General features: G+C 65.5%; 51 protein-coding genes (1 of these 51 only partly in view). 22 read left to right on the forward strand and 29 right to left on the reverse strand.

Annotated elements, in window-relative coordinates; translation table 11 throughout:
* Positions 1–32: 32 nt before the first annotated feature.
* Together RCO38_RS14140 and RCO38_RS14145 are read left to right on the forward strand one after the other, a co-directional pair.
* Complete coding sequence (locus tag RCO38_RS14140; protein ID WP_308328979.1) at positions 33–815, forward strand: class I SAM-dependent methyltransferase; 783 nt, start codon at positions 33–35, stop codon at positions 813–815.
* Entirely contained in the window at positions 812–1,318 is a 507-nt protein-coding gene (locus RCO38_RS14145; protein ID WP_308328980.1) for a GNAT family N-acetyltransferase, read from the forward strand. Before RCO38_RS14140 ends, RCO38_RS14145 begins: the two co-directional genes overlap by 4 nt.
* Before the next feature lie 155 nt (positions 1,319–1,473).
* Here RCO38_RS14145 and RCO38_RS14150 read toward each other — a convergent pair whose 3' ends face one another.
* On the reverse strand, positions 1,474–2,661 hold the full coding sequence (locus RCO38_RS14150) for an acyl-CoA dehydrogenase (RefSeq protein ID WP_308328981.1): 1,188 nt from the start codon (positions 2,659–2,661) through the stop codon (positions 1,474–1,476).
* Positions 2,662–2,773: 112 nt separating this feature from the next.
* Here RCO38_RS14150 and RCO38_RS14155 point away from each other — a divergent pair, with 112 nt between their 5' ends.
* Positions 2,774–3,661, forward strand: a complete 888-nt coding sequence (locus RCO38_RS14155) for a LysR family transcriptional regulator (protein ID WP_308328982.1) — start codon at positions 2,774–2,776, stop codon at positions 3,659–3,661.
* Between the two features lie 86 nt (positions 3,662–3,747).
* Positions 3,748–4,275 (forward strand): peptide-methionine (S)-S-oxide reductase MsrA, encoded by a 528-nt coding sequence (gene msrA, locus RCO38_RS14160; protein WP_308328983.1) that lies wholly within the window; start codon positions 3,748–3,750, stop codon positions 4,273–4,275.
* Between the two features lie 2 nt (positions 4,276–4,277).
* On the opposite strand, the gene RCO38_RS14165 is transcribed toward msrA, so the two are convergent.
* Positions 4,278–5,156, reverse strand: coding sequence for an EamA family transporter (locus RCO38_RS14165; RefSeq protein ID WP_308328984.1), 879 nt, complete (start codon positions 5,154–5,156; stop codon positions 4,278–4,280).
* A gap of 285 nt (positions 5,157–5,441) precedes the next feature.
* Here RCO38_RS14165 and RCO38_RS14170 point away from each other — a divergent pair, with 285 nt between their 5' ends.
* Complete coding sequence (locus tag RCO38_RS14170) at positions 5,442–9,290, forward strand: DUF4347 domain-containing protein (protein WP_308328985.1); 3,849 nt, start codon at positions 5,442–5,444, stop codon at positions 9,288–9,290.
* A 14-nt stretch (positions 9,291–9,304) separates the two neighbouring features.
* Here the strand turns inward: RCO38_RS14170 and RCO38_RS14175 are convergent, their stop codons facing one another.
* From RCO38_RS14175 to RCO38_RS14185, 3 genes are read right to left on the reverse strand one after another with little or no spacing between them, the layout of a single operon-like run.
* Positions 9,305–10,252 carry a metal ABC transporter substrate-binding protein gene (locus RCO38_RS14175; protein WP_308328986.1) on the reverse strand — a complete coding sequence of 316 codons (948 nt, stop codon included), beginning with the start codon at positions 10,250–10,252 and terminating at the stop codon, positions 9,305–9,307.
* Positions 10,253–10,289: 37 nt separating this feature from the next.
* Entirely contained in the window at positions 10,290–11,162 is an 873-nt protein-coding gene (locus tag RCO38_RS14180) for a metal ABC transporter permease (protein ID WP_308328988.1), read from the reverse strand.
* Complete coding sequence (locus RCO38_RS14185) at positions 11,159–11,968, reverse strand: metal ABC transporter ATP-binding protein (RefSeq protein WP_308328989.1); 810 nt, start codon at positions 11,966–11,968, stop codon at positions 11,159–11,161. Before RCO38_RS14185 ends, RCO38_RS14180 begins: the two co-directional genes overlap by 4 nt.
* Positions 11,969–12,058: 90 nt before the next feature.
* On the opposite strand from RCO38_RS14185, the gene RCO38_RS14190 reads away from it, so the two are divergent.
* From RCO38_RS14190 to RCO38_RS14210, 5 genes are all read left to right on the forward strand, one after another.
* Complete coding sequence (locus tag RCO38_RS14190) at positions 12,059–12,574, forward strand: Fur family transcriptional regulator (protein WP_308328990.1); 516 nt, start codon at positions 12,059–12,061, stop codon at positions 12,572–12,574.
* Positions 12,571–13,221, forward strand: coding sequence for an ABC transporter ATP-binding protein (locus RCO38_RS14195; RefSeq protein WP_308328991.1), 651 nt, complete (start codon positions 12,571–12,573; stop codon positions 13,219–13,221). Before RCO38_RS14190 ends, RCO38_RS14195 begins: the two co-directional genes overlap by 4 nt.
* Complete coding sequence (locus RCO38_RS14200) at positions 13,218–14,429, forward strand: ABC transporter permease (protein ID WP_308328992.1); 1,212 nt, start codon at positions 13,218–13,220, stop codon at positions 14,427–14,429. Before RCO38_RS14195 ends, RCO38_RS14200 begins: the two co-directional genes overlap by 4 nt.
* A gap of 5 nt (positions 14,430–14,434) precedes the next feature.
* On the forward strand, positions 14,435–14,677 hold the full coding sequence (locus tag RCO38_RS14205; protein WP_308328993.1) for a hypothetical protein: 243 nt from the start codon (positions 14,435–14,437) through the stop codon (positions 14,675–14,677).
* Positions 14,678–14,806: 129 nt separating this feature from the next.
* A complete protein-coding gene (locus tag RCO38_RS14210) occupies positions 14,807–15,367 on the forward strand; it encodes a DUF3299 domain-containing protein (RefSeq protein WP_308328994.1) in 561 nt (186 codons plus the stop codon).
* Here the strand turns inward: RCO38_RS14210 and RCO38_RS14215 are convergent.
* Together RCO38_RS14215 and RCO38_RS14220 are read right to left on the reverse strand one after the other, a co-directional pair.
* Positions 15,360–16,217 carry a hypothetical protein gene (locus RCO38_RS14215; RefSeq protein ID WP_308328995.1) on the reverse strand — a complete coding sequence of 286 codons (858 nt, stop codon included), beginning with the start codon at positions 16,215–16,217 and terminating at the stop codon, positions 15,360–15,362. The two genes, RCO38_RS14210 and RCO38_RS14215, sit on opposite strands and share 8 nt — an antisense overlap.
* Complete coding sequence (locus RCO38_RS14220; protein WP_308328996.1) at positions 16,214–16,666, reverse strand: ABA4-like family protein; 453 nt, start codon at positions 16,664–16,666, stop codon at positions 16,214–16,216. The genes RCO38_RS14215 and RCO38_RS14220 overlap by 4 nt, the downstream gene beginning before the upstream one ends.
* Before the next feature lie 101 nt (positions 16,667–16,767).
* On the opposite strand from RCO38_RS14220, the gene RCO38_RS14225 reads away from it, so the two are divergent.
* Together RCO38_RS14225 and RCO38_RS14230 are read left to right on the forward strand one after the other, a co-directional pair.
* Positions 16,768–17,385 (forward strand): TetR/AcrR family transcriptional regulator, encoded by a 618-nt coding sequence (locus tag RCO38_RS14225; RefSeq protein WP_308328997.1) that lies wholly within the window; start codon positions 16,768–16,770, stop codon positions 17,383–17,385.
* Between the two features lie 24 nt (positions 17,386–17,409).
* A complete protein-coding gene (locus RCO38_RS14230; RefSeq protein WP_308328998.1) occupies positions 17,410–18,366 on the forward strand; it encodes an AEC family transporter in 957 nt (318 codons plus the stop codon).
* Here RCO38_RS14230 and RCO38_RS14235 read toward each other — a convergent pair whose 3' ends face one another.
* Complete coding sequence (locus RCO38_RS14235) at positions 18,367–18,822, reverse strand: hypothetical protein (RefSeq protein WP_308328999.1); 456 nt, start codon at positions 18,820–18,822, stop codon at positions 18,367–18,369.
* Complete coding sequence (locus tag RCO38_RS14240; RefSeq protein WP_308329000.1) at positions 18,819–19,349, reverse strand: GNAT family N-acetyltransferase; 531 nt, start codon at positions 19,347–19,349, stop codon at positions 18,819–18,821. The genes RCO38_RS14235 and RCO38_RS14240 overlap by 4 nt, the downstream gene beginning before the upstream one ends.
* 161 nt (positions 19,350–19,510) lie before the next feature.
* Here RCO38_RS14240 and rpsP point away from each other — a divergent pair, with 161 nt between their 5' ends.
* The 6 genes from rpsP (at position 19,511) to RCO38_RS14270 (ending at position 23,368) form a co-directional block, all read left to right on the forward strand.
* A complete protein-coding gene (gene rpsP, locus RCO38_RS14245) occupies positions 19,511–19,765 on the forward strand; it encodes a 30S ribosomal protein S16 (RefSeq protein WP_308329001.1) in 255 nt (84 codons plus the stop codon).
* A gap of 19 nt (positions 19,766–19,784) precedes the next feature.
* Positions 19,785–20,378 (forward strand): ribosome maturation factor RimM, encoded by a 594-nt coding sequence (gene rimM / locus RCO38_RS14250; RefSeq protein WP_308329383.1) that lies wholly within the window; start codon positions 19,785–19,787, stop codon positions 20,376–20,378.
* Positions 20,379–20,390: 12 nt separating this feature from the next.
* Positions 20,391–21,167 carry a tRNA (guanosine(37)-N1)-methyltransferase TrmD gene (gene trmD, locus RCO38_RS14255; protein WP_308329002.1) on the forward strand — a complete coding sequence of 259 codons (777 nt, stop codon included), beginning with the start codon at positions 20,391–20,393 and terminating at the stop codon, positions 21,165–21,167.
* Positions 21,168–21,279: 112 nt separating this feature from the next.
* Entirely contained in the window at positions 21,280–21,636 is a 357-nt protein-coding gene (gene rplS / locus RCO38_RS14260; RefSeq protein WP_066254627.1) for a 50S ribosomal protein L19, read from the forward strand.
* Between the two features lie 65 nt (positions 21,637–21,701).
* Positions 21,702–22,400 carry a CoA pyrophosphatase gene (locus RCO38_RS14265; protein WP_308329004.1) on the forward strand — a complete coding sequence of 233 codons (699 nt, stop codon included), beginning with the start codon at positions 21,702–21,704 and terminating at the stop codon, positions 22,398–22,400.
* Between the two features lie 38 nt (positions 22,401–22,438).
* Positions 22,439–23,368, forward strand: coding sequence for a CobD/CbiB family protein (locus RCO38_RS14270; RefSeq protein WP_308329005.1), 930 nt, complete (start codon positions 22,439–22,441; stop codon positions 23,366–23,368).
* A 5-nt stretch (positions 23,369–23,373) separates the two neighbouring features.
* Here RCO38_RS14270 and rsgA read toward each other — a convergent pair whose 3' ends face one another.
* Positions 23,374–24,357, reverse strand: a complete 984-nt coding sequence (gene rsgA / locus RCO38_RS14275; protein ID WP_308329006.1) for a ribosome small subunit-dependent GTPase A — start codon at positions 24,355–24,357, stop codon at positions 23,374–23,376.
* Positions 24,354–25,622, reverse strand: a complete 1,269-nt coding sequence (locus RCO38_RS14280) for a M48 family metallopeptidase (protein ID WP_308329007.1) — start codon at positions 25,620–25,622, stop codon at positions 24,354–24,356. Before RCO38_RS14280 ends, rsgA begins: the two co-directional genes overlap by 4 nt.
* Positions 25,623–25,694: 72 nt before the next feature.
* Here RCO38_RS14280 and orn point away from each other — a divergent pair, with 72 nt between their 5' ends.
* Positions 25,695–26,303, forward strand: coding sequence for an oligoribonuclease (orn, locus tag RCO38_RS14285; RefSeq protein ID WP_308329008.1), 609 nt, complete (start codon positions 25,695–25,697; stop codon positions 26,301–26,303).
* Positions 26,304–26,374: 71 nt separating this feature from the next.
* Here the strand turns inward: orn and RCO38_RS14290 are convergent, their stop codons facing one another.
* Positions 26,375–27,385, reverse strand: a complete 1,011-nt coding sequence (locus tag RCO38_RS14290; protein WP_308329009.1) for an inorganic phosphate transporter — start codon at positions 27,383–27,385, stop codon at positions 26,375–26,377.
* A gap of 16 nt (positions 27,386–27,401) precedes the next feature.
* Positions 27,402–28,049, reverse strand: coding sequence for a DUF47 domain-containing protein (locus tag RCO38_RS14295; protein WP_308329010.1), 648 nt, complete (start codon positions 28,047–28,049; stop codon positions 27,402–27,404).
* A 440-nt stretch (positions 28,050–28,489) separates the two neighbouring features.
* On the opposite strand from RCO38_RS14295, the gene RCO38_RS14300 reads away from it, so the two are divergent.
* Positions 28,490–30,211, forward strand: coding sequence for a DEAD/DEAH box helicase (locus RCO38_RS14300; protein WP_308329011.1), 1,722 nt, complete (start codon positions 28,490–28,492; stop codon positions 30,209–30,211).
* A 6-nt stretch (positions 30,212–30,217) separates the two neighbouring features.
* Here RCO38_RS14300 and RCO38_RS14305 read toward each other — a convergent pair whose 3' ends face one another.
* The 10 genes from RCO38_RS14305 to RCO38_RS14350 form a co-directional block, all read right to left on the reverse strand.
* Positions 30,218–32,104 (reverse strand): acyltransferase family protein, encoded by a 1,887-nt coding sequence (locus RCO38_RS14305; protein ID WP_308329012.1) that lies wholly within the window; start codon positions 32,102–32,104, stop codon positions 30,218–30,220.
* Between the two features lie 85 nt (positions 32,105–32,189).
* Positions 32,190–33,329 (reverse strand): SAF domain-containing protein, encoded by a 1,140-nt coding sequence (locus tag RCO38_RS14310; RefSeq protein ID WP_308329013.1) that lies wholly within the window; start codon positions 33,327–33,329, stop codon positions 32,190–32,192.
* Between the two features lie 31 nt (positions 33,330–33,360).
* Positions 33,361–35,286 carry a polysaccharide biosynthesis protein gene (locus tag RCO38_RS14315; protein ID WP_308329014.1) on the reverse strand — a complete coding sequence of 642 codons (1,926 nt, stop codon included), beginning with the start codon at positions 35,284–35,286 and terminating at the stop codon, positions 33,361–33,363.
* Positions 35,287–35,308: 22 nt separating this feature from the next.
* A complete protein-coding gene (locus RCO38_RS14320) occupies positions 35,309–35,869 on the reverse strand; it encodes a sugar transferase (protein WP_308329015.1) in 561 nt (186 codons plus the stop codon).
* Positions 35,866–36,801: a UDP-glucose 4-epimerase family protein gene (locus tag RCO38_RS14325; protein WP_308329016.1), complete on the reverse strand. Its 936-nt coding sequence runs from the start codon at positions 36,799–36,801 to the stop codon at positions 35,866–35,868. The genes RCO38_RS14320 and RCO38_RS14325 overlap by 4 nt, the downstream gene beginning before the upstream one ends.
* Entirely contained in the window at positions 36,798–37,745 is a 948-nt protein-coding gene (locus RCO38_RS14330) for a glycosyltransferase family 2 protein (protein WP_308329017.1), read from the reverse strand. Before RCO38_RS14330 ends, RCO38_RS14325 begins: the two co-directional genes overlap by 4 nt.
* Before the next feature lie 49 nt (positions 37,746–37,794).
* The gene (locus tag RCO38_RS14335; protein ID WP_308329019.1) at positions 37,795–39,495 is read right to left on the reverse strand and encodes an ArnT family glycosyltransferase; all 1,701 of its coding nucleotides are present in this window, start codon (positions 39,493–39,495) and stop codon (positions 37,795–37,797) included.
* Positions 39,496–39,512: 17 nt separating this feature from the next.
* Positions 39,513–41,690, reverse strand: coding sequence for a glycosyltransferase family 2 protein (locus tag RCO38_RS14340; protein WP_308329020.1), 2,178 nt, complete (start codon positions 41,688–41,690; stop codon positions 39,513–39,515).
* 9 nt (positions 41,691–41,699) lie between these two features.
* Positions 41,700–43,736 carry a glycosyltransferase family 4 protein gene (locus tag RCO38_RS14345; RefSeq protein ID WP_308329021.1) on the reverse strand — a complete coding sequence of 679 codons (2,037 nt, stop codon included), beginning with the start codon at positions 43,734–43,736 and terminating at the stop codon, positions 41,700–41,702.
* Between the two features lie 160 nt (positions 43,737–43,896).
* Positions 43,897–44,778 carry an NAD-dependent epimerase/dehydratase family protein gene (locus RCO38_RS14350; RefSeq protein ID WP_308329022.1) on the reverse strand — a complete coding sequence of 294 codons (882 nt, stop codon included), beginning with the start codon at positions 44,776–44,778 and terminating at the stop codon, positions 43,897–43,899.
* A gap of 111 nt (positions 44,779–44,889) precedes the next feature.
* On the opposite strand from RCO38_RS14350, the gene RCO38_RS14355 reads away from it, so the two are divergent.
* The gene (locus RCO38_RS14355; protein WP_308329023.1) at positions 44,890–46,854 is read left to right on the forward strand and encodes a S8 family peptidase; all 1,965 of its coding nucleotides are present in this window, start codon (positions 44,890–44,892) and stop codon (positions 46,852–46,854) included.
* Between the two features lie 58 nt (positions 46,855–46,912).
* Positions 46,913–47,722 carry a tail fiber domain-containing protein gene (locus RCO38_RS14360; protein WP_308329024.1) on the forward strand — a complete coding sequence of 270 codons (810 nt, stop codon included), beginning with the start codon at positions 46,913–46,915 and terminating at the stop codon, positions 47,720–47,722.
* 17 nt (positions 47,723–47,739) lie between these two features.
* On the opposite strand, the gene RCO38_RS14365 is transcribed toward RCO38_RS14360, so the two are convergent.
* From RCO38_RS14365 to RCO38_RS14390, 6 genes are all read right to left on the reverse strand, one after another.
* On the reverse strand, positions 47,740–48,579 hold the full coding sequence (locus RCO38_RS14365) for a hypothetical protein (RefSeq protein ID WP_308329025.1): 840 nt from the start codon (positions 48,577–48,579) through the stop codon (positions 47,740–47,742).
* A gap of 42 nt (positions 48,580–48,621) precedes the next feature.
* Positions 48,622–49,257: a class I SAM-dependent methyltransferase gene (locus tag RCO38_RS14370; protein WP_308329026.1), complete on the reverse strand. Its 636-nt coding sequence runs from the start codon at positions 49,255–49,257 to the stop codon at positions 48,622–48,624.
* A 48-nt stretch (positions 49,258–49,305) separates the two neighbouring features.
* Entirely contained in the window at positions 49,306–51,432 is a 2,127-nt protein-coding gene (locus RCO38_RS14375) for a hypothetical protein (RefSeq protein WP_308329027.1), read from the reverse strand.
* 129 nt (positions 51,433–51,561) lie between these two features.
* The gene (gene gmd / locus RCO38_RS14380; RefSeq protein WP_308329028.1) at positions 51,562–52,596 is read right to left on the reverse strand and encodes a GDP-mannose 4,6-dehydratase; all 1,035 of its coding nucleotides are present in this window, start codon (positions 52,594–52,596) and stop codon (positions 51,562–51,564) included.
* 26 nt (positions 52,597–52,622) lie between these two features.
* Complete coding sequence (locus RCO38_RS14385) at positions 52,623–55,799, reverse strand: glycosyltransferase (RefSeq protein ID WP_308329029.1); 3,177 nt, start codon at positions 55,797–55,799, stop codon at positions 52,623–52,625.
* Between the two features lie 11 nt (positions 55,800–55,810).
* Positions 55,811–56,776: the 3' portion of an FkbM family methyltransferase gene (locus RCO38_RS14390; RefSeq protein WP_308329030.1), read on the reverse strand. It continues 219 nt past the right edge of the window; the window shows 966 of its 1,185 coding nt (coding positions 220–1,185); its start codon lies beyond the right edge, outside the window; it ends in the stop codon at positions 55,811–55,813.

Raw genomic sequence — 56,776 nt, forward strand, 5'->3', positions numbered from 1 at the left:
CGACCTGCCGGTCGACCCCGTCTGAAACGACCATGGATTCTCTCGACCTCCTGATCGACCTGCACCTGTCCAACCCCCACCAGGGGCCGGGCGGCGACGCGCAGACCGAACTTGCGCTGCGCCTGACGGGGCTCGATCCGGCTGCGCCGCTGACGGTGGCCGACATCGGCTGCGGCACCGGTGCTGCCACGCTCGCGCTGGCCCGGTTGCTGCCGCGGGCGCACATCACCGCGGTGGACGTGCTGGTGCCGTTCCTGAAGCGGCTGCAGCAGCGCTGCGAAGCGGTGGGCGTGGCGGGCCGCGTGGCGCCGCTGCAGGCCTCCATGAGCGCGCTGCCCTTGGCCGACGCGCAGTTCGACCTGCTGTGGTCCGAAGGTGCGATCTACCACATGGGCTTCGAGAACGGCGTGAAAAGCTGGCAGCGCTTTCTGAAACCGGGCGGTGTGCTCGTGGCTTCCGAACTCACCTGGACCACGGACACACGTCCGCCCGAGCTGCAGGCCTTCTGGGACGCCGCTTATCCCGAAGTCGCCACCGCAGCGGACAAGATCCGCGTGCTGGAGCGGCACGGCTACTCGCCACTGGGCCACTTCGTGCTGTCCGAGACCTGCTGGCGCGATGCCTACTACCGCCCGCTGCAAGCGGGCTTCAATGACTTCCTCAGCCGCCACGGACACAGCGAAGCCGCGCGGGCGGTGGTGGCGGAACACGAGCAGGAGATCGCTCTGTATGAAGCGAACTCGATGTACTTCGGCTATGGCGTGTACGTCGCCCGGCGGATCACATTTCCGCAGACATCCCACCTGTCCCCATGACAACCACCGACCTTCAACTCCAGCGCTGGCAATCGCTCACCAGCGAGCAGCACGAGCGCGTGCTGGCCCTGCACATCTCGCAAGAGCAGATCGAGTTCGCCGGCACCACCGCGCAGGCGGTTTCGGTGTGCGAAGGCGCCTCGCCGGACGAGGTGGCCGGCCTGGCCATCCTTGAATCGGACACACCGATTGGTTTTGTACTTCTCTGCCGGGGTGCCCGGTTGCCGGACTGGGCGCCCGCAGGGGCCGCCGCGCTCAGGGCCATGCGTATCGACAGCCGCGAGCAGGGCAAAGGCCACGGGAAGGGGTCGCTGGCCCAGGTGGCCGCGTGGGTGTCGGAACACTGGGCATCCTGCAAGACGCTCGCGCTCTGCGTGGACGACCAGAACCTGGCCGCCCGGCGCGCTTATGAAGTGGCGGGGTTCACCGAGTATGCGGAGCCGAAGGTTGGGCGGATCGGGTTGGTGCGGTATCTGTGGAGGTCGTTGTCGGGCAGTGCCTGAAAGTGTGCGTACCGATGGCATTTATCAGATGCAGTTGAGGGTGCCGACGAATCAGGGCCTGGCCTCTTCGTTGACATTCAGGTTCGCTCCCTGTCCATGACAATAAAAAAAGGGCTGCCACAGGCAGCCCTTCTTGCTTTACGGGATTGACCCGATCAATTCGCAAACGCCGCAATCCCGGTGATCGCCCGGCCCAGGATCAGTGCGTGCACGTCGTGCGTGCCTTCGTAGGTGTTGACCACCTCCAGGTTCACCAGGTGGCGGGCCACGCCGAACTCGTCGCTGATGCCGTTGCCACCCATCATGTCGCGGCTCATGCGGGCGATGTCCAGCGCCTTGCCGCAGCTGTTGCGCTTGAGGATGCTGGTGATCTCGACCGCGGCCGTGCCTTCGTCCTTCATGCGGCCCAGGCGCAGGCAGCCCTGCAGGCCCAGGCTGATCTCGGTCAGCATGTCGGCCAGCTTCTTCTGGATCAGCTGGTTGGCGGCCAGGGGGCGGCCGAACTGCTGGCGGTCCAGCACGTACTGGCGGGCGCGGAAGTAGCAGTCTTCGGCCGCGCCCAGCGCGCCCCAGGCGATGCCGTAGCGCGCGCTGTTCAGGCAGGTGAACGGGCCCTTCAGGCCACGCACCTCGGGGAAGGCGTTTTCTTCCGGCACGAAGACCTCGTCCATGACGATCTCGCCGGTGATGGACGCGCGCAGGCCGACCTTGCCGTGCACGGCGGGGGCGGACAGGCCCTTCCAGCCCTTTTCGAGAATGAAGCCGCGGATCTGGCCGCCATCGTCCTTGGCCCAGACCACGAACACGTCGGCGATGGGGCTGTTGGTGATCCACATCTTGGCGCCCGACAAGCTGTAGCCGCCGTCGACCTTGCGGGCGCGGGTGATCATGCTGCCGGGGTCGCTGCCGTGGTTGGGTTCGGTCAGGCCGAAGCAGCCGATCCACTCACCGGTGGCGAGCTTGGGCAGGTACTTCTGCTTCTGTGCTTCGGTGCCGAACTCGTTGATGGGCACCATCACCAGCGAGCTCTGCACGCTCATCATGGAGCGGTAGCCGGAATCGACGCGCTCGACCTCGCGCGCCACCAGGCCGTAGCAGACGTAGTTCAGGCCGGCGCCGCCGTACTGCTCGGGGATGGTGGGGCCCAGCAGGCCCAGCTCGCCCATCTCGCGGAAGATGGACGCGTCGGTGGATTCGTTGCGGAAGGCCAGTTGCACACGCGGCAGCAGCTTTTCCTGGCAGTAGGCGCGGGCGGCGTCCTGCACCTGGCGCTCGTCGTCGGTCAGCTGGGCGCTAAGGTGAAACGGGTCTTCCCAGTTGAAGCTGTTCTTGGGGGATGCCATGGTGCGGGTCTCCGTTGAAGGGGTGAAACGTCTTGGTTGGGCGAGATTGTCGGTTGACCATGAATAGCTGTCTAATATTGATTGCCGATTGATCAATACACAAAGCAGATTCATGGAATTCCGCCACCTGCGCTGTTTCACCGTGCTCGCCGAGGAGCTGCACTTCGGTCGTGCGGCCCAGCGCCTGGCCATGACGCAGCCGCCGCTGTCGATGGCCATCCAGCAGCTCGAAGCCGACGTGGGCGCGCGCCTGTTCGAGCGCAACAGCCGCGGCGTGGCGCTCACTGCGGCCGGCCTGGCGTTTCTGCCGCGCGCACAGGCGCTGCTGGAACAGGCGGCACTGGCGGCGCGCGAGGCGCGCGACGTGGGGCAGGGCCTGGCCGGGCAATTGCAGATTGGCTTTGCCGGCACGGTGCTCTACCGCGGCCTGCCGCAGGTGCTGCGCGACTTCGCCGCCGCGCATCCGCGGCTGCGGCTGGCGCTGCGCGAACTCAGCAGCAGCGAACAGCTGGTGGAACTGGTGCACGACCGGCTGGACCTGGGTTTTGTGCACACCACGCGGGTGCCGGCGGGCTTCTCGCAGATCCTGGTGTCCAGCCAGCCCTTCATGGCCTGTCTGCCCGCCAGCCATTCGATGGCGAAGAAGCGGAAGCTGCCGCTGCAGGCGCTGAGAGAGGAGTCTTTTGCCATCGTCATGCGCGCCGTCTCGCCCGATTACCACGACCGCATCCTCGCCGCCTGCGCGGACGCCGGCTTCGAGCCGGCGCTCGCCTTTGAACTGCGGCACTGGCTCAGCGTGGTGTCGGTGATCGCCCAGGGGCTGGGGGTGGGGCTGGTGCCGGCGGCGCTGCAGCAGGCGGGGCTGCCGGGTGTGGTGTTCAGGCCGCTGGAACAGCCACTGGCGCCCTACGACACGCACTGCCTCTGGCGCACCGGCCGCGACCAGTCCGCGCTGGGCGCATTCCTGGCGGCGGTGCGGCAAACGGCCGCGCCGGCGTGAGGGTGTAAGACCCCGCATCCGGTGCGCGACAGAGTCGGGTGCGACACTCGTCGTCGCTTGAACGAACCCTCGGAAAGGACTCTTCGATGGAAACGCTGGTACTGGGTGGTGGCTGCTTCTGGTGCACCGAGTCGGTCTACAAGGAAGTGCGCGGCGTGACCGACGTCGAGTCGGGCTACAGCAACGGCCAGGCGCCGCAGCCCAGCTACGAGGACGTGTGCACCGGCACCACCGGCTGCAACGAGGTGGTCAAACTCGAATACGACCCCGGTCAGGTGAGCACGCGCGAGCTGCTGGAAATCTTCTTCGTGGTCCACGACCCGACCACCCTGAACCGCCAGGGCAACGACGTGGGCACGCAGTACCGCAGCGGCATCTACTTCACCACCGACGAGCAGCGCGCCACTGCGCAGGCGCTGATCGACGAGCTGACGGCCGAGAACGCCTTCGGCCGCCCCATCGTGACCGAGGTGCTGCCGCTGGCGAACTACTGGCCCGCCGAGGAGTACCACCAGGACTTTTTCGAGCGCAATCCCCACCAGGGCTATTGCATGGCGGTGGCGGCGCCCAAGGTGGCGAAGTTCAGGAAGACCTTCGCCGCCCTGGCCAAATAAGCTCAGGCCCGAGCCAGGCGGGCCTGCAGGCGGGGCCAGAGCACGATCACGGCCAGCCCGCCCAGGACGAGGGCGCCCGCACCCAGCTTCCAGCCCGGCAAGGGCTCGCCCAGCGACAGCGCCGAGGCTCCCATGCCGAACACCGGCACCAGCAGGGCCAGGGGCGTGACGGTGGCGGCCGGATGCCGGGCCAGCAGCCAGTTCCAGACGCCGTAGCCGAACAGGGTGTTCCCCAGCGCCTGCCACAACACGCTGCCCCACACCACCGCGTCGGCGCCCTGCAGGGCCGCCGTGATGGCCGGCACCCCTTCTGTCAGCACAGAGATGGCCAGCAGCGGCGGCACCGCAAACGCGCTGCTCCAGACCATGAAGTGCAGCATGTTGACCGGCCCGAGCGACTTCACGACCACGTTGGCACAGGCCCAGAAGAACGCCGCTCCGATCACCAGCCCCAGACCCGCCAGGGTCACGGTGGCGTCCAGATGCGCGGCAATGACACCCAGCCCCGCCAGCGCCAGCAGCAGGCCCGTGACCTGGAAACCCCGCACCCGCTCGCGCATCAGCACCAGGGACATGCCGATGGTGAAGAACACCTGGATCTGCACCACCAGCGAGGCCAGCCCGGGCGAGATGCGGCCCTGGATCGCCAGGAACAGCAGACCGAACTGACCCACGCCCAGCAACACACCGAACGCCGCCAGCTTGCGCCAGGGCGCGGTGGGACGCGGGATGAACAGCAGCCAGGGCAGGGCCGAGAAGGCAAAGCGCAGCGTGGCGAACAGGAAGGGGGGCAGCCCGTCGAGCCCCCAGCGGATGACTACGAAATTCGTACCCCAGACGAAGACGACGGCGAGGGCGAGCAGGAGGTGGGAGAAGGGCAATCGGGGCTCCGCTTGGAAGGGGACGGCAGTGTATCGGCCCGGTCCGGTGCCAGCGGGTCGCGCACGGGCGTGACATTGTTCCGCAAGGGCGTCAGACAAGAGGTTTCAGTCGCTTCAGGCGATCTGTTACAAAAGCATTCAAACCCGGAAAAGACTTGATTTTCCTCAACTTTTTTCTCGTACTGACTTCAGTCCGACGTGCTCGCTGCCGATGAGGTAGGTGTACCGGCATTCCGTTCCAAGACGCCCACAGCGGCGTCGATGCCCGGTGCAGAGGACACAGGCATGAACAAGTCTTACAGGTCGATCTGGAATCCAAGCCTGGGTTGTTATGTCGCGGCGCCGGAGAGCGCCATGGCCCATCCGGCGGGCACCTCGTCGTCGCGCACCGTGCGCAGCGCCTGCCCGATGCGCTCAAGGTCCGCGCTGGTGCTGGAGCCCCGCATCCTGTTCGACGGCGCCATGCTGGCCACCGCCGTCGAAACCGACAGCGCCGAAGTGCCCCAAGCCGAGTCGGCGGACGGGCACGACGCGGCCGGAACCACTGTCAGCGAGCCGCCGGTGGCCGCCTCAGCGGACACCTCCGGCGCCAATGTGACCGAAGAAGCCACCGATGAAGCCACCGAAGAGGCGACCGGAGACACCTCCGAAGACACTGCGCAGGACGCCGCTGCCGAACCCGCCACCACCGACGCAGCCGGTGACGACACGGACGTCGCCACCGCGCCGGAAGAGGCCGCCCGCACCGAGGTGGTGTTCGTCGATGGCCGGGTGAGCGACCCCGGCGCCTTCGCCGCCGACGGCCGCGAAGTGATCGTGCTCTCGACCGGGCAGGACGGCATGACCCAGATCGCCAGCGCGCTGGCCGGCCGCACCGGGATCGACGCCATCCACATCGTCAGCCACGGCGGCGACGGCTACCTTTCGCTGGGCAGCGGCAGCATCACCGCCGAGACCATCCAGTCGACCCACCTGGAGTCGCTGCAGCTCATTGGCCAGGCGCTGTCGGCCGAGGGCGACATCCTGATCTATGCCTGCGACTACGCCGCGGGCAGCGAAGGCCTGGAGGCCATGGGCCTGATCGCCGAGATCACCGGTGCCGACGTGGCCGCCTCCACCGACGCCACCGGCCACGAGTCGCTGGGCGGCGACTGGGCGCTGGAGCAGAGCACGGGCGAGATCGAAACTCCATCGCTGGACATGGCCTGGTGGGAGGGCACACTGCCCGCCTATTCGGGCAGCACACTGGCTTCGAACCTCGCGCTCTCTGGCAGCGCCACCAGCGTGGCGTCCGACACCATCAGCCTGACGCCCAATGCGCTCAGCCAGAGCGGAGCAGCGCAGTCCTCGTTCGAGATCGACCTGGGCACGGACTTCAACCTTTCGTTCAGCGTTTACCTCGGCACCAGCGAAGCGGGGGCCGACGGCGTCACCTTCATCATGCACAACGACCCCGACGGCGCGCAGGCCCTGGGCGACATGGGTGGCGGACTCGGTGCGATGGGCATCGCCAACGGCGTGGTGATCGAATTCGATACCTACTTCAACGGTGCGCCCGACCTGGTGAACGACCACACCTCGGTCTGGGACTCGGACAGCGGCGAGGTGCTGCTGGCCGCGCGGGACCTGATCAACATCGAGACCGGCATGTGGTACCCAGTGGTCGTGACCTGGAGCGCCGCCACCGAAACCCTGTCCTATTCGTTCAATGGCTTCTTCATGGGCAGCACCTCGGGCTTGGTGTCCGCAGGGCGCTTCGGCTCTGGCAGCACGGTGCACTTCGGATGGACGGCCGCCACGGGCGGCGCCATGAACGAACAGGCGGTGCGCATCAATTCGTTCACCGGCGACATCAACTTCGCACCGGTCGCGGTCAACGACAGCTTCACCGCCAGCGAAGACGGCGCGACCCTGCTCGGGCAGGTGCTGGCCAACGACAGCGACCCGGAAGGGGGTGCGCTGAGCGCCTCGCCCTTGAACGCAGTGGGTTCGGCCGGCGGCAGCATCGGCACGGACGATTCGGGCAACCTGGTGTTCATCCCTGGCACCGCGTTCGACGACCTGGCCGTGGGCCAGACGCGCGACACCACCTTCGCCTACACCCTGCAGGACGAACAGGGTGCGACCGCCAGCGCCACCATCACGGTGACGGTGCAGGGGGCCAACGACGCACCCGGTGCCCAGGACGATCACTACGACGTGGCCGAGGACGGTGGCCACACCCTGGGCAGCGTGCGGGCCAACGACAGCGACATCGACAGCGGCGAGATCTGGGCGGAAATCAACACCACCGAAGGCTCCAACGGTGGCAGCTTCAGCCAGGACGATTCCGGCAACCTGATCTTCGTGCCCGGCAGCTCCTTCGACGACCTCGTGGCCGGCGAGACCCGCGACACCAGCTTTTCCTACGTGCTGTACGACAGCGATGGCGGCCAGTCGGCGGCCACGGTGACCGTGACGGTGCACGGAGTGAACGACGCACCTGTGGCCGAAGCCGACCTGTTCGTGGCCTCGGAGGATGCGGCCTCGTCCTTCGGCCGGGTGTCGGTGAACGACTGGGACGTGGACGGCACCGAGCTCTGGGTCGACACATCGGTCTCGGGCACCGGCGACCAGGGCGGCTTCTTCAGCTTCGACGACTCGGGCAGCCTGGTTTTCAACCCCGGCACCGACTTCGACGACCTGGCGGCGGGCGAGAGCCGGGACACCCGGTTTGTCTACACCCTCTACGACGACCAGGGCGCCGGCTCGACCGGCACCGTCACCGTGACCGTGCTCGGGGCGAATGACAACCCGGTGGCCCAGAACGACAGCTTCGCGGCCGACGAGGACTCGGCGCTGTCGCTGGGCAGCCTGGCCGGCAACGACAGCGATGTCGACGGCGACGGGCTGTCCATCGTGCTGCCCGGCACCGTGGAGGGCAGCACCGGCGGCCGCTTCTGGCTGGACGACTCCGGCAGCCTGATCTTCGACCCCGAAGGCGACTTTGACGATCTGGCCACTGGCGAGACGCGCGAGACCTCCTTCACCTACACGGTCGTCGACGGCCTGGGCGGGTCGGCCGAGGCCACCGTGACCGTGACGGTGAACGGCGTGACATCCGACCCGGTGCAGGACCCGCCGCCTCCCGGCGGGGATGAGACCGGTGTGATCACCGAGCCGCCCAGCTATCCCAACGAGATCGTGTTCGTGGATTCGCGTGTGCCCGATCCCCAGGCCTTTGCGCTCGACGGCCGTGAGTTGGTGATCCTCTCTTCCGAGGCCGACGGCCTGGTCCAGATTGCCAGTGCGCTGGCCGGTCGCAGCGGCATCGAAACGATCCATATCGTCAGCCACGGAAGCGAGGGCACGGTGACCCTCGGCCTGGGCGACATCGATGCCAGCAACGCGCAGGCCGACCAGATTGCGGCCCTGCAGACCATCGCCCAGTCGCTGACAGTGGAGGCCGACATCCTGGTCTACGCCTGCGAGTTCGCGGGCGGCGAGGCCGGCCTCAACGCCATGCTGCTGCTCTCGCAGTACACCCAGGCGGACGTGGCCGCCTCGTTGTTCGTCACCGGCTCGCCGTCGCTGGGTGGCAACTGGTCGCTGGAGGCCACCGTGGGCTCGGTGGAGGCCACCGCCCTGGCTCCGCAGAACTGGAACCACCTGCTGGACGTGCCGCAGGCGCCGCAGCACGCCGAGGCCACGCCGGTGGCCAAGCGCTTCTTCCTGACCCCGACGGACGGCAACACCCAGGACCGTCCGGCGGACGGTCTGCGCCACATGCACGGCGGCAGCGACGGGCCGCGTGCGCTGTCGCCGGAGGCCACGGGTGCGGTCCGGGTGCAAGGGCTCGAAACCGTCCTGCGCGAGCGCGTGGCCGCGGCGCAGCCCCTGCCGTCCACCGATGTGGCGGCGGCCGTGCCCGGCATCGAGGTGCCGGCGCCCGCCGCCGATGCCGGCCACACAACGGTCTGGCCGCTGGAGCGCACGCCGGTCTGGGTCGCCTCGCCACCCTGGCTGGAAGAGCTGGCCACTGCAGGGGCCGAGACCGACGAGACGACGCACGCCGCCCCCGGCTTCCGCGCCCAGCTCGGCCAGTTTGCCCAGTGGGGCGGCGGCCGGCCTCTCACACGCGCCGCCCGCGCCTGAGGCGCCACCGTGGCTCAGTGGCCGAGCACGGCCCGCGTCATGGCCTGCGTGTTGGCGCGCATCATGGCCAGGTAGCTGGCCGCCGGGCCGCTGGCGTCCGACAGCGAGTCGGAGAACAGCGCGCCGGCCGGCTTCACGCCCGTCTCGCGGCCGATCTGTTCGATCAGGCGCGGGTCGGAGACGTTCTCGACGAACAGGGCCTTGATGTTTTCCTTCCTGATCTGCCGAACGAGCTGGGCCACGCCTTTGGCGGAGGCCTCGCTGTCGGTGCTCACGCCCTGCGGCGCCAGGAACTTCACGCCGTAGGTGTGCGCGTAGTAGCCGAAGGCGTCGTGCGAGGTGATGAGCTTGCGCTGCCCGGCCGGGATGGCCCCCCAGGCGGCCTTGATCTCGGCGTCGAGCGCCTTGAGCTGGCCGGTATAGGCCTCGGCGTTCTTCTGGTAGCCGTCGCAGCCCGCGGCGTCGGCCGCACACAGGCCCCTGGCGATGTTGGCCACGTAGGTGATCACGTTCGGCACCGATTGCCAGGCGTGCGGGTCGGCCTCGCCGTGGTCGTGGTGGCCGTGCGGGCCTGCCTTGTGGTCGTGCTCGTCCTCTTCGGTCCGCAGGGGCTTGATGCCCTGGCTGACCACCACCGGCTTGCCTTTGTAGCCGGCGGTGGCCAGCAGGCGCTGCATCCAGCCTTCAAAGCCCAGTCCATTGGCAAACACCACCTGCGCCTGCGCCACCTGTCGGGCATGTGAGGGCGAGGGCTGGAACACGTGGGCGTCGGCGCCGGGGCCGACCAGCACGTCCACCTGCACGCGCTCGCCGCCGACCTGGCGCACCAGGTCGCCGAGGATGCTGAAGCTGGCCACGGCCTTGACGGGGGCGGTGGTCTGGGCCTGGCCCAGCGGGCTGAAAGCGAGCGCGCCCAGCGTGACGACAGAAGCAAGGGCGCGGCGACGAAGGTGCTGTGACATGGTGAGGTTCCTGGAAGAGGCGGGAGGAGAAAACGGTTCAGGCCCGCAGGTGGTACGGGCGGCTCAGGCGCTGGCGCAGCAGACCGCGCGGCGCGAAGGCCATGGACAGCAGGTAGACCCCGCCCAGGCCGAGCACGATGACCGGGCTGGTGGGCCAGTCGGCGTGGTAGGACACCAGCAGGCCGGCGATGGATGTGAGCAGCGCGAGGCCGGTGGCCACGGCCACCAGGGGGCCCAGGCGCCGCACCCAGAAGCGGGCGCTGGCGGCCGGCAACACCATGATGCCCACGGCCATCAGCGTGCCCAGCGCATGGAAACCGGCCACCAGGTTGATCACCAGCAGGGCCAGAAAGCCGACGTGCGCCACGGCGCCCAGACCGCTCACCTGGCGCAGGAAACCGGGGTCCAGGCATTCGAGGATCAGCGGCCGGCGGATCAGGAACAGGGTGGCCAGCGTCACGCCGGTGATGCCCCAGAGCAGCGCCAGCGCCGCGGCGTCGAGCGCCAGCACGGTGCCGAACAGCACGTGCAGCAGGTCCACATTGTTCCCGCGCACCGAGACGATGAGCACCCCCAGCGAGAGCGAGATCAGATAGAACGCGGCCAGGCTGGTGTCTTCGCGGATCAGGGTGTTGCGCGCCACCAGGCCGGAGCCGATGGCCACCGCCAGGCCGGCGACGATGCCCCCCACCGTCATGGCCGCCAGTGACAGGCCGAACAGCAGGTAGCCAATGGCCGCGCCCGGCAGGATGGCGTGCGCCATGGCATCGCCCGTCAGGCTCATGCGCCGCAGCATCAGGAAGACGCCGACCGGCGCCGCCGACAGCGCCAGCGCGATGCAGCCCAGCAGGGCCTGGCGCATGAAGGCGAATTCAAGGAAAGGGCCGAAGACCAGGCTACCCTCGTTCATGGCGCGGCCTCCAGCACCGCCGTGTGCGGATGCGTGTGCGGGTGGTGTGCCACCCCTTCCGGCGGGCCGGCCTCGCATTCGCCGGCCTGCTCGTCAAACGGTTCGCGCAGCGACTGCGCGCGGGCCCGGTTCGCAGCGGTCAGCACCTCGGCCGTGGCGCCCCAGGCCACCGGCTCGCGCGCCAGCAGCAGGGTCTGCGGAAAGTGGTCGCGCACCTGCGCGAGGTCGTGCAGCACCGCGATCACCGTCTTGCCTTGCCGCTGCCAGTCGTGCAGCAGGGCCAGCAGGTCGGCGGTGGTGCGCTGGTCCACGGCGGCGAAGGGTTCGTCCAGCAGCACCACCGGCGCGTCCTGCAGGATCAGCCGTGCGAACCGTGCGCGCTGCAGCTGCCCGCCGGAGAGCGTGTCCAGCCCACGCCTCTCGAAGCCCGAGAGGCCGACCGCGGCCAGCGCGGCGTCGCACCGCTGCCGGTGCGCAGCGGTGAAGCGCCCCAGTGCGCCCACCTGCCGCCACAGGCCGGTGGCGACCATGCCGCGTACGTCGACGGGAAAGCTGGCGTCCAGCTCGCTGTGTTGCGGCAGCCAGGCGATGTGCCCGCGCCGCAGGCCTTCGATGTGGCCCGACAGCGGGGTCAGCACGCCGGCCAGCGCCTTCACGAGGGTGCTCTTGCCCGCACCGTTGGGGCCGACCACGGCCACCAGCGCGCCGGGTTCGATGTGCAGGCTCAGGTGGTGCACGGCGGGGTGCCGCTCGTAGCCCAGCGTCAGGTCGCGCAGGGTGATGGTGGGGGCGGGGAGGCCGGTCATGGATCAGGGCAGGGCTTGTGTAAACTGTTGCAACTCAATTGCAATAGCGTGGATGTTAACGCAACATTGTTGCAATAATGGAGGCCTGCCATGGCGATCCGACCCAGCCCCAAAGAACCAGTGACCGTGCCGGCCGAGATCCAGACCCGTCTGGAAGCGGCCGGCCTGCGCCGCACCCTGGCCACGCGCGCGGTGCTGGGCCTGTTCCTGGCGAACCCGCAGGGCACGCTCAGCCATGCCCAGGCCCTGGCCTCGCTCCAGACGCGCGGGCTGGACATCAACCGCGTCACCCTCTACCGGCTGCTGGAACGCCTGGCGGCCTGCGGTGTGCTGCAGCGCCAGACCGACGACGACGCGCGCACCTGGCGCTTCCGGCTGTCCGACCTGGGGGACGACGGCGCGGCGCCGCGCTTCGAGTGCGACGCCTGCCACCGCCAGTTCCGCCTGGCCGGGGCGAGCGAGCCGACGCGGGCCGTGGCCGACGAGCTGATGCGCACGCTGGCCGGTATGGGGCACCGCGGGCTGCGGCTGGACATGGCCGTGCACGGCACCTGCGCCGACTGTGCCGATCCCTCGGGCAACCCGGCGACGGAGCCGCACCGGTGATCGAGACGCGCAGCCTGGCCTTTGCCTATGCGCAGGCACCGGTTCTGCGCTTCCCCGATGTGACCGTGCCGCAGGGCGGCACGCTGCTGCTGCGCGGGCCCTCGGGCAGCGGCAAGTCGACCTGGCTGGCCCTGGTGGCCGGCCTGCTGACGCCGGCCTCGGGCCAGGTGGTGGTGGCCGGGCAGGCGGTGCATGCGCTGGCCGGCGCCGCGCGGGACGGCTGGCGCGCGCGCACCCTGGGTTTTCTGCCCCAGAAGCTGTTCCTCAGCGAGGCGCTGTCGGTGGCCGACAACCTGGGGCTGGTGTTCTTCGCCACCGGCCAGGCGGTGGACCACGGCGCCATTCACCGCGCGCTGGCCGCGCTGGACCTGTCCGCGCTGGCGGGCCGCAAACCTTCGCAGCTCTCGGGCGGCCAGGCGCAGCGGGTGGCGCTGGCGCGGGCACTGCTGTTGCAGCCCAAGGTGCTGCTGGTCGACGAACCCACGGCCAGCCTGGACGACGAGGCCTGCGCGGCCGCGCTGGACCTGCTGCAGCGCAGCGCCGCCGCGGCCGGCGCGACGCTGGTGATCTCGACCCACGACGCGCGTGTGGTGCAGGCCCTGCCGGAGGCGCAGACACTGCGGCTGGCGCGGGAGGGCACGGCGTGAAAGTGTTGAGCCTGTCCTGGCGCTACCTCTGGTCGCGCCCGCTGTCCACGGCGCTGAACCTGCTGCTGCTCACACTCGGGCTGGCCTCCATGGCCTTCGTGCTGATCGCGCAGCACCAGGTGGACAGGGCCTTCGAGCGCGACCTGCAGGGCATCGACGCGGTGGTCGGCGCCAAGGGCAGCCCGATGCAGCTGATCCTCGCCGGCGTGTTCCACATCGACGTGCCGCCGGGCAACATCCCGCTGGAGGAGGTGAAGAAGCTGCAGGCCCACCCGCAGGTGGCGCAGCTGATCCCGCTGAGCCTGGGTGACAACCTGCAGGGCTTTCGCATCGTCGGCACCACGCCGGACTATGCGGCGCACTACGGCGCGACCCTGGCGCAGGGCGCGTTCTGGACCGCGCCGATGCAGGCCGTGCTGGGGGCCCAGGTGGCGCGCAGCACCGGTCTGGTCTCGGGCCGGTCCTTCGTCGGCGCACATGGCCTGGGCAGCGGCGGCGCCATGCACGGCGAGGCGCTCTATGCGGTGAGCGGCGTGCTCGCGCCCTGCGGCTGCGTGCTCGACCGCCTGGTGCTCACGGCCACCGAATCGGTCTGGAAGGTGCACGACGACATGCACGCCACCGAGGACATGGACGAGGAAGACCGCGCGGCCATCGAGGCCGACCGCGAGATCACGATGGCCCTGATCCGCTACCGCACGCCGCTGGCCGCGGCGAGTTTTCCACGCTTCATCAACGACAGCACGCCCATGCAGGCGGCCTCGCCGGCGGTGGAGATCACGCGCCTGCTGAGCATGGTGGGCGTCGGCACGCGCGTGCTGCAGGGCCTGGGCGCGGTGCTGCTGGCGGTGGCCGGGCTGTCCGTGTTCATCGCGCTCTGGGGCGCGGTGCGCGAGCGCCGGCACGACCTGGCGATGTTGCGCATGCTCGGCGCGCCGCCGGCCCGCGTGGGCGCGCTGGTGCTGTGCGAGTCGCTGTGGCTGGCGCTGATGGCCTGCGCGCTGGGTCTGCTGTCGGCGCATGGGCTGACCGCGCTGATGGGGCAGATGTTGATGGACCAGCAGTCGCTGGCCATCACGGGCTGGCAGTGGGTTCCCGCCGAAGGCTGGGTGCCGCTGCTGGCCCTGGGGGTGGCGGTGGTGGCGGCGCTGGTGCCGGCCGCCAGCGCCTATCGGGTCGACGTGACCCAGTTGTTGAACACGAGGTGAATCCGATGAAAAAAGCCGTTCTCTTCCTGGCCCTGTCGGCTGTCATGACGACCGCCGCGGTGGCGCAGCACTCCGACAAGGAGCTGCAGGAAGACATCCAGCGCCACCGCGCCATGGCCGCGGCCCACGAGGGCGCGGCCAAGTGCCTGGAGAGCAAGAAGGACGAGAAGGTCTGCATGGCGGAACTTCAGGCGGCCTGCAAGGGTCTGGCGATTGGCAAATACTGTGGGATGAAACACGGGCACTGAGACCCAACCCCGCGTGGGCTGGAGCAACCCCCGCGCCGCGCTTCGCGCGTCACCCCCTCAAGGGGGCAACGCCTGCGGCCTGGCGAAGCCAGTTCCGCGGCGTTCTCGACTGAAGTCCTTGCTCTCGATATGAATCCACTTTTCCGTTGCGCGCTCTCCTCGCTGGCTTGTGTTTCCGGGCTGGCGTGGGCTCAGCTGACCTCGCCCATCGGTACGCCGGCTGCGACGGGCAGCGGTGCCTCGGCGCCCGCGCCCGCCGTGCCACCCCATGTGCAGGGGCAAGGGCCGGGGGTGCACAGCCCGCTGTCGCCGTTTGCGCCGCTCAAGCCGCGCGAGGACGTGGTGCCGTGGTCGGTGCTCACCGACATCAGGACCGAGGTGAAGAACAAGCGCATCACGCCGGTCTATACGCAGGCCGTGCAGGCGCTGAACCAGAAGACGCAGAAGGTGCAGGGCTTCATGCTGCCGCTGGGGCCGGGCGAGCAGCAGCGCCACTTCCTGCTGGCCTCGGTGCCGCCGACCTGCTCGTTCTGCACGCCGGGCGGCCCGGAAAGCATGATCGAGATCCGCACGCGCGAGCCGGTGAAGTACAGCCTCAACGCGGTGGTGGTCGAGGGCAAGTTCCACGTGCTGCAGAACGACCCCTACGGCCTGTACTACCGCATGACCGAAGCGGTCGGCGTCAAGTAGCCGGCGTGTAGGCCATGGGCGGTGGGGTGAACACCGCGCCGTCCAGACCCGTCGCCATCGCGCCCATCCACAACGCCGCGTAAAGCGCGACGAACAGCCACAGCCCCGCACGGCCGCGGCCCGCGGCCGCCAGCAGCGCACCCACGAAGGGGATGAACTGCTGGGCGTGCATGCCGACAAAGTGCGCCGGCCGCAGGTCACCGCCGCCCAGGTGCCAGCCCACCACCGGCAGCCCCGCGCCCGACGGCGGCTGCACCGAGCCGAGCAAGCCGCCGGCACCGGCGCCCAGCACGAAGGTCAGCACCAGCCCCAGCACCACGGAGGCCCGCCACACCGGCGACAGATCGGTGCGGCCGTGGTGCGCGATGCGCCAGGCCAGCACCGGCTGCGTGGCCGTCATTGCCAGCGCGCCCAGCCCCATGAGCGTGTACATCACCTGGTGGAACGGGCTGCTGAAGTTGAAGTGCGAGGCCTGCCCCAGCGCCGCCTGCAGCGTGATGTAGACGACCTCGAACAGGCCGGCGCCCAGGGCCACCGCGACCAGCGCACGCACGCTGGCGTGGCGCCGCTGAGCCTCGGGCAGCAGGCCGATGAACCAGGCGGTGCTCAGCCAGAACAGACCGATCGAAGCCATGAACTTCAGCGGCTTCACCCAGACATTGACGTCGCGCACGGTGCGCTCGTCCAGGCCGAGCGCCACCATCGCCGGCAGCATGGCGGCCCAGATCAGCAGGGCTGCAATGGAGAGGGTGCGCTGGCGCTCGAGGGCTTCGCGCAACAGTGCCGACGGTGCGAAGGAATGCGCACGGTCGGGTGCGATGGCAAGGGCGAGGGCAGAGGCGGGTTTCACGGGGCGACTCCGGTGGAGGTGGAGGGAATGGCGGCACGGCGGGCACTGCGGACCAGGGCAAAGGCCAGCAGGCCCAGCGGTCCGAACAGGAAGCACAGCACCAGCAGCGGGACGAGCAGGGCGTGCGGCCAGCCCAGGCGCGCGGCCTCGGCGGCGATCCAGCTGCCGACGAACAGGTCGAACGCCAGGTAGTGCACCCAGCCGGCGACCAGCACGCCGGGCACATCGAACAGCGCCCGCACCTCGGCCGGACTGCCGAAGCCGCCTTCGCCGCGCCAGTGGGCCAGCAGCATCAGGGCGTAGACGGCGGACAGCAGCAACGGCACCGCGCGGCCAGAGAGCCAGCGCACCCGAGCGCTCCAGGGGGCCCGCGCGGGCGACGCAGTCAGGGCGATCCAGGCCAGCAGCGCCAGCCCGTTGCAAAGTGAAAACACGGCATCTGGGGACATCGGGCACTCCTGGACAGGGCGTGGTGGAATGAACTAGACAGTGTCTGGTGCGGCATCCTATGGATTCGACTTGACACTGTCAAGTGGTGCACACTCGGGCCATGTCGCCCCGTTCCACCGACCCTGCACAGCCCGACCTGAAACAGCGCATCCTCGACGCCGCCGAGCACCTGCTCGAGGCCGAGGGGCTGGCGGCGCTGTCCATGCGCGAAGTCGCGCGCCGCAGCGGCGTGACCCATCAGGCGCCGTACCACCACTTCGCCGACCGCGAGGCCATCCTGGCCGAACTGGTGATGCGCGGTTTCACCGAGCTCACCGCCCGGCTGGCGCAGGTCAACGATCAGATATCCACAGTGGGCCGGCTGGAGGCGGGCATCGCCTCAGGGCTGGCCTACGTCGGCTACGCGATCGATCACCCGGGTGTGTTCCGGGTGATGTTCCGGCCGGAGCTCTGTGACGTCAGCCGCTTTCCCGAGGCCCAGAAGTCGGGCGCCTCGGCCTATGCGCAGCTGGAGCGCCTGGTGTCGGAAATCCACGGCGCCGGGCAGGTGGCGCCGCTCGCCATGGTCTATTGGTCGCAGGTGCATGGCCTGGCCTGCCTGGTCATCGACGGGCCGGTGGGCGTGCAGTTGCCCGGCGCCGCCGAACGACGGGCGTTTGCCCGCTCGGTACTCGAGCCCTTTGCGCGCCAGATGCTGGCCCCGGCCGGGCAGGGTTGACGGGGCGCGGGTAGCATCGCCCGGGTGAACCTCGCCAGCCACCCCGTCGTCGCCTCCCTCACCCCCGTCTTCCTGCTGATCGCCCTGGGCTATTTCGCCGGGAGAAGAGACTGGATCCGCGAATCCGCGGTGCGGGACCTCTCCAACCTGGTTTTCCTGCTGCTGATCCCCGCGCTGCTGTTCCGCACCATGAGCGGCGTGCACGTCGAGGCGCTGGACCTGCGGCCGCTCGCTGCGTATTTCCCGGCCGCGTTGCTGCTGCTCATCGTGTCCATCGCCTGGCGGGGCTTCAACCGGACGAGCGTGGTGATGGCCCTGGGCGGGGTGTTCTCCAACATGGTGATGATCGGCATCACCCTGGTCGAGCTGGCCTACGGCAAGGATGCGCTGGTGACGCTGCTGACCCTGGTGTCGGTGCACGCGCTGATCCTGCTCACCGTCGGCTCCGTGGTGCTGGAGCTGGTGGTGGCGCGCGAGGCGCGTGAGGGCGGCGAGCGCGCGCCCCATGTGCTGGAGACCGCCTGGTCGGCCTTCAAGGGCGCGCTGATCCACCCGATTCCGCTGCCCATCATCAGTGGCCTGCTGTTCGCCCAGACGGGCTGGAGCTTGCCGGCGGTGGTCGACAAGCCGCTGCAGCTGCTGGGCAGCGCTTTCGGCCCGCTGGCCCTGGTGCTGGTGGGTGTGACGCTGGCGCGCACGCCGCTGGGCGGCCACCTGAAGCCGGCGCTCTGGATCACGGCGTCCAAGAACCTGCTGCTGCCGCTGTTGGTCGGGGTGTCGGCCTGGGCCTGGGGCATCACCGGACTGCCGCTCACGGTCATGGTGGTCGCTGCGGCGCTGCCCATGGGCGCCAACGTCTTCCTGTTCGCGCAGCGCTACGAGGTCGCCGAGGGACTCACGACCGCCGCCATGGGGCTGTCGACGGTGCTGGCTCTGTTCACCCTCACCATCGTGATGCTGGTGATGTCCTGGGTGAGCTGATCACTGACTGATCTTGCGCGCTTCCTCGACCTGGTATTCGAAGTAGCGCTGGATGCCGAAGGCCAGACTGCCCATGAAGGCGATGGTGCCGACCAGCAGGCTCAGGACCAGCGCGCCGATGGTCAGCCAGTTGGTGGCGCCGGCGCTGTCCTCGGCGGGCTGCTGCGGGTTGAACCAGCCGTTCCAGCGCGGGCGGTCGCTGAGCGCGTACACGATGCCCGCCAGGCAACTGGTGGCGATGCTCATCCCCAGAAAAGGAATCAGCAGCCACGACAGCACGTCGTCCTGCCCCAGGCTGCGCACCCGCTCGACGCCCCACCACCCCAGCGCGGAAGCGATGGGGTGCAGCCAGCCGATCCAGTCGCCCAGGCCGCGCAGGTAGAAACGGTGCAGGCCCATATGGCCACCCAGGACGGCCAGCCACACGGTCAGGGTCTTGTTCTTGGGGCGGCTCATGCCGCGGCCTCGGGCGGGGTGCGGTCGCCCTCGCCGATGGCGCGCTGCATCATCACGATGTCGAGCCAGCGACCGAACTTCCAGCCGCAGGCCTGGACGATGCCCACCTGTTCGAAGCCCAGTGCCTTGTGCACACCGATGGAGCCGGCGTTGCCCGAGTCACCGATCACCGCCATCACCTTGCGGATGCCGCCGCGCTCCAGCGTGGCCAGGAGCTCGGCCAGCAGCGCGCGGCCCAGGCCCTTGCCGGCGGCCTCGGGCGCGAGGTAGATGGAGTCTTCGACCGAAAAGCGGTACGCCGGCCGCGGTTTGAACCAGTTGCCATAGGCATAGCCCAGCACCTCGCCCGCCTCCTCGACCACCAGCCAGGGTAGGCCCTTGGACAGCACGTCGGCCCGGCGCGCGGTCATCTCTTCCAGGGTGGGCGGGGTGGTCTCGAAGGTGCCCGTGCCGTGCAGCACATGGTGGGCGTAGATGCGGGTGATGGCGGGCAGGTCGTGCTCGGTGCTGGGGCGGATCAGGGGCATGGGAGAGCGAAAAAGGAGGGCTTGGGTTTCAGAGCCAGCCGGCTATAATGGCAGGCTTTGCAGCGTTTCGCTGGCCGGGTGGTCAGTCGTGTGTCTCAAGCGCTGCGAGAAAACACCGTCACGCGTTGTGCCGGTGTTCACCACCACCCGAAGGATAAATCATGGTCGTCATTCGACTCTCCCGCGGCGGCGCCAAGGCCCGTCCGTTCTACAACATCGTGGTCGCCGACAAGCGCAACCGCCGCGACGGCCGCTTCATCGAGCGCATTGGCTTCTACAACCCCCTGGCCAAGGGCGGCGAAGAGCCCCTGCGCATCGCCCAGGACCGCCTGACCTACTGGACCGGCGTGGGCGCCGAAACGTCCGACACCGTGGCCCGCCTGGTCAAGCAAGCCGCCGCCAAGGCCGCTGCCTGATCGCCCTGCGTCCGCAGTGATCCCCCCGAACGGCCCGTTCGAAGCGTCGCCCCTGCCGGCAGACGCGGTTGAACTGGGCCGTTTTCTTGACGCCTGGGGCGTCAAGGGTTGGGTCCATATCCAGCCCCACAGTGCCGACACGCGCGCGCTGTTCGAATCCCCGGATTGGTTCTTGTTGCCGCCCGAAGCCCGCTTCGCCCGCGGCTTTTCGGCCTTCCCCGGCCCGGTGCGTGTGCGCGTGGCCGAGATCAAGGTGCATTCCGATGGCATCGTCGCCCGCCTCGAGGGCGTGGCCGACCGCAACGGCGCCGAAGCCCTCAAGGGCGCGCGCATCCATGTGCCCCGCAGCGCTTTTCCAGCCGCTGCCGACGGCGAGTACTACTGGGTCGATCTGATCGGCCTGGACGTGTTCAACCGCGAAGGCGTGCACCTCGGTGTGGTGCGCGACCTCATGCCCACCGGTCCGACCTCGGTGCTGGTGCTCGAATACACCGAGACGGCCGACGGCGTGGACAGGACCGCCGAACGCATGGTGCCTTTCGTGGGGGCCTACATCGACGACGTCGATCTGGCGGCGCGCCGTATCACCGCCGACTGGCAGCCCGATTACTGACCGGAGCGCGCCATGCGCTTTGACGTCGTCACGCTGTTTCCCGAACTCTTCGAACCGTTTTTCACCAGCGGCATCAACCGCCGGGCGTTCGAATCGAAGCAGGTCGACGTGCGCCTGTGGAATCCGCGCGACTTTGCCGAAGGCAATTACCGCCGCGTGGACGACCGTCCCTTCGGCGGTGGACCGGGCATGGTCATGATGGCCGAACCGCTCTGGCGCTGCCTGCAGGCCATCCGGACCGACCGTGCCGAATCCGAGGAAGCGCGGGCGCCGGTGGTGCTGTTCTCGCCCATCGGGCAGCGACTGGACCACGCCGTGGTGGTGGGTTGGTCAGAAAGCAGCGGTGCGGTGCTGGTCTGCGGTCGCTACGAGGGCATCGACCAGCGCTTCATCGACGCCTGCGTGGACCGTCAGATCAGCCTCGGGGACTTCGTGCTCTCGGGTGGCGAGATCGCGGCCGTGGCCCTATTGGACGCGGTGGCGCGCCTGATGCCCGGCGTGCTGGGCGACGAGGGCAGCCACCAGCAGGACAGCTTCAATCCGGCGCTGGACGGCCTGCTCGACAGCCCGCACCACACCCGGCCCGAAGTCTGGAACGGTCCGGACGGCCCTGTGGCCGTGCCTGAGGTGCTCATGGGCGGGCACCATGAGCGCATCGCGCGTTACCGCCGGGAGCAGAGCCTGGCCCTCACCGCCCGTCAGCGGCCGGACCTGCTGGCGCAGGCCCGGGAGGCGGGGCGGCTCACGTCTGCAGACGAAGCTTTCCTGCGCTCCATGAAAAAGCTATAATCCAAGGCTTTTCGATCCTCTGGCCGGCCGTTGTGACCGGTGACCGCTTCCAACGCGGTCAGGGAATTGCAGCCTCTTGTGTAGCGCGGCCATGATCGTTGAACAGGAAACCATGAACCTCATCCAGACCCTCGAGCAGGAAGAAATTGCTCGCCTTGGCAAGACCATCCCGGCGTTTGCCCCCGGCGACACCGTGATCGTCAACGTGAACGTGATCGAAGGCACCCGCAAGCGCGTGCAGGCCTACGAAGGCGTGGTGGTGGCCCGTCGCAACCGCGGCCTGAACTCCAGTTTCATCGTGCGCAAGATCTCCAACGGCGAAGGCGTGGAGCGCACCTTCCCGCTGTACAGCCCGCTGATCGCCTCGATCGAGGTCAAGCGCCGCGGTGACGTGCGCCGTGCCAAGCTGTACTACCTGCGCCAGCGCAGCGGCAAGTCGGCCCGCATCAAGGAAAAGCTGGGCGCCTGACCGCCTGCCTCCGAAAAAGCCGCTCGCCCGAGCGGCTTTTTTTTGCCTGTTTCATACTCGCCGACATGTCATCCACCGCCCCTTCGCGCCATCCACCGGCGTTTGATCCCCGCCAGGTGCCCGTGCTCCCTGGTGCCGGCGCAGAGGTGCTGGAAGCCGTGCCCGCCGGGCGCCTCACCGCCGAAGGGCTGCGCGAGCGGTTCGCACGCTCGCCGGTCTGGACCCCGGAGCTGGTGCGGGAGCGGCGTTTCACCGACCGGGCGCCGGCTCCCGCGGCTGTGCTGATTCCGCTCGTGGTGCGGGATCGCCTGGGGCTGTTGTTGACGCAGCGCACCGCCCATCTGTCCACCCACTCCGGGCAGATTGCGTTTCCCGGCGGCAAGGTCGATGCAGAGGACCGCGATGCCACAGCGGCGGCCTTGCGGGAAGCCCGTGAGGAAATCGGCCTGGAACCTGGGCATGTCGAGGTGCTGGGCAGCCTGCCGGAGTACGTGACCGGCACCCAGTTCCACATCACGCCCGTGGTGGCACTGGTGCGTCCCGGCTTCACGCTCCTGCCCAACCCGGGCGAAGTGGACGATGTGTTCGAGGTTCCGCTGGATTTCCTTATGGACCCGGCCAATCACCGCCGCCATGGCTTCGAGTGGAACGGCGAAATGCGCGAGTGGTACTCGATGCCCTACCAGGAGGGGGCGATTGAGCGCTTCATCTGGGGGGCCACCGCCGGGATGCTGCGCAACCTGTATCGTTTCCTCACCGCCTGAGGCGCCGGGTCCCGCGGGGCGCTCGCTATCATCGGACCATGATCTTTTTTGCCATCCTGCTGGCTTTCCTGATCGAACAGGCTCGTCCACTGTCGATCGACAACCCTGTGTTTGCTGGCCTGCGGAGCTGGGCTCGTCTGGTGCGGCGCAACCTGGACACTGGCCAGGCGGTGCACGGATGGCTGGCCTGGGGCTTGGCCGCCATGGTGCCGGCCTTGCTGGCGGCCCTGGTGTACTGGGGGCTCTGGCGGTTCAGCAACGTGCTGTCGTTTGTCTGGCTGGTGCTGGTGCTCTACGTGACTCTGGGCTTTCGCCAGTTCAGCCACCACTTCACCGACATTCGACAGGCGCTGGAGGTGGGCGACGACATGCTCGCCCGCGAGAAGCTGGCGCAGTGGCTGCATGTGGAAACCAGCAGCCTTCCCCGGGCCGAGGTGCTGCGGCAGGTGATCGAACAGTCGGTGCTGGCGGCGCACCGCCACGTTTTCGGTGTGCTGGCGGCGTTCGTTGTGTGCTGGCTGCTGGGGCTGGGGCCGGCGGGGGCGGTGTTCTACCGGATGGCCGAGTACCTCTCGCGCAACTGGCGGGCGCGCGCCGACGGTACGCCCAGCCAAGCCATCCAGCAGGCCGCAGCGAGGGGATGGCAATGGGTCGATCACGTGCCCGCCCGTGCCACTGCATTGGGGTTTGCCGTGGTAGGCAACTTCGAGGAGGCCGTGGCGAGCTGGCGGGGTGAATCCGAACAGTTCGGCACAGGCAGCGACGGGGTGGTCCTCGCCGCCACCTCCGGCGCCATCAATGTGCGCCTGAACGCCCGCGAAGGAAAGCCGGAAGAGACCGAAGGAGGGACGACCCGGCCCGAACCACAGCTTGCCCATCTGGCCAGCGCGGTGGGCCTGGTGTGGCGCAGCGTGGTGCTCTGGATGCTTTTGCTGGCACTGTTGACGCTGGCCCGTCTGCTCGGCTGAGCTGGTCAGTAGCTCCGCTTGGCGGAGAGCTCGGCAAACAGGTTTTCGTAGATGCGGTAGCGCGTGGGAGCAATGGTGTCGTCCCCAGAGGCCTCGCTCTGCACCTTGGCGCGCACTCCGCAGCCGGGTTCGTGCAGGTGGGTGCAGTTGTAGAACCTGCATGCGCCGAGCGCGGCGCGCAGATCGGGCATGAGGCTGGCCAACCGGGTCGCCTCGATGTGGTTCAGGCCGAATTCCTGGAAGCCGGGGGAATCGATGAGTGCGGTGGTGCGTTCGGCGTCCACCCAGTACCAGGTGGTGCTGGTGGTCGTGTGTTTGCCGGAGTTCAGAGCGCGCGAGATCTCCCCGGTCTGGGCCAGGGCCTGAGGCACCAGGCGGTTGACCAGGGTGCTCTTGCCGACGCCCGACGGGCCCAGCACCAGGGTGGTCTTGCCCTCCAGTCGCTGCAGAAGCGCGGCCAGTCCGGATGAGGCCTCGCCGTCGCCCTTGAGCTGCAGCGGCAGCACAGTCAGGCCCATGGTGCGGTACGGCGCCAGACGTTCCCACGCGCGCTGGAACAGAGTGCTCAGATCGGCCTTGTTGAGCACGACCAGTGGCGCGATGCCTTCGGCCTCGGCCGCCACGAGTGCACGGGCCAGCTGACTCTCGGAAAACTCCGGTTCGGCCGCCAGCAGCACCAGTACCTGGTCGAGGTTGGCAGCGAACGACTTGGTGCGCTGCTCGTCCTGGCGGTAGAAGAGGTTGAGCCGCGGCTCCACCCGCTCGATGCTGCCTTCGTCGCCCGTGGGCATCCAGCGGACCCGGTCACCCACCACAGCCTGGCTCTTCTTTCCGCGCGGGTGGCAGATGCGGCGTTGGCCGTCCGGGCTTTCAACCAGGCAGTGCCGGCCGTAGGCGGCGACCACCAGCCCGACGTCCAGTGAGCCCTCGGATTCGGGTGCCCGACCTGCGGCATCCGCGCGCGAACGGGAGTGGGGGGAGTGGTTCATGCGGTCGCACCCCGCAGCCGCGCGATGCGCTCGCTGGCAGGCGGGTGCGAGTAGTAGAAACGCGCGAACACCGGATCCGGCGTGAGGGTGCTGGCGTTGTCCTTGTAGAGCTTGAGCAGGGCACTGGCCAGGTCGTGGCCATCGGTGTGCGCGCAGGCGTAGGCGTCTGCCTCGAACTCGTGGCGGCGTGAGAGCTGCGCCAGCAGCGGCGAGAGGAAGTAGGTGAACAGCGGCACCACCATCAGGAACAGCAGCAGCGCCAGCGCGTCGTTGGGTGCTTCCAGCGACGGCACCACACCCAGTCCGGTGTAGAACCAGGCTTGGCGCGACACCCAGCCCAGCACCGCGAAGCCGACCAGACTGAGCGCGAACATCAGCACGGTGCGCTGCAGGATGTGGCGCCGCTTGTAGTGACCCAGTTCGTGAGCCAGCACAGCGTCGATTTCGGGCGGCGCGAGTTGCTTGAGAAGGGTGTCGAAGAACACCACGCGCTTGGCGGCACCAAAGCCGGTGAAGTAGGCATTGGCGTGGGCGCTGCGTTTGCTGCCATCCATCACGAACAGGCCCTTGGCCGCGAAGCCGCAGCGCTTCATGAGGTCGTTCACGCGGGTCTTCAGGGTTTCATCCTGCAGCGGTTCGAACTTGTTGAACAGCGGCGCGATCAGCGTCGGGTAGAGCACCAGCAGCAGCAGGTTGAACGCCATCCAGGCACCCCAGGCCCAGAGCCACCAGGCTGGGCCGGCCGCACCCATGAGCCACAGCACCAGTGTCGCAATGGGCAGCCCGACCAGCCCGCCGACCACGGCACCCTTGAGCAGATCGCCGAGCCAAAGCCCCAGGCTCATCTTGTTGAAGCCGAAGCGCTCCTCAAGCCGGAACGTGGACCACCAGCCCAGCGGCAGGGTCAGCACCGCACCGATGAGGGCGAACGCGCCCAGCAGCGCCAACTGCTGCCACATGCCGGGTCCCATCCACGACAGCAGCCACTGGTTAAGCGCATGCAATCCACCCAGCAGCGTCCAGCCCAGCAGGAGGGCGGCTTCGATGGCCGATTCGAGCATGCCGAAGCGGGCCTTGGCCACGGTGTAGTCGGCGGCCTTGCGATGGGCCTCCAGTCCGATCGTGGCGGCGAACGGCTCGGGAACGCGGTCGCGGTGGCGGACCACATGACGGATCTGACGGCTGGCCAGCACGGTGCGGACGATCAGTCCGCCCACGAGAAGGGCACAGAAGAGGTAGGTGAAGGCGAGGGCGCTGCTGTCCATGGCGAGAGTCTATCGAAGAGGTTCCGCTGCCCGGCGGGCAGGGACAAGTCCGGCATGGGTGAAAATCGGCGCATGACCCAAGCCCACACCGAAGCGGTCTCCGTGCCCGCCACCGACACCCCACCTGCCATTCTTGCCAAGAGCGACCAGAACTTGGTCTGGCTCGACTGTGAAATGAGCGGGCTCGACCCCGAAAAAGAGCGCCTGCTGGAAATCGCGGTGGTGATCACCGGCCCCAACCTGGAGCCCCGGGTGGAAGGCCCGGTGCTGGTCATCCACCAGAGCGACGCCGTCCTCAACGGGATGGACGCCTGGAACAAGGGCACGCACGGCAGGAGCGGCCTGATCGACAAGGTCAAGGCGAGCGCCATCGACGAAGAGCAGGCGCAGGCCGAGCTTCTGGCCTTCATCGGCCAATACGTGCCGAAAAATGGCTCGCCGATGTGCGGCAACAGCATCGGTCAGGACCGGCGTTTTCTGGTCAAGTACATGCCCAGGCTGGAGGCCTTCTTCCACTACCGCAACTTGGACGTGAGCACGATCAAGGAACTGGCCAAGCGCTGGAAGCCCGCGGTCTGCGACGGCTTCAAGAAGCACCAGAAGCACACGGCGCTGGCCGATGTGCACGAATCCATCGACGAACTGGCCCATTACCGCGAGCACTTCCTGCGGCTGGACTGAGCATTCGACACAGACAACATAAAAGGGCCTGAGGCCCTTTTTTGTTGTCTGAAAGAAGCGGTCGAACAGGCTCAGAACACCGTGAGGCTGACCCAATAGGCCACCGCCGCGACGAAGGCCGAGGCCGGAATGGTCAGCACCCAGGCCCAGACGATGTTGCCCGCCACCCCCCAGCGCACAGCACTGGCGCGCTGCACCGAACCGACGCCCACGATGGCGCCGGTGATGGTGTGGGTGGTCGACACGGGGATGCCCAGTGCCGTCGCCAGGAAGAGGGTCATCGCCCCACCGGTTTCGGCGCAGAAGCCGCCCACCGGCTTGAGCTTGGTGATCTTCTGGCCCATGGTGCGGACGATGCGCCAGCCGCCGAACATGGTGCCCAGACCAATGGCCGCGTAGCAGGAGACGATGGTCCAGGTCGGGGGCGCCTTGTCGGCCGAAGAGGCATAGCCGGTGGCAATCAGCAGCATCCAGATGATGCCGATGGTTTTCTGTGCGTCGTTGCCGCCATGGCCCAGGCTGTACGCGCCCGCCGAGACCAGCTGCAGCCGCCTGAACCAGCCGTCGACCTTGAGCGGCCGCGTGCGGCGGAACACCCACGCCACCAGGACCACCATCAGCGAGCCCAGGATGAAGCCCAGCAGCGGCGAGACAAAGATGAAGGCCACCGTGCGCAGCACACCGGTCGCAATCAGCGCACCCGCACCGGCCTTGGCGATCACGGCACCGACGATGCCGCCGATCAGGGCGTGCGAGGAGCTGCTGGGGATGCCGTAGTACCAGGTGATCAGGTTCCAGGTGATGGCCCCGGTGAGCGCACCGAAGACCACGTGCGGGTCGATCACGGAGGGATCGGCAATGCCTTTGCCGACGGTGGCCGCCACGCTGAGCTTGAAGATGAAGATGGCAACGAAGTTGAAGAAGGCGGCGAACACCACCGCCTGCCCGGGCTTGAGCACGCCGGTGGAGACGATGGTCGCAATCGAGTTGGCGGCATCATGAAACCCGTTCATGAAGTCGAAAATCAACGCCAGCGCCACCAGCATGACCACGACCCAGAGGGCCGCCTGAACGGTCGTCATGGCAGGACCCTTCCGATCAGGAGTTTTCGAGGACGATGCCCTCGATCAGGTTGGCGACGTCCTCGCACTTGTCGGTGATGGTCTCCAGAAGCTCGTAGATGGCCTTGAGCTTGATCACCTCGCGCACTTCCGGTTCCTCTCGGAACAGCTTGCTCATGGCCGAACGCATCACGCGGTCGGCGTCCGATTCGAGGCGGTCGATCTCTTCGCAGGTCTTGACCGCGGCTTCAGCGGTCTTGGGGTCGTTGACGTCCTTGAGCAGGCTGATAGCGTGCTTGAGCCGCTCGCAGCACTTGACGCCCAGATCGGTCAGCCGCGAGATTTCGTCGGTCATGTGCCGCACGTCGTACAGCGCCATGGTTTCCGCCGAGTCCTGGATCAGGTCGGCCACGTCGTCCATGGTGTTGATCAGTGAATGGATCTGCTCGCGGTCGATCGGCGTGATGAAGGTGGTGTGCAGGAGACGGTTGACCTCGTGGGTGATGCGGTCGGCCGAGCGCTCGGCGTGGTCCACCTCCTGGTTGTACTTGTCTCTGAGCAGCGGGTCGCTGTAGTGGGCCACCAGCTGCGAGAACGCGTGCGAGGCCTTGACGATCTGTTCGGCGTGCTGGTTGAACAGCTCAAAAAAATTGCCCTCTTTGGGCAACAGCTTGCCAAAAAACATGGCGTCTCCGGTGGTGGAATGTGAAAGAAATATGACGCTCAGGCGTCGAATCGGTGGATTTTAGCCGCCGGCACTTCTTGCCAACGGGCGCGCGTGGGGCTCGCACCGCACCGGTGCGTTTTGAAAACTTGGGGAAAACCCCGATTCGTGTCATAATCTCTGGCTGCCCTTCCACAGGAGGGGCGGATTTGTGCATCTGCCTCACACAAGAGGCCTCCCGAATGCCCGCCGGCATCGTCAAACGACGCCAAGGCCGGACACGGACGAGGCCACTCGCTGAGCTCGCCGGAGACCCTTCGGCCTGTCCCCGCGCGGTACCGTTTGTGGTTGATGTTTTGTAACCACGAACGGACCAGACGCGAGCGGGTCCCGGCCAGCAGCCGGCGCTTCCCCATGCAGCTGTTCTGTTCAATGACGCCCGTTGTGGCGCCAGGACGAACATGAGCGACGCTTTTGAAGATCGCGGCGAATTCACGCCCGAAATTTCCTCCAACGAACTGCCGGCCGACGCGCCCGTGGCCACTGAACCCAATGCCTTCGAGGCACTGGGTCTGGCCCCGGAACTCGTGCGTGCGGTGGCCGACCTGGGTTATACCCAACCCACTCAGGTCCAGTCGATGGTCATTCCCAAGGCCATCCGGCAGGAGCACCAGGCCGACGAGCGTTATGCCGACCTGATGGTTTCCAGCCAGACAGGCAGCGGCAAGACCGCGGCTTTCCTTCTGCCGGTGCTGCACACCCTGCTCAAACAGCAGGAAGCGCAGGCCGAGGCCGAGCGGCTGGCCTTCGAGAAAGAAACCGCCGAGGCGCTGGCCGCCGGCAAACCCGCGCCCAAGCGGGCCAAGCGCAAGGACCCCACCAACCCTCGCAACTTCAAGGCCGCCACACCCGGCGCGCTGGTGCTCTGCCCGACGCGCGAACTTGCGCAGCAGGTGGCGCACGATGCCATCGACCTGGTGCGGCACTGCCGTGGTCTGCGCATCGCCAACGTGGTGGGCGGCATGCCGTACCAGTTGCAGATCGCCCGGCTGCAGAACGCCGATCTCGTGGTGGCCACGCCGGGCCGTCTGCTGGACCTGCAGCGATCGCAGCAGCTCAAGCTGGATCAGGTGCAGTTCCTGGTGGTCGACGAGGCCGACCGCATGCTGGATCTGGGCTTCTCGGACGACCTGGCCGAAGTCAACCAACTCACCAGCCAGCGTGACCAGACCATGATGTTCTCTGCCACCTTCGCGCCGCGCATCCAGCAGCTGGCCTTGCGCGTCATGCACGAGGGCGGCAAGCATGTGCAGAAGGTGCAGATCGATACCCCGCAGGAAAAGCACGCCAACATCAAGCAGGTGCTGTTCTGGGCCGACAATGCCGAGCACAAGCGCAAGCTGCTGGACCACTGGCTGCGCGACGCCTCGATCAACCAGGCCGTGGTGTTCTGCAGCACGCAGGTGGAATGTGATGGCCTGGCCACCGACCTCCAGCAGACCGGTTTCCATGCCGTCGCCCTGCACGGTGCCCTGAGCCAGGGTCTGCGCAACCGGCGCCTGATGGCCCTGCGCAATGGCCAGGTCCAGATCCTCGTGGCCACCGACGTCGCCGCGCGCGGCATCGACGTGCCGACGATCACGCACGTGTTCAACTTCGGCCTGCCGATGAAGGCCGAGGACTACACGCACCGCATCGGCCGCACCGGCCGTGCCGGGCGCGATGGTCTGGCGGTGACCTTTGCCGAGTTCCGCGACCGCCGCAAGATCGGTGACATCGAGGCCTACACCCGTCAGCGCATCGCCGTGGAGGTGGTGCCTGGTCTGGAGCCGCGCCAGCGTCCGCCTCAGCCCGAGTTCAACAGCGGCCGCGGTCGTCCCGGTGGCCGCCCGGGCAGCGACCGTTTCCAGCGTCCCTCCGGTGATCGTTTCGGAGGTGATCGTTTCGGCGATCGTCGCCCGGCACCGCGCGGTCCGCGCGTCGAAGGGCGCTTTGATGCGCCTCGCTTCGAAGGCCGGGACGGCGCGCCGCGCGGTGATGTGCGTTTCGACAGCCGTCCGGACCAGCGCCGCGATCAAGCGCCGGCGCGTGGGTTCGGCAAGCCTCAAGGCGGTTCTGGCAACTGGGGTCGCAGCGATGCGGGCACTTCGCGTCCCTCGGGCCCCCGCCGCCAGCCGCGCTGACCGCGGTCAACGTGTTCCGCTGAGGATCCGCGGCACCAGCTGCTCGATATAGTAGGCCGCGGCACCTGTCGACAGGTGCCCGTAGTCGTAAGAGAGCGGCTGCGTCGCGTCTTCGGACAGTCGGGTGAGGCAACCACCCGCATCGCAGAAGTAGTCCATCCCCGAGATGAACCCGATGCCCATCTGGCGGGCACGGTCTCGCATGATGTCTGTCGCCCGGCGCACGTCCGGGTCGAGAAACTCCTCTCCCAGCCGCAGCGGCGGGTGGGCCTGCACGGGTCCCTTTTTCCATTCCTCGAGCAGGATCTGCGGCAGGTGCTTCTTCCAGTAGGGCACCGCGCCCAGGAGGACGATGCGCGGCACGCCGGCCTGTCTGATCTGCTCCACGGTGGCTTCCAGATTACGCAGGTCGTAGCGCTTGTTGTGCCACCACGCGTAGAGGATCACCACGTCGGGCCGGATGTCCCGGATGGCCTGGATGTTGGCCTCGTTCAAGCTTCTGCACAGTGGCCGCGGCTCGATGCCCAGCACCGGAGGGCAGATGGCGGCGGTGCGCTCCGCCAGGCCGAACTCGTGGTGTCCCGACTCCTTCAAGGCCTTGAAGCCCGGGTAGAGCGAGCCTGCGTGCGAATCCCCCCACAGGAAGACCAGAGGACGTTTCTGTTCGATGCAGAAGGGCTTGTAGTGGGACGGCGGCAGACGGTAGTCCAGCATGCAGTCCTTGTCGCGCCAGCCCTGTATGACGGCCGAGCGTCCCCCCGTGGTCTGCAGATGGCGCACCAGTTCGGGCACGCGCTGTTCGAGTCCTTCGTGGCGCTGAACACCCCAGCCGGCTGTCGCCACCAGGCCCAGGGCCAAACCGAGGGTCGCGGTGGACGCTGCGCCGTTCAGGAGCCCGGAGCGGAACAGCCTTTCGACGAATCGCCAGGTTGTCCAGGCCAGCACCAAGGCCAGTGCCATCGACGCCATGGCCTGCCCGCCGCCTGGATCATGCGCGCTCTTGAGCTGCGCGAACCACAGCAGCGGCCAGTGCCACAGGTACAGCGGGTAGGCGATGAGGCCCACCCATCCCAGGGGCCCGCTCGACAACACACGCCGGTTGAGCCAGGCTCGGGGGCCGGCCGCGATCAGCAGCGCGGTGCCGAGGGTAGGCAGAAGGCCCCACCATCCCCGGACTGCGTGCTCCGGCGTGAGCGGCAGCAGCGCCAGGATCAGCAGCGCCGCACCGCACCAGGCGAGCGCGTTCGGGCGCTCGTTGCGCTTGCTTTCCGGCACCGTGGCCACCAGGGCGCCTGTCAGCAGCACCCAGAGCCAGGACGCAGGGTGCTGGAAAGACACCGCGGTCGGGTGCTGAGCGAGATGCAGATGGAGCAGGAATGACAGCAGCAGCACGCCAGCGGTCCAGCCCATGGCGTTCAGGCGCCAGCGGTGCATGGCCCACAGGGCCAGGGGCCAGAGCAGGCAGAACGGCACACCGACGGCCAGTGGCCAGAGGTGCTGAAATGGCTTGCTGGCCGACCCGGCCTCCGAGGGGGCTGCCTCGCCCAGCCACACGGCGTTGGTGAAGAACGTGCTGACTGCCTGCACCTCCTGTCCCAGCCGGCGGTAGTCGGCCGGCGGCAACAGGAACCAGCCGGCCACCACCGCCGCGGCCAGCACCAGCACGAGCGCAGGGAAGAGGCGTCGGATGCCTTGCGCCCAGAAGGCGGCCATGCTGAATTCCTGCGTCCGCAATCCGGACAGCACAGCCGATCCGACCAGGTAGCCGGCGATGACAAGCAAGGCCTCTACACCGGCAGCGCCGCCCTGGAACTGGACGGGGAACGCATGGTGGAGCACCACGCCCACCACCGCCATCAGGCCGTGGAGGTCGGGGCGGGCGGTGTCGGACATGGGCAGGCCGGGGTGCGCCGGATGACCGGGGTCGTGCAGACCGCTGGATCGGCACCTGGGCCTCAGGGACCCGGGTGCCGGCTGCTCACGCGTACAGCTGGCGGGCGATGGTGTGCGCCAGGGAGTCGGGCAGTTCGACGTCGTCGAACATCAGCATCTGGCCGGCGCTGACGGCCCGTGTGAGCACGGCGTTCTGGATCATGCCGATGGGGACATGGCCCTTGACGTCCGCGATGCGGGCGGCCTCGCCGCGCACCTGGAACCCGCCGATGGCGCGGTCGATGCGCGTGCCCGCCGGCATGTCGTGTTTGGCAATGCCCACGATGGAGATCGTCGGGTTGCTGGAGTTGTTCAGCAGCACGCCGCCGCCATGGAGCACACGCCGCACGGTCTTGATGATCTCGTACTGGCACAGGTGGAAGGGGCGGACCAGCACGTAGTAGGGGCCGTCCCCCAGCTTGAGGTAGTTCAGCGCCTTCCACTCCGACTTGTCGTGCGTGCCGACCACGAAGACACCGGCGTTGCCCGGGGCCAGCACGTAGTCCGAGATGGCCTGTCCACGCTCGGCCGCGCCGCGCGCCAGCTCGATGGCCGCCTTGGTGACGTCGGTGGCCTTCGGACCTTCCATGCCCTGGCGCGTGATCGTGCCGCCAAAGCCGTTGGCCACCAGGGCCTGCTCGATCTGGATCTTGGTGCCGTCGGTGAACGAGGTGGTCTGCTCGACGCTGATGCCCTGCTTGCCGGCCCAGTACGCCATTTCTTCGGGCGTCGGGTGGTGGTTGAGGAAGCCCTTCATGTTGCCGTACACGAGAGGCTTGAAACCCATCATCACGGCTTCTTCGCGCAGGGCCGCGATGGAGCCGGGCTGGTCGCCTTCGGCTTCGGTCAGCAGGCCCTTGTCGGCAAAATAGGAGCCGGTGGTGACATGGAACTCGGAGTTCATCGTCACTACCGGTTTGCCGGCTTTCAGCGCGACGTCGATGATGCGCGTGGCGTGCAGCACGTCACCGCTGCACTCGACGATCAGGTCTGATTTGTCCAGCAACTCCTGCTCGGAATGCGTGAAGCGGTCGTTGCAGGGAAATCCTTCGACGCTGGCGGCCGGGCGCCGGGTGAACACGGCGCTCAGGCTCAGGTCGGTGGCGTGGTTGTGCAGCAACCGGGCAAAGCCGCTGGCGATGAAGCCGGTTCCAACCAGGCCGATGCGTTTCTGGGGGCTGTTCATGGCGTGTGATGACAAAGGTTGGTGAGGCCGCTCAGACGCTGTAGCGCAGGCGGCTGTCGGTTTCCAGTCCCGGCTCCTGCGGCGCATAGCCGGACACCAGCTCGGTGAGGATGTCTTTGGTGCCTTCGACGTCGCGCTGTTCCAGCAGGGACTCGAGCCGCTGGAGTTTCTCCAGCAGGACAGGCCATGCGAGGAACTCTTCGTGGGCCTTCATGATGCGGGGGTGGGAGGTCGGGCGCGGGTTGTTGCCGATCAGCAGTTCTTCGAACAGTTTCTCGCCCGGGCGCAGGCCGGTGATTTCGATCTCGATGTCGCCTTCGGGGTTGTTCTCGTCGCGCACGCAGAGGCCGGAGAGTTCGATCATCCGGGTCGCCAGATCCATGATCTTGACCGGGTCGCCCATGTCCAGCACGAACACGTCTCCGCCCTTGGCCATGGCACCCGCCTGGATAACGAGCTGGGCAGCCTCCGGGATGGTCATGAAGTAGCGCGTGATGTCCGGGTGGGTCAGCGTGATGGGGCCGCCGTCGCGGATCTGGCGCCGGAACTTGGGGACCACCGAACCGGACGAGCCCAGCACGTTGCCGAAGCGCACCATCGAGAAGCGCGTTTTCGGAGCGGTGGCCGCCAGCGCCTGCAGCGCCATTTCCGCCAGCCGCTTGGAGGCACCCATGATGTTGGTGGGGCGCACCGCCTTGTCGGTGCTGATGAGCACGAAGTCGCTCACACCGTGTTCCGCGGCCGCACGCGCAGCGGTGAGGGTTCCCAGCGTGTTGTTGCGGATGCCTTCGATCGGGTTGTGCTCCACCAGCGGCACGTGCTTGTAGGCAGCCGCGTGGTAGACGGTGTCCGGTTTCCAGTCGGCGAAGATCTCGTTGAGCCGCTGGGCGTCCCGCACGGACGCCAGCACCGGCACCAGCAGGGTGGCGTTGTCTTCGATTTTCTCCTGCAGTTCCTGCTGGATCTCGTACAGCGCGAATTCGCTCTGCTCGATCAGCACCAGCGTGCTCGGATTGACCGACAGGATCTGGCGACACAGTTCGCTGCCGATGGACCCTCCGGCTCCGGTCACCAGCACCACCTTGTTGGTGATGTTCCGGCCGAGCAGGATGTGGTTGGGGGCGACGGGTTCGCGACCGAGCAGGTCGTCGATGTCCAGTTCCCGCAGGTCGGAGGTGCTGACCATGCCCTGAGCCAGCTCGCTGACCGCGGGCAGGGTGCGCACCTGGACATGGGCCCGCAGCATCTGCGCGATCATTTCGTTGCGCCGGTGGCGGCTGACCGAGGGGATGGCGAGCAGCACGGTACTGACCTGCAGCGAGGTGACCAGCGCCGGCAGGTCGGCGGGACTGTAAATCGACAGGCCGTTGAGCACATGGCCATGCAGCCGGTCGTCGTCGTCGAGGAAGCCCACCACCCGCATTTCATGGCTGTTGGCCATGGCCGCCGCCAGCTGGCGGCCGGCATTGCCGGCGCCGTAGATCAGCACACGCGGCAGGGCCACCATTCGCAGCTGATGGCGATAGAGACCGCCCAGCCAGAAACGGGCCAGCATGCGCGAGGCGCCCACCGTGAGCAACAGCAGCATGGGCTGGATCAGGCCCACGGTGCGGGGCACGCCGTCCACGCCATAGGCGGTGAACACCGTGGCGAACAGCAGACCGTAGACGGCGGTCGCTTTCAGGATGGTCTGCAGTGCGGACAGTCCGGTGTAGCGGAAGATGGCCCGGTAGAAACCATTGACCACGAAGATGGGCAGTGCCAGCAGCAGCGACACGCCCACGGCCCACATGGGCTGCCAGTAGCTGTCGCCGGACAGTTTGACCCACTCGCCCAGACGCAGGTAGTACGACAGCCAGACCGTCAGCACGCACAGCGCGGCGTCCACGGACAGCACCACCACGCGCTTGGCAGGGCGGGGCATGGCCAGAATGGGCTGTGCGAATCGGTTCAGCATCTTGTGGGCGTTGAATCGTGTGTCAGTGGGTCACCCCGTCGCGGCGCAGCACGCGCCACGCCGTGAGGAAGATGATCTTCAGGTCCAGTCCCAGCGACCTCTTTTCCAGGTATTCGGCGTCCAGCCGGACCTTCTCTGGGATCGGCAACTCGTCCCGGCCATGGATCTGGGCCCAGCCGGTCAGGCCTGGAACCAGACGGTGCACGCCAGCCTCTGTGCGCAGGGCGACCAGATCGTCCTGGTTGAACAGGGCAGGGCGCGGGCCCACCAGGCTCATGTCGCCTTTCAGGATGCTCCAGAGTTGCGGCAGCTCGTCCAGACTGGTTTTCCGCAGAAAGGAACCCACTGGCGTCAGATACCGGTCGGGATCTGACAGCAAGTGGGTGGCCACGGCGGGCGTGTCCAGTCGCATGCTGCGAAATTTGGGCATCTTGAAAATGCGGTTGTCCCGGCCGATACGGTCACTCCAGTAGAGGGCGGGTCCAGGCGAGGTCCAGCGAACCACCAGAGCGATGAGCCCGATGGGCAGCAGCAGCACCGCGGCTGCGCACAGCGCGAAGAACAGGTCGAAGGCGCGCTTCATGCCATCACATCCTGAACCGCGAGTCGCAGGCCTTGCTCCACTGTCACCCGGGGCGTCCAGCCTAAAACTTGCCTAGTATGCCCGATGTCGACCTGCAGCGAACCGATCAGGCGGTCGATCTGGCCACTCCGGCCAAGCAATTTTCCCGCCATGCGCAACCAGGCCACGGGCACGGGCCACAGCCGTGGGGGGCGATTCAGGGCCAGGGCAAGCGCACGCACCAAGTCCGGCGTCGACAGATCGTGACCGTCCGACACCAGAAAAGTGTGTCCGGTGGCGCCCGGTTGCTCCACACACTGGTGCAACAGATCAGTCAGGTTGTCCAGCGCCAGGAGTGAGCGCCGGTTGTCCACCGCACCCAGCGGAAGGGGCGTGCCGCGGGCCACCGCGTGCATGAGCCTGTGGAAGTTGGCCTTCACCCCTGGACCGTAGACCAGAGGTGGTCGGACCACCACCAGTTCAAGGCCGGTGCTTGCGGCCACTGCGTGAAGGGCCTGTTCGGCTTCCCACTTCGATTGACCGTAGGCATCCTCCGGCGCCGGACGCATGTCGGCCGTGAAGGGACGCCCTGGCGCCGTGCGCTCGCCGTGTACCTTGAGGGAGCTCAGGAACACCAACCGGCGCACGCCCGCAGCTGCTGCCGCGCTGGCCAGAGACCGGCTGCCCTCGACATTGGCCCGTCGATAGGCCAGCAACGGGTCTGGGTCGTTGTCCTGCACCATGTGCACCCGTGCGGCGCAATGGACCACGCAATCAACACCCTGCAGGGTCTGGCCCCAGTCGGTTTCAGGCCCAAGGTCACCGACGGCCCAGGTGTCTTCTCCCCCCGCGCGCGTCAGTGCCCGTACCGATAACCCACGCGCCCGCAGGTGCCGGCAGAGGGCGCGCCCGACGAAGCCGTTGGCGCCGGTGACAGCCACGGTTGCGGTCATTGCGGGCGGCGGTCCCGGTTCTCCAGCGTCAGCGAACGGATTTCTTCCATGAGCTTGCGGTTGGCCGACAGCAGGTCGGCCACGAAAGCGATCAGGATGGTGTGGAAGCCGATGATCAGCAGCGAGCTGGCCAGGATCAGGGACTGGATGTGCCCGTCGTAGTCCACGGTCAGCCACTTGTAGAGGAAGCGCAGGCCAATGATGAAGCCCAGCGTGAACAGGGCGATGCCGATGCTGGCGAAAAAGCGGAACGGACGGTAGATCACGAACACCCGGATGATCGTGACGATGCTGCGCTGGATGTAGGAGGCGATGCTCTTGACCAGGCGCGAGGGGCGGAGATCGCCGTTGACGCGGATAGGCACCGAGGTGATGGCCATGTTCTTCTGGCCCGCCTGGATGATGGTCTCCAGCGTGTAGGTGTAGTCGGAGAACACGGTCAGCCGGCGCGCGGCGGACCGGCTCATGGCGCGGAAGCCGCTGGGCGCGTCCGGAATGCTCGTCTTGCTGGCCACCCGCACCACCCAGCTGCCCAGTTTCTGGAGGAGCTTCTTGATCGGGCTGAAGTGCTCGATGGCGGCGATGGGTCGTGCGCCGATCACGATGTCGGCCTTGCCCTCCAGAATCGGACGCGTCAGGGCCGGGATGTCGTCGGCGTTGTACTGGTTGTCGGCATCGGTGTTGACGATCACGTCGGCGCCGTGCTCCAGACAGGCCTGCAGACCGTTCATGAAACCGCGCGCCAGACCCTGGTTGCGGGTGTGGCGGACCACATGGTCGACGCCGTGGGCCAGGGCCACTTCGACCGTGTTGTCGGTGCAGCCGTCGTCGATGATGAGCCACTCGACCTTGTCGAAACCGGGCACTTCGCGCGGCAGGGCCGCCAGAGCAATGCCCAGGGTGGCGGCTTCGTTGTAGCAGGGGATCTGGATGATGAGTTTCAAGCGGAACTCCGTGGAGGTTGGCGGCGTGTGTCGGTGCAGTGCCAGCGGATCAGTCCGGGCACAGGTCATTTTTCAGCGGGCCCACACTGCCGTCGCGGTATTCGGCCAGCAGCTGGATGTCGCAGGGCTTCAGGCCGGCCGGCAGGTGTCGGGCGGTGAAGGCGAAACCGGTGTTGAGGGCATTCGGTGTTCCAAGCGCTGAGGCAACGTCGTCGCGCCGGATGAGCACCGGCACGGACGAGACGAACTCGTCTCCTGCCACCACCCAGAGGCGCTGGACCTTGTCGCCCAGGCGGGTGTCGTAGGCCCAGCCCTTGGCACGCAGTTCACCGTTGCCCAGTGTGAGCGTCTCGACATTGCCTTCGAGCGAGGTGCGGCGGGCCAGACGAACCTGGGACACCTGCAGTCCCTCCCGACTGGCGTATCCGATGTTCCTGGGCAACTCCTGCAGGGCGATGTGCTGCTTGAGCAGCACCTGCGGCGAGGAGGCCCAGAACACCACGAGCGCGCTGCCGGCGAAGAGGGTGGTGACGGTCTGCTTGAACCAGCCCGGCTGGCAGAGCACGAAGAACGGAAGCCACATCACCGGCAACAGGTACATGTAGTAGCGCGGCTGCAGGCCGGACAGCACGCCATTGCCCAGGTAGGCGCGGTATCCGAACACCACGTGGACGACGATGGTGCCCAGTGTCGCCAGAGCCATGGCATCAAACAGCCGGACCGCCATGCGGTTGGCGGTGAGCAGGGGAGTGCTGAAGCGAACCACCAGCCAGCCCACGACCGGCAGACAGGTCATGAGGTAGAACTCCGGCTGCCAGCGCTCCTCCATGGGCGTGACGCTCAGGTGTGACATGATCCCGTGCAGGCGACGCCACATCGCGCTCACGTACTCCCGGAAGTAGCCGGCCAGATCGAGCGGTTCCGCGGGCGGTGTGCTGCCGTACAGCCGGCCCGGCGACGGGAAGAAACCTCCGTGCTGCAACCATGTGAAGACGTAATAGCTCCCCACAATGACTGAGAACACGGCCAGATGGGGCCAGAAGCTGCGGACCAGCACCACCGGATGGATGCGGCGGAGGTTGCGGAGCCCCCATGCCCCGAGCAACAGGATCATGAAGACGATGCCTGTGGCCTTGGTCAGGAACACGATCAACAGACCGACCAGCAGCACGATCGGCGCAACGGTGTCCGGGCCGTGGCGGGCCGGATTGGCCAGACGCGCGAGCCCGTAGAAGCCCAGGGACATGCCCAAGTACAACAGGGTGTCGTTGGAAACACTGCCGGCGATGTACGAGAACATGGGCACGCAGGCGCAGGCGAACAGCAGCAGCGAGATGGTGGTCTGCGGCAGGCGCAGTTCCCGGGCCATCAGCACCACGAACGCCAGCCCCAGGGCCACGAAGCCCACGCCGATCAGACGGAAGCTCAGGTAGTCCGCTTTCGGGTTCAGTGCGAACAGCTTGCCGACCATGCCCAGTGCGCTGTAGTACAGCGGAGGATGGGCCAGGTAGTTGGTCTGGGTGAATCCCATGATCCGGCCGTCGCTGTAGTTGGGCAGTGCCTGCGGCGAGCGGATGCTGTCGTGGATATAGGACAGGTGGGGCATCTCGTCCGGCGGATAGCTCAGCGGCGAGTGGCCGGCCATGACCACGCCCTGCAGGATCACGAACGCGAGCATGAACAGCACCAATGGCATGTCGGCCCAGGTCTTGACACCCAGACGGACGGCGGCGAGGAGGCGGTGATTCATGCGCGCGGTTCCTGACATCAGGCCATGTCGGCGTGGCGCACGCGGGGCGGCCACGCCAGACCGAAGTCCTCGTGGTCCAGCGTGTGGTTGGTACTGTACGCGGGGTCTTTGGCCATGACCTTGGGCCAACGCTTCCACATGTAGTCCACCTCCCTCTGGAAGCGGGCCTTCTTCTCCGGGGTGTCTTCATAGCCCCGGGTGGCCGACTCGTGGTGGAACAGCAGGGCGTGCGGCGTGAACAGGTTGCGAAGCCCCATCTCGGTGAACCGAAGGCACAGGTCCACATCGTTGCAGGCGACCTTGAGGTTCACGTCGTCAAAGCCCCCCACCTGGTCAAAGTGCTTCTTCTGCACCGCCATGCAGGCGCCGGTGACCGCGCTGAAGTTGCTGGCCAGCGAGGCACGCCCCACGTAGCCGTGCGCGTACAGGGAGAAACCCTTGTGGGCGTGGCCCGCCCAACCGCCAATGCCCAGAACGACACCGGCGTGCTGGATGGTGGTGTTGGGATACAGCAGCTTGGCGCCCACGGCACCGATGCCGGGACGGCAGGCCTGGCTCACCAGCTCCTCCATCCAGTCGTGCGAGATCACCTCGATGTCGTTGTTGAGGAAGCACAGCACTTCCCCGGTGGCCTGTGATGCGCCCAGGTTGTTGATGGCCGAGTAGCTGAATGGAGAGTCGTCGCGAATGACCCGGAAGTTGGGCGTCCTGGCCTGTTCGGCAAAGTAGGCCAGCGCTTCGGGGTCGTCCGAACCGTTGTCCATCAGCAGGATTTCATAGTTCTTGTAGGTGGACTTGTCCCGGATGCTCTCCACGCACGTCCTGACGAGGTCCACCGCGTTGCGGGTCGGGATGATGATGCTGACTTTGGGCGCCGGCTTGGGCAATCGGTGACGCGCGCGGTACCCATGGCCGATGAACTGCGCCCGGGCGTTGATGCCCATCCGCTTGTAATGGTCGTTGAGCGCCCGTTCGCCAGCGAGCATGGCGTAGGGCTTGATGTTCAGGTCGGCCGTGGCGGTGCTGCCGGCATGGGCCCGCCAGTGGTAGAGGATGAACGGCACATGGACGATCTGGTCGGGCCGGACCTTCTCGATCACGCGCAGCACCAGGTCATAGTCCTGGGCGCCTGCATAGGCTTCCCTCAGGCCGCCCACCTCGCGCATGAGGTCGCCACGGTAGAACGCCAGGTGGGTGACCAGGTTGTGCGAATAGAACAGGTCCAGGTTCCAGTCGCACTTGAAGTAGGGGTCGTAGCGCTTGCCGTGTTCGTCCAGCTTGTCCTCGTCCGAGTACAGCAGCCGCGCATCGGGGTGGCGGGCGATGGCTTTGACCATGTACAGCAGGGCATGCGCCGGCAGCACGTCGTCGTGGTCCAGGAAGGTGATCCAGTCGCCGGAGGCCAGGGCCAGGGCGCTGTTGGTGGCCGCGGAGATGTGTCCGTTGGTGTCCCGGAAGGTCACCTTGATCCGCGGGTCCTCGGCCATCAGGCTCTCCAGAAACGGGCGCACCTCCGGGTCGGTCGATGCGTCGTCGGCAATGCACAGCTCCCAGCGCGGATACAGCTGCTCGCGGACCGAACTGATGGCCTGCCCCAGCCAGTCGAGGTTGGCGTTGTAGGTCGGCATGACGACGGACACCAGTGGGCCCTGGCGCAAGGCGGCAGCCTCCTGCTGCAGCCGGTCGAGCGACGTGCTGTCCAGTGTGTCGTAGCGCCGCACCCATTCCTTGTAGTCCCGGGGGTCGAATGCCTTCGGGGCGTGGTCCGTGACTTCGGCTGTGGCTTCGGGTGCTGCCTGGGCTGCGCCCGCGTGCAGCGCCTGTTTGAGGGCCATGGACATGCCCTTGCCAGCAGCCAGCGCCTCGCGGAACACGCGCACCGAATACTTCACGTCCTGGGACAGGACGCTGATCCGTCGCAGCGGCGCTGTGACGCGCCAGCTGGTCGACAGGTACAGGTTGTCAATGTGAGCCGAATGGGCCTTCGCCGCTTCCTCGTGGGCCAGTACCCGCTGGGTCAGCGTCATCACCTGGTGCTGCGCCGACACCAGCTGCAGGTTGCGATCGGTGTAATCCTGCAGCAGGTCCACGAGTTGCTGCTCGCGGTCTTTGAGCTCTTCAGTCAGCCGGGCGCACTCGTCCTCCAGCATGGCTGCGGTCGAGGGGGCGGTCGTTGGCTCGTCTTGTCGGGACATGGTTGGATCTCAGATCAGATGGGCCTGTCGCAACTCCCGCAGACGCTGTTGATAGGCGTCGGCCACCGCGCGGGAGGAGTAGTTGTTCCGGATATTGTCCCGGGCCTTGCGCACCAGAGTGGTGGTCTCGTCCTTGCGCTCCACCAGGCGGCGCATCTGCGAGGCGGCATGTTCCACATCCGGGTCACACCAGTATTGACCCTGGTGGAAGATGTAGTCGTCCGGAGACAGGGCGACCAGCGGTCCGTCGACCAGAAAGCTGGTTTCGGGGGTGCAGAAATCAGTGTTTCCGGAGAACGCCGTGGTGACCGTGGGAATGCCCAGCAGCATGGCCTCGGCGATGATGCGGCCGAAGCCCTCTGACCGATGCAGCGACACGTAGGCATCGCAGGACGACATGAGCTGCACCAGTTCCACCCGGTCCATGGTCCGGTCGATGACCGCCACCCGGTCGTCGCCAGCGATTTCTTCGGCGATGGCTTGCCAGCCCGCTGAGGACCTGTCCAGTGAAATCGCCTTGATCACCAGTCCCACATTCTGGTCGTTCCCGAAGGCCTTCTTGAACGCGCGCACCGCGGCCAGGGGGTTCTTTCTCGACAGCCACGAGGCGCCATCGAACATCACGAGGAACAGGAAGCGGTTGACAGGTAGCCCGAACTGGACGCGGTTTGCGCCCGGGTGAGGCGGCAGTTCCACCGCCAGAGGCATCTTGCGCACCGGCTTGTCGGTCTTGCCAGCGAAGGCCTGTCGCACGAACTCGCTGTAAACCCAGATTTCGTCCACCGAGTCGATCACCCCGGTCAGGTGCTCGGGCCAGACCGGCAGTTCCCAGTGCCAGCCACCGATGTTGTAGGTGCCGGCGTCCAGCAGTCTGCGCCCGCCTTCGAGTCCCAGGCGGATGATTTCAGTCGGGGGCAGGCAAAACAGGGTCACTGGCCAGCGCGGCTGATCCACGATGTGCGCGTCCAGCGAATGGTCCACCTTTTGCGGACCCTTGATGGGCGCATCGATGACGGCGCAGGGAATGCCGGCCAGCTCGGCGGAACGGACGGCCATGCGAACGTCTTCGGCGATGCCGATCACGCTGCGCGCGTAGCCCGCGATGTTCATGCCGGGCTGTTCGTCCAGCGGGTCCTGGAACAGCTGAACCAGGGACTGGTACTCGCGCAGTCCGTGCTCCTTCCACCAGGCGAGCAGCGCATCGCACCCGGCGGGTTGGCGCAGATCGAACGTGGTTCTCAGATCGGGCCGTCCGGTCCAGACCCGGTGCAGCACATACGGAATCTCTTTGGCACATGCACCGTGCGCGGCCTCACGGGCATCAAAGCTCGAAGCGATGTCCTGCAGCTGCTGTCGCAACGGAGTGTGCATGAGCAAAGACCAGGCAGGGACGCCAAACTCCGAGCACCCGCTTTGGTGCCACCACACCAGGCCGTTGAACCAACCGGCCTCGGTGTCCCGGCCGAAGACTGTCTTGTCCAGATCGTTGCGTCCCTGGACCACCAGCGTGAGGAACCGGGGCCATGGGCGTTGCTGAGGGCCATGCCGGTCGATACGGCCCAGTTCATGATCGACCGACCAGTCGACGCGCGGATGTTCGATGTGCCCGAAGCGCAGCCACCATTGAAGGAACCCGGCACGGCCGTGTTCCGTGCTGGTGTCGTGAAGGGCCTGGAGGTCCGGCCGGTCGCGCCAGATCATCTGAAGGGGCAACGGAAGAGCGTCTATGAAAGCGGCCTCGCCGATGACTGCCCGCCGGCTGTGGAGATCAAACCCCGGCATGAGGTCGAGCACGGTGGGCCAGTTGCCTTGCAGCGAGCACGACAGGCCTGCACCGCCATCGGAAAGGAACTGCGCCATGCTGTAAGCGCGCATGTGGTCCATGTCCTGGCCGGTCAATCGCCATTCCACTTCGGGGTACTCCCGATGCAGCGGACCTTCCCATCGGGCGTACAGCGCGAGACGGTCCGTGAAGCGTGCGATGTCCAGGTGCCTCAGCTCGTGGCGGATGGCCACCATGGCCTGGATGCCAGCGGGCACGCTCATGAGCCAGTTTGCTTGGTCACTGGGTGCCCGTGCGGACCAAGCGGTATGAGAAGACACTGGGATTCCTGTAAGTAGGCACAAGCCGTGGACTGCGCCACCATGCGAAAAACAGGGAATTATAGGTGGCCGCCTTCTGGCGCCTGCCGACCGTGAACGAACCTCACCAGGAGGTCGGCGGAGTGGGCGAAGCGTGCGCCTGAAGCATGGCCGAGAGGCAATCCGACAGCGGGTGGTCTGGCAGGGGGCCAATGGTTCGGATCAACTTCGCGGGGTCGCCGCACAGCCGGTGTACCTCGTTGGTGCGGACGAAAGCCGGGTTCACCCGCACCTCCATGTCGAGCCCTGTGAGGGACTGGAGCATGCCGAGCACCTGGTGCAGGCTGTACGTGAGGCCGGTGCACAGGTTGTAGATCTGCCCGGCGGCTCCCTCTTCAAGCAAACGAAGGTACGCCTCGCAGACCATGCGAACGTCGTTGAACTCCCGTTCGACATGCAGATTGCCCAATTCGATCACGGCTGCCCGTCGGGCGAAATGATCGACCAGCTTCGGGATCAGAAATGATGTGGACTGGCCGGGGCCTGTGTAGTTGAAGGGGCGGGTGATGAAAATGGGCAGGCGGTCGGCGTATGCCAGGGCCATGTGCTCCATCGCAAGTTTGCTGGCCGCGTAGTGGTTGACCGGTGCCGGAGGCTGCGTCTCCGCGATGGGGGACTGCTCGCAGTTGCCGTAAACGTTGGCACTGCTGGCGACGAGCACGGACTTCAGACCCGGCTGACCCCGCATCAGTGCCTTCAGGAGAATGGTGGTGCCCACGGTGTTGACTTTGTAGAAGTCCGATTCGTGCGCATGGTCGACAGAGCTGATGCCGGCCAGATGCACGACATGCGTGATGGCCTGGTTGGCGAGTTCCCGTTGAATGGACTGCTCATCGCCGAGATCCGATTGCAGCGACACCACCTGATGGCCTCGGGACTGCGCCAGCCTCATGAAATGCTGGCCGGTAAAGCCTGAGGCGCCAGTGAGCAGGATGCGGGACGACATGTTTGAAGATGAAGGGAAGTGCAGAGAATCTAGGGGGTGTGCGATGATACGCAGCCTCGTGAAAGTGAACTTTAGACGTAGTGGGGCGGGCGTTTTGTGAAGGGTGGTGACATGTTGAAATGGTTCAGTCAAAGCGGGCGGGCGCTGGTTGCCTGTGCAGCGGTGTTCGTGACATGGAGTGCATGGGCCCAGCCCAGCGGCGTGCGTTCAGCCGCCGACCACCAGCGGCACAACACCGTGCTGCAAGCGGCGGCGGCCAAGGGCTCAGTGCCGGTCATTGTGGAACTGGTTCCACAACAACAGATTGGAGAGCTGGGCGCCCGGGCCCCGCAGAGCCAGGCCGTGCAGCTGTCGGAGCTGCGTGCAAAACAGAACCGCGTGCTGTCCCGTCTGGTGACCGCCCGGTCGAACGCCGGCATGAGGACGCCTCAGGCCGTTGCGCGCCTCAAGCAGTTCAACTATTTCCCCGGCATCGCTTTGCGGGCCTCCGCTCAGGACGTGCAGGCGCTGCTGAACGATCCGGAGGTGTTGCGGGTGTATGAGGAGGTGCCCCGTAAGCCAATGCTGAGAAGTCTCACAGAAGCAAGTATTGGCATGGTATCCGGAGCGTTTCAGGGGCGCACCGGAGCGGGACAGGTGGTGGCGGTGCTCGATTCAGGCGTTGACAAAACGCACCCCTACTTGGCTGGTAAGGTTGTGGCTGAGGCATGCTTCTCCACTACAGACACAAACTTCGGCTCTAGCACGTCACTGTGTCCTGGCGGTGCGTCGTCTTCCACTGCGGTTGATTCCGGTGCGCCGTGTTCTCCAACTGTCTATGGCTGTGACCACGGGACAATGGTTGCAGGAGTTGTCGCTGCCAGCGCACATCCGAGCTTCGGCAGCGGGGTGGCCCCGTCGGCGCAGCTGATTTCGGTGCAGATTTACAGCCGGTTTGACGATTCATCAAGTTGCGGTGCCGAACTCCCTTGTACGTTGGCTTGGCCATCCGACGAGATTCTGGGTCTGGAGCATGTGTACGGTTTGCGCTCCACCTACCGCATTGCTGCGGCGAACTTGAGCTTGGGCGGAGGTCAATACTCGACCAACTGTGAGGCTGAACCAGAGAATGCTCTTGAGTACGCGGTGATTTCCAGCTTGCGTGCAGCAGGCATTGCGACAGTCGCTTCCAGTGGCAACGAATTTTTGTCCTCGCAGTTGGCAGCACCTGCTTGTATGTCGAACGTCATCAGCGTCGGGAGCACTACAGATGCCGACTCAGTGTCTGGCTTTTCCAATAGTGCAGGCATGTTGCAGCTGTTGGCGCCCGGAGAGGACGTCACCACTACCACCGTTGCCGGTGCCTACGCCTCTCCCTCCGGTACATCTTTCTCCGCCCCCATGGTGTCCGGCGCCCTCGCGGTGCTCAGGGAGCAGCATCCCCAAGCCAGCGTGGACACCTTGCTCGGACTTCTCAAGAACACGGGCCTGAGCGTGGTAGACAGCAGAAACTCGTTGATGAAGCCGCGCATCCGGGTGGACCAGGCGATGTCGGGGCTGGACAGCCTGACCCGCGTTCCGAATGGAAAGCCGCTGGCCAACGAGTCGGCCGCTGCTGGTCAGTTCAGCTACTACACGGTGGTGGTGCCCACGGGGGCCAGCAACCTCAGCATTCGGACCTTGGGTGGAACGGGCAACCCCACGATGTATGTGCGGCGAGGGTCCAGGCCGACCGTTTCCACGTTCGATTGCAGTTCCAGCAACGCCGGCACGTCGGAGACCTGCACCATTCCCTCGCCAACGGCGGGCACCTACCATGTGATGCTGTCCGCTGCGGCGGCCTACTCCGGCGTATCCGTGCTGGCCGACTTCGATCTGAGTTGTGCCAGTTCCAACGACGTGGTGCTGCCGACCGCCATCAGTGGCTCCGCTGAATACACCACCTGCGGAACTATTGCCTCGAACGCCTCCGGGACTGCCGTGCCCACCACGGGGGTGCTTCAACTCAACGCACCAGGCGGGATCAGGTTGCGCACCGGGTTCCGCGTGACGTCAGGCGCCCGGCTTTGGGCGCGCCTGTATCCAGAAATGCAATAGCACCGTCCAGCCACAGGTTTCTGTTCCGAAACTCCATTTTTTTCCGTACGAGGGTCTTATGAACCACTTCGCAATTGCCAGAAAAGTTCTCTCCCTGATGTCGCTTGCATTGCTTGCATCTGGAGCGGTGCATGCCAACGAACTGTATGTGGAGCCCACCGGTGTGGGCATCGGTATTTCCACACCGGATCGTCTGCTGCACCTGCGAGGCCCGAATGCGGTTTTCCGCATGGACCGCCCCGCAGACACCGCGGCCTTCATCATCAATCGCACCGATTCAAACTACGCTCCCATGAAGGCGTTCGTGCTCGGGGTGAACGCTTCGGCCCCTGGTAATGGTGAGTTTGTCATCAATGACCTTGGTGCCGCGACCACTGGCGGTGGTGTCCGGCGGATGACGATCATGACAAACGGCGAGACCCGTTTCGCCGGTGTGGTTCGCGCCGCAGCATTCGCGCAAACCAGTTCCATCCGCTTCAAGAGCAACGTGCAGGTGCTTAAAAATCCTGTCGATGAATTGAAGAAGCTGCACGGCGTCAAGTTCGACTGGAAGGAGTCGGGCAACCCTTCGATCGGCCTGATCGCGGAAGAAGTGGTCAAGGTGTTCCCGGAGCTGGTCGAAATGGATGGTGCGGAGCCGGGAGCCGTCAACTATTCGGCCATGGTCGCCGTGCTGCTCGAGGCCGTCAAACAGCAGGACGAAGAAATCCGCAAACAGAAGGCGGAGCTCAACGAGGTCAAAGGCAAGCTGGCTGCTGTCAATGCAGGGGGCGTGGAGAACCGACTGGTGGCGCTGGAGGCTGCCTATGTGAAGCTTCTTTCACAAACGGCGGCCAAGTCTGCAGATTTGGCAAAAGCCGACCACTGAGCCTCCTGGACGAAGCCTCAAGCGTGTTGTTCGGCTTCGGTCTGGAGTGTCAATGCAGACAAATAGAAAAAGACATCCCCGGAGGCGGTGACGATCCGGCCCAAAACCACGGCGACGAGCAAATCCGAAGGGGCAAACAGTCCCTTCAGGAGAAAGAGCAACACGGCCTCCCGCACGCCCACTCCGGCGGGCGCTCCAGGAGTGACGAGGCCTGCCAACCACGCGAGCACATAAGCGCCACAGGCGGCGGGAAGCAACAAGCCGGCTCTTGTGTCTGCTTCATGGGTGACCAGCAGTACCGACAGAAATACGGTGCCAGATATCGCAAGAAAGCAGGTTTGCAACCACATGGCCTGAGCGATGCCTGGCACACCACCTGTTCGAAGCGCCGCGTACATGAGGGTCAAGAGAGCGGCCCACAGGGCGATGGCCGCCAAGGGAGGCAAGTGCGACCAGAGCAGCGGGATCGCCAGCGTACCGAACAATGCCCCCAAGGCCGCGAGCAGCATCAACTCCCATAGCGCCGACGTGGCAAGAGGACGTGCAGGCCATCCGGCTGCCATGCCCAGCGTATGGCGGCCGGCCAGATGAAAGATATTGCCCGGGATGTACTTGTTGATCTGTGAAATGCCGTAGATCCTGAGAGCCGTGGGCCACTGGACATGAGTGTCCAGCTGTTTCAGCAGATGCCACCACGCACGCGCCAGCAAGGCGTTCGCAGCGCCATATGCCACCCCAGCAAACCCGAGACATGCCCAGGTGGTTGGGCCGAGTCCGGAGGCATCGATTTCTGTCCAGTGATCGGCGATCTTCCGGGCAACAAAGAGCACACCCGCAATGGCCAGCAAGCTGCTCACGGCGTGGAGAACGCGCTTGAGACGGGGCTGCCTATCCACCCGTCAGGCTTTCACTTTGCACAGCAGCATGGTCCACGGCAGCGGCGTTTTCACGTCGATCACTTCGAAGAACTGCTGAGCCAGTGAGATGAACTGCCGTTTGGACCAATGCTGAAGATGACCGGGCGTGTTGCCCAGATCTCCCCAATAGGCACCGCGCGCCATGTTCATCGCGCGCCAGACCGGTTCACGGGGCACTGTGAGAATCACGTGCCGACTGGCCACTCGCTGAATCGCCGCAAGACCCGCAAGGGGATCTGCCAGATGCTCCAGCACCTCGCTGCAGACGATCAGATCAGCGTCATCTGAACCGCGCTCAATCTCATAGATGCTCCGCACGGAGAACATTTCCGGGTCCAGTTTTGCATTCAACGCGTTGTCTCTGGCGATGGCGATGACCTTCTCCGAGAAGTCGCTGCCACGTGCATCAATCCCTTGCTGAGCCCATTGCAGGACCCAGTGACCCTCGCCGCACCCCAGTTCGTGGATGTTCTCAGGAGCAGCCCGCGCAACCAGCTGGGCCAAGCCGTTGTTGAACTGGCGCATGATTCCGCGTACAAGCGGATTGCGGGATTCATACTTGTCGAACACGTTGCCGACAACGATCCCTTGATCCTGCAAGCCATGTGAAATTTTCAATCTGGTATCCGTTTCTAACTCTAAGTCGCGCTTGGGCCAATGGGCTGGTCAAGGAGCTTTGCGCTGATGGTCTTCGAGAGTGGTCAGCTGCACGCTTTGCACGAGCACGGTATCGCTTCGCTGCACATGCATTCTGACCTCCAGAGAACTCTCGTTGTCTGGGATGGTGAGATCAAGCAGGACCGGGGCGTCGGCACTGCATCCTTCTTTGCAAATCTGGGCCTGAAGATACTTTCTGCCGGCACGCGCATTCACGACATCGACAACTACGGTATCGGTCTTCGGCGCAGTCGCGCGGATCTCCAGTCGATACTGTCCCTTGGACAACTCCATGTACGGCCCGAAGAACAGGTAGCCTGTGTTCCCCGTGCTGGCCAGACCTCGACTCCCAGGCACCCCCACCTGAGTATGCCGGCTCAGATCTTTGCTGGCTCGATGGAGCAGGGTCCTGGAGAGATAGTCCTTTTCTTTCGAGCGGTTGACCGTGAGCGATGAAGGTTCCTCCGGGAGGTGGTAAGGCGCGTGGTTGAGATGCTCCCGTTTCTCTATCAAATAAAGGCCACTGTCCATTTCCCTGACCATTGGAATGGCATTCTGGTTTCCCTTGAATGAATCCGGACGATAAGTCAAAAACGGACCATCGCACTCCTTCAGCCATTGCTCCGGCTGCATCCGCACGAAGACCATGTTGGCAAGATGAATGGCATACAGGTTCAGGCGCTCATCCTGCAGGGTGGGTACTTCCAGCGCTGCTGGCTTTTCAAATGCAACACAGCTTCCAGCGGCGTGGTTGTCTTTGATGATGTCCGGTAGTGCGGTTGGACGGCTGTAGCCCTGGAGAATTCCTTGATGCCATTCGTACTGCGCCGAAATCGACAGGGTGGTTGCCAATGCCCAGGCCGCCGGCATCGTAAATCTCGGGGCAGAAAGCGCGACGGCACAGGCTGCGCAACCCATCAGATACCATTGGAAGAAGCTGCTTGTCTCAACAAGGTATTGCGGCCAGAATGCGGGGGTCGCGAATATGTTGTTGACAGGTATTGCGTTTGACCATTGGTCCAGAAGGAGCCCGGTGGCGGCAAGAAATGGCAGTATCAGAAAAAATCCAAGAAAGGCATTGGGTCGTTTCAGGTGCTGTGCGAGGTGGGCAAAGCCGATAGAGAGAACGAGCGGCAGGGCAGTGTCGATATAGCGCCCGTATTGCCAATGCTGTATGTCATTTGCGGTCTCGTACGTTTCCAGCTGGAGCGCCGCCATCAAGGCGATGCCTGACAGGGTGAGAAGGCTACAGAGAGAAAGGACCGCTGCTTGAGATGAGAGACCGGCTCGCAGCTTTTGGATGAGCAGCCATGACCCAATGACAAACACCCCCAAGGTGCTGATGGTCAGATAGGACAGCTCGCCCATGAGCCGAAGCAGACTCCTGCCAATGACGGCCGGATCGAGCAGTTTGCGCAGAACTTCGGTGTAGGTTTTGTAGTGCGTCGTTGGCTGGAAGCCATCGGGTGTCATCGCCTGATTGATCCAGGGGTGAATTCCTGCCTTGTAGGTGACGACCAGGGCGGAGGTGATGAGCAGGAATTTCAGCAGCAATCCTGTTCGCTCAGTTTTCGGGCAGGCCATCGCCAGAGTGGCTGTCAGCGCTCCAATAATGGCCAAACCGGTGGGATGAATCCAGAATGTGATTCCTGCGCAAACCGCCAACGTTTCGGGCGCGCGCCAGCTTCTCTCTTTCAGCTCATTGAGGAGCAGCAAGCAAAGCAAAATGCTTGCAACAACAAGTGGGCTGGGAAACGCATATCCGGTTAGCGTGGGCCATGCCGGGTAGGTGGCTGTGCCGGCAACCGATGCGAGCATGGCCGATGGACGCACAGAAGGATAAATGACCGGAATGAGCCGTTGAATCATGAACAGACTGGCGACCCACATGGCTGCGTTCAAGGCCACGACGCCGGTCCACACCTGGGAAACCTCGGTGGTCAACAGAAAGAGCGGGGCCAGCAGAACGCTGTATCCAGCGTGGTAGCTGGATGCTGCATCAATGGACTTTCCTGCGAGAAATGCCGCTTTTGCCAGATAGCCGATCTCGTCCTGGAGATAGGCCGGTCCTGCAAATTTCAATGACAGCAAGAAATAGAGCGCTGCAGAAAGCAGGATGACGGAACTGGCCGCCACCCGGTACGCAGCCTCCGACACGTGCAGCCGCTTGGCTGCAGACGTGTCCGGTGGTCCTATTCCCTTTGGCATTGACAGACGGCGATCAAGCGTCGGCCGGGAAGAGCCGTCCCGCTGTTTTGATCGGGCTCAGAACGAGTGGCCCGCCCGATTGCGCCGCAGATCAGCCTCGACCATCATCTGGCACAGCTGCTCCAGTGTGGTTTGTGGTTCCCAGCCCAAGGTGGCTTTCGCGTGCGCCGGGTTGCCGATCAGCAGTTCCACCTCGGCTGGTCGGTAGAACCTGGGGTTGATGCGCATCACGGTCTTGCCTGTCGCCACATCCACCGCCGTTTCCCCCTCGGCCTGTCCTCGGAAATCCACCTCGATTCCGGCGCCCTTGAACGCCATGCACACGAAGTCACGCACGGTTTCCGTTCGGTTGGTGGCGAGCACGAAGGTGTCGGGCTGGTCGGCCTGCAGCATACGCCACATGCCCTCGACGTATTCCCTGGCAAAGCCCCAGTCGCGCTTGGCATCCAGGTTGCCCAGTTCCATGCAGTCCAGCTGACCGAGCTTGATCTTGGCGACCGCGTCGGTGATCTTGCGGGTGACGAACTCACGGCCGCGCAACGGGCTTTCGTGGTTGAACAGGATGCCGCTGCTGCCGAAGATGCCGTAGCTCTCTCGGTAGTTGATGGTCATCCAGTGGGCATAGAGCTTGGCCACGCCATAGGGACTGCGCGGGTAGAACGGGGTGCTCTCGACCTGGGGAATGGCTTGCACCTTGCCGAACATCTCGGATGTGCTGGCCTGGTAGAAGCGGATCTTGCGGTTGACCAGGCGGATCGCTTCGAGCAGGTTGACGGCACCCAGACCGGTGATCTGTGCCGTGGTGGTGGGCTGGTCGAAGCTCACGCCGACGAAGCTCTGCGCCGCCAGGTTGTAGATCTCGTCAGGCTGAACCTTCTGCACCAGGGCGATGCTCGCACCCAGGTCGGTCAGGTCGTACTCGACCAGGTGCAGATTGGGGTGGTTCTGGATGCCCAGCTCTTCGATGCGCCAGAAGTTGACGGAGCTGGTGCGGCGGTAGGTGCCGTGGACAACGTAGCCTTTGCTCAGCAGGAGTTCCGCGAGGTAGGCGCCGTCCTGGCCTGTGATGCCAGTGATGATGGCTGTTTTCATGCCATTGATCCTTTGTCGAATGAGCTTCAGAGATGGATTTCAATCAGGTCAAGCAGACGCTCAGACTTGTGCTCCCAGTCGTGGACGTGGACATCGTTCGTGTCTGGTTCTATGGCCAGCCAAGTTGTGGATGTCTTCCTGCCGTGAGGGGGTGTCTGCTTGTGCAGCAAGTCCTTAAGAGAGCTCGCCAGCGCCTCGGAGGCGCAGATTATCCGGTCGAACTGGCTGGCCACACCGATCCAATCGGCGGCACTGGGCTCCTCTGCGCGGCGCACGCGTCCACTGTCCCTTGATTGGGGTGATTCGCCGGCAAGAAGCTGAACCGATACACCGCTGTCGCGCCATTGAAGGATCGTTGGGAGCCGCTGTTGGATACCCTCGGGTGAGGGGAACACCGAAAGGAACACGTCGCCACTCCACGCGTCGACCGGCTCATCGCTTGTCCAGTCGCTGACAATTTCCAGTGCCTGACAGGACCACTGCCTCGCATAACGGTATCGTTGGTGGCCGGCGTCGGCATGAATCGGTTCTACCCTCCATTGCGGATGGGACAGCCTTGTGCAGTGACGGATCAGGGAGAGCAGGGCCTGTTTTTCACCGCTGGAGACATGTGGCTGGTCCAGGCTGGACACGTCGAGCAGCAGTTGCCGTTTCCGTGGCTTGGGCGGGAAGTTCTTGGCCATCAGTTCCGCGAATGCCATCAGTTCGCCGCGGTCCCTTTCTTTGGTCGCAAAGTGGGTCAATGCGCCATGTATGCCGGTCTTCGACCGTTGGTAGGCGTGTTCGATGGCCGAAAAATAGCTCTCCGCACAATGTTCTGGAGAGTGCAGCTGTTCAATGATTTGGCGTGCCTTGTTCCCAAGGCTTGAACGCAAATCTGGGCTTGTCCACAGTGCCTCGAGTGCACTGACAAGTTCCTTGTCCTCAAAATCATCGGGCAGCATCCAGACCCCCTGCGGGTCGATGTCAGCCATGCTTCCATTCGCGTTGATGATGGTCGGCAGTCCGTGACTCATGCAGTCCAGGACGGCCGCCGATGTTTCGCCTCGCGAACGCGCACGCAGTTGCACCGCCACGTCCGCAGCGGCAAGGTGGCATTGGAACTCTTCCGTGTCGGCCCAGCCCGTGATCCGGACCTTTTCAGCCAGCCCGGCCTCCTCGATGTTCTTGAGCAGGGTCAGGCCGTAGTCCCCGTCGTGGTTTTCCCCCACAAACAGCAAATGCGCGGTCGCCGAGGTCGCAAGGGACGATTGCATGAATGCGGTGAGCAGGCGGTGGTTGAGCTTCGAAGGCCCGAGAAGTCCGAAGGAGCAGACCACAAAATCAGTCCCGGAAAGCCCCAGACGGGCCCTTGCTTGGTCCCGGGAGATGCCCGAGGCGCGGGTTCGCAGCAGTGGAATGACCGTCCACTCATCCGCGCTTCCTTTGCCATAGTGCTGATCCGCGAGGCGTCTGGAGTATTCGCTGTGAACAATGAGGTGCAGTGAGGCCTGCAGAATCGTCAAGTTGCAGGGGTAGTCCCAGATGACGTCGGCGATATCGGGTTGCTGAAACCGTTGCTGAACCGCGCGATAGCCGTGACTGGCGTACAGGGCTTGGGCCAACGCACCCGGTTTCAATCCAGTGAGGTCCCGGTAGGCTTGTGCTCCCGAAAGAAAGAAATCATGCAGCACCACAACACCTGGGACCTGCTCCAGCAGATCGAACATGTGGGTGTGGAAGTGGGAGTTGCCGAAATGGAAGATCACACGGTCATAGTCGCTGTGATTCGATCGAAACCACTGGACGCTGCGCACCCCGCAATGGGCGTTGATCCACTCGTCGCCGCATTCTTCCTGATCGACCACAACGTCCACCGCGTACCAGCGCGTCAGCATGCGCAGCAAGTCGGCACTGTAGTAGCTGATGCCGCTGCGGGCCGGCGGGAGTGGGGAGATGTATGCCAGCCGAGGGCGCTCGAGGGGTGGGAGCTCGGATGCCTGATGTTGGCTGACACAGGCTTCCATGGCCGAGATGGCCCGTTGTGCGGTGTCGTCCCAGGAGAACTTCCTGCACTGCTGTGTGCTGTGTGTTTCCAGCCGCTGGCGAAACTCCTGGTCGGTCAACGCCTGCACGAGTTTGTCCGTGATTGCGCCAATGCTCCTTGGATCGAACAAGGCCTCATCCAGTCCGATCACTTCCGGGATGCTGGAGGTGTTTGATGCGATGACGGCTTTTCCACACTGCATGGCCTCCAACGCGGGCAATCCGAAGCCTTCATGCACGCTCGGAAAAATGAAGAAGATGCAGCCGTTGTAAAGCTTGACGAGATCGTCCTCGGAAACGAATCCCGTCATGACCATTTCGTGCTGCCGCAGTCCCAGGCCAAGGGCCAGTTCTTGAAGTCGTTCGCGGTCCGCGTCTCGCACGGAGCACACGATGGCCAATTGGTGATCCTCCCGCAAGGCTGCGGGGATTTCTGCATAGGCCTTGATCAGGCCCTCGATGTTTTTGCGGTGATCGATGCCACCGGTGTACATGACGTATGACCTGTCCAGCCCGTACCGCTGTGCGAGGTCTGCCTGATCGATCGCTGAAAGGGGGCGCGGTGCGAACTGTGTCTCTCCCGCTGTGGAGATATTGACCACCCGATCCCCAGAAAACCCGAGCCAGTCAACGGCTTCTTTCCCGGAGGACATGGAGATCGAGAGCAGCAGGTCTGCTTGTTTCAGGTGCTCGAGTTTTTCCTGGTACCACGTGTCCACTACCGGATTGGCCAGGTAGATGTCCCGATGAATCAGCGGTATGAGGTCATAGAGAACGACCGCAGTGGGGAACGGCGACTGCTTACAAACGCTGGTGACTGCGTTGTCTGTCAGGCCTTCGAAAAGGCTGGTGACAAGAACGATGTCCGGATCCAGCGCTTGTATGAAGGCCAGCCTGGTGAGCTCTGCGAGCTTCCTCTGCTCTTCGTTCTGTGGGTCGTCGCTCGACACCGAACCATCAAACTGCCAGACCGCGATGTGCTGTGGTGGCAGCAGATGGCCGAACTGGTTTCGAATGGGTTCGATGGTGTCGGGGAAGAGTCCACTCAGAACCAGAACAACCTCGTGTCCCTTCGAGTGCTTCAGCAATGAAGTGGTCAGGGAGCTGGAGTATCGCCCTATGCCTCTGTGTCTGGAGCCTGTGCTTTGATATCCCTGAAGATCAATGACGATTCGCATCGTGTGTGCGCCTATTCCCTGTTCTTTGCGTTGACCAGAATCTGGTGAATCTGCCGGGTTCTAGGTGTTGGATCGAGGGGGGGGTCCGCGCCTTCGGGGCTCCTTGGATGTTGCGAGGGGCCCGCTCCACCTGAGGGCTGATCGTCTGTCACTGGTTGCATGCCTCGGAGCTTGTTGACCGCCATGTTGATCCGCTGACGGAGTCCGTAGATCAGCAGCAGGCGAATCTGGATACTCAGCCAGCGCATCGGGGTCGTGATGCGCCAGGAGACGCTGGCCCGCATGGCAGCAACCGATTGAACGAGTTCCTGGCATGTCCCGTGGGCCGCCTGGAGGTCATTGTTCAGGCGGGCCTGGTCGGCCTCGAGCCGCCGCACGTGTTCATGGCGTTCTGCAAGTTGGGACTCGAGCCTTCGTGTGCTCTCCAGATACCGACCCACCAACTCCGCACTACGAAGTGTTTCCTTTTGCGCCTTGAGGGTCTCGTTGCTCGCCAGCCTACAAAGGTCGTGGTCAGCCGCCAGGACATACCCGTCAAAGACGTTGGGCGGCGATCGGAATTTCTCGATCAGGTCCGCATGCGCACTGGATACGTAGAACCGGTTGAGCCCGTCAAAGTAGGCGAAGGTGTATCCCTTTTGGAGAATCAGCTGTTCCCATTCATGATGGGTCTCGGTGATCGACAAGGGCAAGGTGGCTTCGATCACCACAATCCAGGGCCGCACCGGCGCAGTCTTCCAGCCTTCCAGCACGCTCTTTTCTGCTCCCTCCACATCCACCTTCAGCCAGTGCACCTCCCTGTCGCCCTGTGACTGAAGAATCGTGTCGAGGGTCATGACCGGTACAGAGGTCTTCTTGGCGCTGAAGCCTTTGGCGCGGTGCTCTGCGGCGATCTCGGCGCTGGACGTGGACAAACCGGTGTCTGCGAATTCGAAGAAGCTAAGGATGCCTTCCTCCCGACCCAGCGCCACCTGCAG

Source organism: Hydrogenophaga pseudoflava, assembly GCF_031020795.1.
GTDB classification, from domain to species: Bacteria; Pseudomonadota; Gammaproteobacteria; order Burkholderiales; family Burkholderiaceae_C; genus Hydrogenophaga; species Hydrogenophaga pseudoflava_A.

What these genes read in the sequence shown, in the direction of transcription:
- RCO38_RS14350 (WP_308329022.1), bottom strand. Translation starts at nt 44,778, where the DNA reads ATGTCGTCCCGCATCCTGCTCACTGGCGCCTCAGGCTTTACCGGCCAG.
- RCO38_RS14345 (WP_308329021.1), bottom strand. Translation starts at nt 43,736, where the DNA reads ATGAGCGTGCCCGCTGGCATCCAGGCCATGGTGGCCATCCGCCACGAG.
- RCO38_RS14170 (WP_308328985.1), top strand. Translation starts at nt 5,442, where the DNA reads ATGAACAAGTCTTACAGGTCGATCTGGAATCCAAGCCTGGGTTGTTAT.
- RCO38_RS14320 (WP_308329015.1), bottom strand. Translation starts at nt 35,869, where the DNA reads ATGAAGCGCGCCTTCGACCTGTTCTTCGCGCTGTGCGCAGCCGCGGTG.
- rpsP (WP_308329001.1), top strand. Translation starts at nt 19,511, where the DNA reads ATGGTCGTCATTCGACTCTCCCGCGGCGGCGCCAAGGCCCGTCCGTTC.
- gmd (WP_308329028.1), bottom strand. Translation starts at nt 52,596, where the DNA reads ATGAAAACAGCCATCATCACTGGCATCACAGGCCAGGACGGCGCCTAC.
- RCO38_RS14180 (WP_308328988.1), bottom strand. Translation starts at nt 11,162, where the DNA reads ATGAACGAGGGTAGCCTGGTCTTCGGCCCTTTCCTTGAATTCGCCTTC.
- RCO38_RS14360 (WP_308329024.1), top strand. Translation starts at nt 46,913, where the DNA reads ATGAACCACTTCGCAATTGCCAGAAAAGTTCTCTCCCTGATGTCGCTT.
- RCO38_RS14335 (WP_308329019.1), bottom strand. Translation starts at nt 39,495, where the DNA reads ATGAATCACCGCCTCCTCGCCGCCGTCCGTCTGGGTGTCAAGACCTGG.
- RCO38_RS14280 (WP_308329007.1), bottom strand. Translation starts at nt 25,622, where the DNA reads ATGGACAGCAGCGCCCTCGCCTTCACCTACCTCTTCTGTGCCCTTCTC.
- RCO38_RS14305 (WP_308329012.1), bottom strand. Translation starts at nt 32,104, where the DNA reads ATGTCCGACACCGCCCGCCCCGACCTCCACGGCCTGATGGCGGTGGTG.
- RCO38_RS14340 (WP_308329020.1), bottom strand. Translation starts at nt 41,690, where the DNA reads ATGTCCCGACAAGACGAGCCAACGACCGCCCCCTCGACCGCAGCCATG.
- RCO38_RS14385 (WP_308329029.1), bottom strand. Translation starts at nt 55,799, where the DNA reads ATGCGAATCGTCATTGATCTTCAGGGATATCAAAGCACAGGCTCCAGA.
- RCO38_RS14325 (WP_308329016.1), bottom strand. Translation starts at nt 36,801, where the DNA reads ATGACCGCAACCGTGGCTGTCACCGGCGCCAACGGCTTCGTCGGGCGC.
- RCO38_RS14270 (WP_308329005.1), top strand. Translation starts at nt 22,439, where the DNA reads ATGATCTTTTTTGCCATCCTGCTGGCTTTCCTGATCGAACAGGCTCGT.
- RCO38_RS14150 (WP_308328981.1), bottom strand. Translation starts at nt 2,661, where the DNA reads ATGGCATCCCCCAAGAACAGCTTCAACTGGGAAGACCCGTTTCACCTT.
- RCO38_RS14185 (WP_308328989.1), bottom strand. Translation starts at nt 11,968, where the DNA reads ATGACCGGCCTCCCCGCCCCCACCATCACCCTGCGCGACCTGACGCTG.
- RCO38_RS14310 (WP_308329013.1), bottom strand. Translation starts at nt 33,329, where the DNA reads ATGAACAGCCCCCAGAAACGCATCGGCCTGGTTGGAACCGGCTTCATC.
- RCO38_RS14295 (WP_308329010.1), bottom strand. Translation starts at nt 28,049, where the DNA reads ATGTTTTTTGGCAAGCTGTTGCCCAAAGAGGGCAATTTTTTTGAGCTG.
- orn (WP_308329008.1), top strand. Translation starts at nt 25,695, where the DNA reads ATGACCCAAGCCCACACCGAAGCGGTCTCCGTGCCCGCCACCGACACC.
- RCO38_RS14140 (WP_308328979.1), top strand. Translation starts at nt 33, where the DNA reads ATGGATTCTCTCGACCTCCTGATCGACCTGCACCTGTCCAACCCCCAC.
- RCO38_RS14155 (WP_308328982.1), top strand. Translation starts at nt 2,774, where the DNA reads ATGGAATTCCGCCACCTGCGCTGTTTCACCGTGCTCGCCGAGGAGCTG.
- RCO38_RS14145 (WP_308328980.1), top strand. Translation starts at nt 812, where the DNA reads ATGACAACCACCGACCTTCAACTCCAGCGCTGGCAATCGCTCACCAGC.
- RCO38_RS14190 (WP_308328990.1), top strand. Translation starts at nt 12,059, where the DNA reads ATGGCGATCCGACCCAGCCCCAAAGAACCAGTGACCGTGCCGGCCGAG.
- RCO38_RS14175 (WP_308328986.1), bottom strand. Translation starts at nt 10,252, where the DNA reads ATGTCACAGCACCTTCGTCGCCGCGCCCTTGCTTCTGTCGTCACGCTG.
- RCO38_RS14225 (WP_308328997.1), top strand. Translation starts at nt 16,768, where the DNA reads ATGTCGCCCCGTTCCACCGACCCTGCACAGCCCGACCTGAAACAGCGC.
- RCO38_RS14315 (WP_308329014.1), bottom strand. Translation starts at nt 35,286, where the DNA reads ATGCTGAACCGATTCGCACAGCCCATTCTGGCCATGCCCCGCCCTGCC.
- RCO38_RS14210 (WP_308328994.1), top strand. Translation starts at nt 14,807, where the DNA reads ATGAATCCACTTTTCCGTTGCGCGCTCTCCTCGCTGGCTTGTGTTTCC.
- RCO38_RS14300 (WP_308329011.1), top strand. Translation starts at nt 28,490, where the DNA reads ATGAGCGACGCTTTTGAAGATCGCGGCGAATTCACGCCCGAAATTTCC.
- RCO38_RS14220 (WP_308328996.1), bottom strand. Translation starts at nt 16,666, where the DNA reads ATGTCCCCAGATGCCGTGTTTTCACTTTGCAACGGGCTGGCGCTGCTG.
- RCO38_RS14265 (WP_308329004.1), top strand. Translation starts at nt 21,702, where the DNA reads ATGTCATCCACCGCCCCTTCGCGCCATCCACCGGCGTTTGATCCCCGC.
- rplS (WP_066254627.1), top strand. Translation starts at nt 21,280, where the DNA reads ATGAACCTCATCCAGACCCTCGAGCAGGAAGAAATTGCTCGCCTTGGC.
- RCO38_RS14205 (WP_308328993.1), top strand. Translation starts at nt 14,435, where the DNA reads ATGAAAAAAGCCGTTCTCTTCCTGGCCCTGTCGGCTGTCATGACGACC.
- RCO38_RS14240 (WP_308329000.1), bottom strand. Translation starts at nt 19,349, where the DNA reads ATGCCCCTGATCCGCCCCAGCACCGAGCACGACCTGCCCGCCATCACC.
- rsgA (WP_308329006.1), bottom strand. Translation starts at nt 24,357, where the DNA reads ATGAACCACTCCCCCCACTCCCGTTCGCGCGCGGATGCCGCAGGTCGG.
- RCO38_RS14355 (WP_308329023.1), top strand. Translation starts at nt 44,890, where the DNA reads ATGTTGAAATGGTTCAGTCAAAGCGGGCGGGCGCTGGTTGCCTGTGCA.
- trmD (WP_308329002.1), top strand. Translation starts at nt 20,391, where the DNA reads ATGCGCTTTGACGTCGTCACGCTGTTTCCCGAACTCTTCGAACCGTTT.
- RCO38_RS14235 (WP_308328999.1), bottom strand. Translation starts at nt 18,822, where the DNA reads ATGAGCCGCCCCAAGAACAAGACCCTGACCGTGTGGCTGGCCGTCCTG.
- RCO38_RS14290 (WP_308329009.1), bottom strand. Translation starts at nt 27,385, where the DNA reads ATGACGACCGTTCAGGCGGCCCTCTGGGTCGTGGTCATGCTGGTGGCG.
- msrA (WP_308328983.1), top strand. Translation starts at nt 3,748, where the DNA reads ATGGAAACGCTGGTACTGGGTGGTGGCTGCTTCTGGTGCACCGAGTCG.